This is a genomic window from Litorivivens lipolytica (genome assembly GCF_014191715.1).
GTDB classification, from domain to species: Bacteria; Pseudomonadota; Gammaproteobacteria; order Pseudomonadales; family Spongiibacteraceae; genus Litorivivens; species Litorivivens lipolytica.
In genome coordinates this window covers 1,610,781-1,666,829 of record NZ_JACHWY010000001.1, presented here as the reverse complement: position 1 = coordinate 1,666,829, position 56,049 = coordinate 1,610,781, and the positions used below count along the sequence as shown (strand labels likewise).

At 55.4% G+C, this 56,049-nt stretch carries 56 protein-coding genes (2 of these 56 running past the window's edge); 36 read left to right on the top strand and 20 right to left on the bottom strand.

Going from position 1 to position 56,049, the window contains the following annotated elements:
• The 6 genes from FHR99_RS07680 to FHR99_RS07655 form a co-directional block, all read left to right on the top strand.
• On the top strand, positions 1–464 hold the 3' portion of the coding sequence (locus FHR99_RS07680; protein ID WP_183409918.1) for a GNAT family N-acetyltransferase. Its footprint begins 118 nt before the window's first position; the window shows 464 of its 582 coding nt (coding positions 119–582); its start codon lies beyond the left edge, outside the window; the stop codon is at positions 462–464.
• A 375-nt stretch (positions 465–839) separates the two neighbouring features.
• Positions 840–1,439 carry an RNA polymerase sigma factor gene (locus tag FHR99_RS07675; RefSeq protein ID WP_246386471.1) on the top strand — a complete coding sequence of 200 codons (600 nt, stop codon included), beginning with the start codon at positions 840–842 and terminating at the stop codon, positions 1,437–1,439.
• A complete protein-coding gene (locus FHR99_RS07670; RefSeq protein ID WP_183409916.1) occupies positions 1,433–1,672 on the top strand; it encodes a zf-HC2 domain-containing protein in 240 nt (79 codons plus the stop codon). The genes FHR99_RS07675 and FHR99_RS07670 overlap by 7 nt, the downstream gene beginning before the upstream one ends.
• Before the next feature lie 15 nt (positions 1,673–1,687).
• Positions 1,688–2,731: a methyltransferase domain-containing protein gene (locus FHR99_RS07665; RefSeq protein WP_183409915.1), complete on the top strand. Its 1,044-nt coding sequence runs from the start codon at positions 1,688–1,690 to the stop codon at positions 2,729–2,731.
• Entirely contained in the window at positions 2,731–3,639 is a 909-nt protein-coding gene (locus tag FHR99_RS07660; RefSeq protein WP_183409914.1) for a radical SAM protein, read from the top strand. Before FHR99_RS07665 ends, FHR99_RS07660 begins: the two co-directional genes overlap by 1 nt.
• A gap of 46 nt (positions 3,640–3,685) precedes the next feature.
• The gene (locus FHR99_RS07655; RefSeq protein WP_343067446.1) at positions 3,686–5,815 is read left to right on the top strand and encodes an FAD-dependent oxidoreductase; all 2,130 of its coding nucleotides are present in this window, start codon (positions 3,686–3,688) and stop codon (positions 5,813–5,815) included.
• Between the two features lie 31 nt (positions 5,816–5,846).
• On the opposite strand, the gene FHR99_RS07650 is transcribed toward FHR99_RS07655, so the two are convergent.
• Positions 5,847–6,611 carry an exodeoxyribonuclease III gene (locus tag FHR99_RS07650; RefSeq protein WP_183409913.1) on the bottom strand — a complete coding sequence of 255 codons (765 nt, stop codon included), beginning with the start codon at positions 6,609–6,611 and terminating at the stop codon, positions 5,847–5,849.
• Between the two features lie 139 nt (positions 6,612–6,750).
• On the opposite strand from FHR99_RS07650, the gene FHR99_RS07645 reads away from it, so the two are divergent.
• The 6 genes from FHR99_RS07645 to FHR99_RS07620 all read left to right on the top strand — a co-directional run bounded on the left by FHR99_RS07645 (position 6,751) and on the right by FHR99_RS07620 (position 14,134).
• Positions 6,751–8,868 carry a TonB-dependent siderophore receptor gene (locus FHR99_RS07645; RefSeq protein WP_183409912.1) on the top strand — a complete coding sequence of 706 codons (2,118 nt, stop codon included), beginning with the start codon at positions 6,751–6,753 and terminating at the stop codon, positions 8,866–8,868.
• 5 nt (positions 8,869–8,873) lie between these two features.
• Positions 8,874–9,995, top strand: a complete 1,122-nt coding sequence (locus FHR99_RS07640; RefSeq protein WP_183409911.1) for a PepSY-associated TM helix domain-containing protein — start codon at positions 8,874–8,876, stop codon at positions 9,993–9,995.
• A gap of 71 nt (positions 9,996–10,066) precedes the next feature.
• Positions 10,067–11,143: an SMP-30/gluconolactonase/LRE family protein gene (locus FHR99_RS07635; protein ID WP_183409910.1), complete on the top strand. Its 1,077-nt coding sequence runs from the start codon at positions 10,067–10,069 to the stop codon at positions 11,141–11,143.
• Between the two features lie 6 nt (positions 11,144–11,149).
• Positions 11,150–12,523 (top strand): SLC13 family permease, encoded by a 1,374-nt coding sequence (locus tag FHR99_RS07630; protein ID WP_183409909.1) that lies wholly within the window; start codon positions 11,150–11,152, stop codon positions 12,521–12,523.
• A gap of 156 nt (positions 12,524–12,679) precedes the next feature.
• On the top strand, positions 12,680–13,687 hold the full coding sequence (locus FHR99_RS07625; protein ID WP_246386470.1) for an aromatic ring-hydroxylating oxygenase subunit alpha: 1,008 nt from the start codon (positions 12,680–12,682) through the stop codon (positions 13,685–13,687).
• 198 nt (positions 13,688–13,885) lie between these two features.
• The gene (locus tag FHR99_RS07620) at positions 13,886–14,134 is read left to right on the top strand and encodes a hypothetical protein (RefSeq protein ID WP_183409908.1); all 249 of its coding nucleotides are present in this window, start codon (positions 13,886–13,888) and stop codon (positions 14,132–14,134) included.
• On the opposite strand, the gene murI is transcribed toward FHR99_RS07620, so the two are convergent.
• A complete protein-coding gene (gene murI, locus FHR99_RS07615; protein WP_183409907.1) occupies positions 14,121–14,933 on the bottom strand; it encodes a glutamate racemase in 813 nt (270 codons plus the stop codon). The two genes, FHR99_RS07620 and murI, sit on opposite strands and share 14 nt — an antisense overlap.
• A 23-nt stretch (positions 14,934–14,956) precedes the next feature.
• A complete protein-coding gene (locus FHR99_RS07610) occupies positions 14,957–15,436 on the bottom strand; it encodes a peroxiredoxin (RefSeq protein WP_183409906.1) in 480 nt (159 codons plus the stop codon).
• A gap of 206 nt (positions 15,437–15,642) precedes the next feature.
• On the opposite strand from FHR99_RS07610, the gene FHR99_RS07605 reads away from it, so the two are divergent.
• The 4 genes from FHR99_RS07605 to FHR99_RS07590 all read left to right on the top strand — a co-directional run bounded on the left by FHR99_RS07605 (position 15,643) and on the right by FHR99_RS07590 (position 18,508).
• Positions 15,643–16,056: an Hsp20/alpha crystallin family protein gene (locus FHR99_RS07605; RefSeq protein ID WP_183409905.1), complete on the top strand. Its 414-nt coding sequence runs from the start codon at positions 15,643–15,645 to the stop codon at positions 16,054–16,056.
• Positions 16,057–16,158: 102 nt separating this feature from the next.
• The gene (gene cobS / locus FHR99_RS07600) at positions 16,159–16,941 is read left to right on the top strand and encodes an adenosylcobinamide-GDP ribazoletransferase (RefSeq protein ID WP_183409904.1); all 783 of its coding nucleotides are present in this window, start codon (positions 16,159–16,161) and stop codon (positions 16,939–16,941) included.
• 139 nt (positions 16,942–17,080) lie between these two features.
• On the top strand, positions 17,081–17,479 hold the full coding sequence (locus FHR99_RS07595) for a DUF6627 family protein (RefSeq protein ID WP_183409903.1): 399 nt from the start codon (positions 17,081–17,083) through the stop codon (positions 17,477–17,479).
• 27 nt (positions 17,480–17,506) lie between these two features.
• Positions 17,507–18,508 (top strand): PA2778 family cysteine peptidase, encoded by a 1,002-nt coding sequence (locus FHR99_RS07590; RefSeq protein WP_183409902.1) that lies wholly within the window; start codon positions 17,507–17,509, stop codon positions 18,506–18,508.
• Positions 18,509–18,524: 16 nt separating this feature from the next.
• On the opposite strand, the gene FHR99_RS07585 is transcribed toward FHR99_RS07590, so the two are convergent.
• The 4 genes from FHR99_RS07585 to FHR99_RS07570 all read right to left on the bottom strand — a co-directional run bounded on the left by FHR99_RS07585 (position 18,525) and on the right by FHR99_RS07570 (position 22,672).
• Positions 18,525–20,837 (bottom strand): Tex family protein, encoded by a 2,313-nt coding sequence (locus tag FHR99_RS07585; RefSeq protein ID WP_183409901.1) that lies wholly within the window; start codon positions 20,835–20,837, stop codon positions 18,525–18,527.
• Between the two features lie 120 nt (positions 20,838–20,957).
• Positions 20,958–21,599, bottom strand: coding sequence for a TetR/AcrR family transcriptional regulator (locus FHR99_RS07580; protein WP_183409900.1), 642 nt, complete (start codon positions 21,597–21,599; stop codon positions 20,958–20,960).
• 145 nt (positions 21,600–21,744) lie between these two features.
• Positions 21,745–22,164: a phasin family protein gene (locus FHR99_RS07575; RefSeq protein WP_183409899.1), complete on the bottom strand. Its 420-nt coding sequence runs from the start codon at positions 22,162–22,164 to the stop codon at positions 21,745–21,747.
• A gap of 130 nt (positions 22,165–22,294) precedes the next feature.
• Entirely contained in the window at positions 22,295–22,672 is a 378-nt protein-coding gene (locus FHR99_RS07570) for a hypothetical protein (protein ID WP_183409898.1), read from the bottom strand.
• Positions 22,673–22,989: 317 nt separating this feature from the next.
• On the opposite strand from FHR99_RS07570, the gene FHR99_RS07565 reads away from it, so the two are divergent.
• Positions 22,990–23,772, top strand: coding sequence for an esterase/lipase family protein (locus FHR99_RS07565; RefSeq protein WP_183409897.1), 783 nt, complete (start codon positions 22,990–22,992; stop codon positions 23,770–23,772).
• A 94-nt stretch (positions 23,773–23,866) separates the two neighbouring features.
• Here the strand turns inward: FHR99_RS07565 and FHR99_RS07560 are convergent, their stop codons facing one another.
• From FHR99_RS07560 to FHR99_RS07525, 8 genes are all read right to left on the bottom strand, one after another.
• Positions 23,867–25,417, bottom strand: a complete 1,551-nt coding sequence (locus FHR99_RS07560) for a phosphoenolpyruvate carboxykinase (protein ID WP_183409896.1) — start codon at positions 25,415–25,417, stop codon at positions 23,867–23,869.
• A gap of 158 nt (positions 25,418–25,575) precedes the next feature.
• Positions 25,576–26,439, bottom strand: coding sequence for an Hsp33 family molecular chaperone HslO (gene hslO, locus FHR99_RS07555; protein WP_183409895.1), 864 nt, complete (start codon positions 26,437–26,439; stop codon positions 25,576–25,578).
• 14 nt (positions 26,440–26,453) lie between these two features.
• Complete coding sequence (gene hslR / locus FHR99_RS07550; protein WP_183409894.1) at positions 26,454–26,846, bottom strand: ribosome-associated heat shock protein Hsp15; 393 nt, start codon at positions 26,844–26,846, stop codon at positions 26,454–26,456.
• A complete protein-coding gene (yrfG, locus tag FHR99_RS07545) occupies positions 26,843–27,499 on the bottom strand; it encodes a GMP/IMP nucleotidase (protein ID WP_183409893.1) in 657 nt (218 codons plus the stop codon). Before yrfG ends, hslR begins: the two co-directional genes overlap by 4 nt.
• A gap of 124 nt (positions 27,500–27,623) precedes the next feature.
• A complete protein-coding gene (locus tag FHR99_RS07540) occupies positions 27,624–27,833 on the bottom strand; it encodes a hypothetical protein (protein WP_183409892.1) in 210 nt (69 codons plus the stop codon).
• Positions 27,834–28,117: 284 nt separating this feature from the next.
• Positions 28,118–29,341 (bottom strand): acyl-CoA dehydrogenase family protein, encoded by a 1,224-nt coding sequence (locus FHR99_RS07535; RefSeq protein WP_183409891.1) that lies wholly within the window; start codon positions 29,339–29,341, stop codon positions 28,118–28,120.
• 13 nt (positions 29,342–29,354) lie between these two features.
• A complete protein-coding gene (locus FHR99_RS07530; RefSeq protein WP_183409890.1) occupies positions 29,355–30,467 on the bottom strand; it encodes an acyl-CoA dehydrogenase family protein in 1,113 nt (370 codons plus the stop codon).
• 116 nt (positions 30,468–30,583) lie between these two features.
• Positions 30,584–31,198 carry a TetR/AcrR family transcriptional regulator gene (locus FHR99_RS07525; RefSeq protein WP_183409889.1) on the bottom strand — a complete coding sequence of 205 codons (615 nt, stop codon included), beginning with the start codon at positions 31,196–31,198 and terminating at the stop codon, positions 30,584–30,586.
• 190 nt (positions 31,199–31,388) lie between these two features.
• Here FHR99_RS07525 and FHR99_RS07520 point away from each other — a divergent pair, with 190 nt between their 5' ends.
• The 4 genes from FHR99_RS07520 to FHR99_RS07505 all read left to right on the top strand — a co-directional run bounded on the left by FHR99_RS07520 (position 31,389) and on the right by FHR99_RS07505 (position 35,885).
• Positions 31,389–32,471 (top strand): ketoacyl-ACP synthase III, encoded by a 1,083-nt coding sequence (locus FHR99_RS07520; RefSeq protein WP_183410205.1) that lies wholly within the window; start codon positions 31,389–31,391, stop codon positions 32,469–32,471.
• Complete coding sequence (locus FHR99_RS07515; RefSeq protein ID WP_183409888.1) at positions 32,468–33,388, top strand: haloalkane dehalogenase; 921 nt, start codon at positions 32,468–32,470, stop codon at positions 33,386–33,388. The genes FHR99_RS07520 and FHR99_RS07515 overlap by 4 nt, the downstream gene beginning before the upstream one ends.
• A gap of 64 nt (positions 33,389–33,452) precedes the next feature.
• Positions 33,453–34,259, top strand: a complete 807-nt coding sequence (locus tag FHR99_RS07510) for an enoyl-CoA hydratase-related protein (protein ID WP_183409887.1) — start codon at positions 33,453–33,455, stop codon at positions 34,257–34,259.
• 180 nt (positions 34,260–34,439) lie between these two features.
• Positions 34,440–35,885, top strand: a complete 1,446-nt coding sequence (locus FHR99_RS07505) for a wax ester/triacylglycerol synthase domain-containing protein (protein ID WP_183409886.1) — start codon at positions 34,440–34,442, stop codon at positions 35,883–35,885.
• Positions 35,886–35,906: 21 nt separating this feature from the next.
• Here FHR99_RS07505 and FHR99_RS07500 read toward each other — a convergent pair whose 3' ends face one another.
• From FHR99_RS07500 to FHR99_RS07490, 3 genes are read right to left on the bottom strand one after another with little or no spacing between them, the layout of a single operon-like run.
• Entirely contained in the window at positions 35,907–37,193 is a 1,287-nt protein-coding gene (locus tag FHR99_RS07500; RefSeq protein WP_183409885.1) for an SAM-dependent methyltransferase, read from the bottom strand.
• Between the two features lie 14 nt (positions 37,194–37,207).
• Positions 37,208–37,996, bottom strand: coding sequence for a DUF1365 domain-containing protein (locus FHR99_RS07495; RefSeq protein WP_183409884.1), 789 nt, complete (start codon positions 37,994–37,996; stop codon positions 37,208–37,210).
• The gene (locus FHR99_RS07490) at positions 37,996–39,333 is read right to left on the bottom strand and encodes an NAD(P)/FAD-dependent oxidoreductase (RefSeq protein WP_183409883.1); all 1,338 of its coding nucleotides are present in this window, start codon (positions 39,331–39,333) and stop codon (positions 37,996–37,998) included. The genes FHR99_RS07495 and FHR99_RS07490 overlap by 1 nt, the downstream gene beginning before the upstream one ends.
• Positions 39,334–39,462: 129 nt before the next feature.
• Here FHR99_RS07490 and FHR99_RS07485 point away from each other — a divergent pair, with 129 nt between their 5' ends.
• Both FHR99_RS07485 and FHR99_RS07480 read left to right on the top strand, forming a co-directional pair.
• Positions 39,463–40,014, top strand: a complete 552-nt coding sequence (locus FHR99_RS07485) for a chalcone isomerase family protein (RefSeq protein ID WP_183409882.1) — start codon at positions 39,463–39,465, stop codon at positions 40,012–40,014.
• Positions 40,015–40,177: 163 nt separating this feature from the next.
• The gene (locus FHR99_RS07480) at positions 40,178–41,224 is read left to right on the top strand and encodes a hypothetical protein (protein ID WP_183409881.1); all 1,047 of its coding nucleotides are present in this window, start codon (positions 40,178–40,180) and stop codon (positions 41,222–41,224) included.
• 30 nt (positions 41,225–41,254) lie between these two features.
• On the opposite strand, the gene FHR99_RS07475 is transcribed toward FHR99_RS07480, so the two are convergent.
• Positions 41,255–41,431 carry a carbon storage regulator gene (locus FHR99_RS07475; protein ID WP_183409880.1) on the bottom strand — a complete coding sequence of 59 codons (177 nt, stop codon included), beginning with the start codon at positions 41,429–41,431 and terminating at the stop codon, positions 41,255–41,257.
• A gap of 328 nt (positions 41,432–41,759) precedes the next feature.
• Between FHR99_RS07475 and FHR99_RS07470 the strand changes: the two genes are divergently transcribed.
• From FHR99_RS07470 to FHR99_RS07455, 4 genes are all read left to right on the top strand, one after another.
• Entirely contained in the window at positions 41,760–42,968 is a 1,209-nt protein-coding gene (locus FHR99_RS07470) for an acetyl-CoA C-acetyltransferase (protein WP_183409879.1), read from the top strand.
• A 32-nt stretch (positions 42,969–43,000) separates the two neighbouring features.
• Complete coding sequence (locus FHR99_RS07465) at positions 43,001–45,148, top strand: 3-hydroxyacyl-CoA dehydrogenase NAD-binding domain-containing protein (protein ID WP_183409878.1); 2,148 nt, start codon at positions 43,001–43,003, stop codon at positions 45,146–45,148.
• A gap of 182 nt (positions 45,149–45,330) precedes the next feature.
• A complete protein-coding gene (locus FHR99_RS07460) occupies positions 45,331–46,500 on the top strand; it encodes an acyl-CoA dehydrogenase family protein (RefSeq protein WP_183409877.1) in 1,170 nt (389 codons plus the stop codon).
• A gap of 8 nt (positions 46,501–46,508) precedes the next feature.
• A complete protein-coding gene (locus FHR99_RS07455) occupies positions 46,509–47,291 on the top strand; it encodes an enoyl-CoA hydratase/isomerase family protein (RefSeq protein WP_183409876.1) in 783 nt (260 codons plus the stop codon).
• Between the two features lie 83 nt (positions 47,292–47,374).
• Here the strand turns inward: FHR99_RS07455 and FHR99_RS07450 are convergent, their stop codons facing one another.
• Positions 47,375–47,563, bottom strand: a complete 189-nt coding sequence (locus FHR99_RS07450) for a hypothetical protein (protein WP_183409875.1) — start codon at positions 47,561–47,563, stop codon at positions 47,375–47,377.
• 227 nt (positions 47,564–47,790) lie between these two features.
• Between FHR99_RS07450 and FHR99_RS07445 the strand changes: the two genes are divergently transcribed.
• The 9 genes from FHR99_RS07445 to FHR99_RS07405 all read left to right on the top strand — a co-directional run.
• The gene (locus FHR99_RS07445) at positions 47,791–48,567 is read left to right on the top strand and encodes a hypothetical protein (RefSeq protein WP_183409874.1); all 777 of its coding nucleotides are present in this window, start codon (positions 47,791–47,793) and stop codon (positions 48,565–48,567) included.
• 244 nt (positions 48,568–48,811) lie between these two features.
• Entirely contained in the window at positions 48,812–49,537 is a 726-nt protein-coding gene (locus tag FHR99_RS07440) for a hypothetical protein (protein WP_183409873.1), read from the top strand.
• Positions 49,538–49,631: 94 nt separating this feature from the next.
• Positions 49,632–50,294, top strand: a complete 663-nt coding sequence (locus FHR99_RS07435; protein ID WP_183409872.1) for a fimbrial biogenesis chaperone — start codon at positions 49,632–49,634, stop codon at positions 50,292–50,294.
• Between the two features lie 126 nt (positions 50,295–50,420).
• Entirely contained in the window at positions 50,421–52,592 is a 2,172-nt protein-coding gene (locus tag FHR99_RS07430) for a fimbria/pilus outer membrane usher protein (RefSeq protein WP_183409871.1), read from the top strand.
• Complete coding sequence (locus tag FHR99_RS07425; RefSeq protein ID WP_183409870.1) at positions 52,592–53,371, top strand: hypothetical protein; 780 nt, start codon at positions 52,592–52,594, stop codon at positions 53,369–53,371. The genes FHR99_RS07430 and FHR99_RS07425 overlap by 1 nt, the downstream gene beginning before the upstream one ends.
• A 120-nt stretch (positions 53,372–53,491) precedes the next feature.
• Positions 53,492–53,914: a c-type cytochrome gene (locus tag FHR99_RS07420; protein ID WP_343067441.1), complete on the top strand. Its 423-nt coding sequence runs from the start codon at positions 53,492–53,494 to the stop codon at positions 53,912–53,914.
• A 134-nt stretch (positions 53,915–54,048) separates the two neighbouring features.
• Positions 54,049–54,942, top strand: a complete 894-nt coding sequence (locus tag FHR99_RS07415) for an HDOD domain-containing protein (protein ID WP_183409869.1) — start codon at positions 54,049–54,051, stop codon at positions 54,940–54,942.
• A 111-nt stretch (positions 54,943–55,053) separates the two neighbouring features.
• Entirely contained in the window at positions 55,054–55,746 is a 693-nt protein-coding gene (locus tag FHR99_RS07410; protein WP_183409868.1) for a c-type cytochrome, read from the top strand.
• A gap of 9 nt (positions 55,747–55,755) precedes the next feature.
• Positions 55,756–56,049 carry the 5' portion of a cytochrome-c peroxidase gene (locus tag FHR99_RS07405; protein WP_183409867.1) on the top strand. Its footprint extends 903 nt past the window's final position, so only the first 294 of its 1,197 coding nucleotides appear in the window; it begins with the start codon at positions 55,756–55,758; the stop codon falls past the right edge of the window.

The following is a 56,049-nucleotide window of genomic DNA, read 5'->3' as shown; positions in this document are numbered from 1 at the left end:
TTTATACGTTGATGGCGCGTGATCTCTATCTGACAAAAGGCTTTGGTCACGTTGTTGACGGTGGTCAGGCCGGTTCATTGTGGTTGGCACCCGGTACGAAGAAGCACTTTGGCCTCCTATCTACGCTGACGATGGCCGCCCATATTGCTGGCAAGGGCGGTTTGACAGCCGTGCGCAATGCCTTGCGCGTCGACATTGAAATGAGCCGCAAACATCCGCTGGAGCCGCATTACTACTTGTTCGCCATCGCCACTCGAGTTGACGCTCGTGGCAAAGGTCTGGGCGGTCAGTTGATGCGTGCAACGCTGGAGCGGGTAGATGCTGAGCGGCAGGCGGCGTATCTGGAAAACTCAAAACCGGAGAATATCGGTTTCTACCGGCATTTTGGCTTCGAGGTCGTCGAAGAATTACGCGCTGCCCCTGATGCACCGCCGCTTTTTCTCATGTGGCGTGATGCCCGCTGATGCATGAAGGTCAGGCTTTTGGGTAAATGCGGTGTCTGAGGTAAATCGAAAGCGTGGTGTTTGCCCCCTGTGCGCGCGACACAGCTTACTTACCCTGCATCATCTGATCCCCCGCAAACTGCACCGCCGTACTTACTACCGCAAGCATTTTTCTCGCGAACAGCTTAATGTAGGCGTATTGATCTGCCGCCAGTGTCACAGCGGTATACACCGCATATACGACGAGATGACGCTCGCCAAACACTTTAATTCGCTAGCGTCTCTGCAATCAGATCCAGCCCTGCAGAAGCATTTCGCGTGGGTGGCAAAGCAGAAAATAAGGATATAGCGCGGTATTCTGTGGTCACAACGGAACGCGCTTCACAAGGTATGTCTATGACGTCCGAACTCAGCACATTGCGTGCGCTGCAGAGCGGTGACCCAACAGCTTTCAGCGAACTGGTTAGAGAACATCACCGGGCTTTGTTGGCTACAGCTAGCGCCATTGTTGGCATCGACAATGCCGAAGAGTGCTTACAGAACGCCTGGATCAAGGCGCATCAGGCTCTACCTCAATTTGAAGGGAAATCTTCTTTGCGTACTTGGCTGACCCGGATTGTCATCAATGAATCCCGTATGCTATTGCGTAAAACCCGTCGAGAGGTGCCGTTGGAACTCGATGAAAGCCAGCATCCGCTGGCTGATCGGTTCCGGGAGGGCGGGCACTGGAGTAAACCGCCAGCAACCTGGCACGACGAAAGCCCGGACGGGCTACTGATGGAGCGAGAGCTGGCCGACTGCCTCAGCCGCGTGCTGACGGCTATGCCAGCTCAGCAGCGGGCCATGCTGGAGCTGCGCGATGTCAGCGGGCTGGATTTTGACGAAATCTGTAACGAATTAGCCGTTACTGCATCCAATGCAAGGGTGCTGTTGCACCGGGCGCGAACCCAGCTGTTTCGCCTTGTTGATCATTATCAGGAGACCGGCGAATGCTGAAATGCAGGGAGGTCGTGCATCAGGCCGATGCTCTGCTGGCGGGCGAGCTGAGCCGGCGTGAGCGCTTTGTGCTGCAGATGCATCTCATTATATGTCGGCATTGCCGACGTTATATCCGTCAGTTTGAGTGGTTGTTGCGCGCCATTCCGAGAATGCACGGTTCAGCTAGCGAAGCGGAAATAAGCTCTGTCCTGAAAGCTGTCGAGAACGCCGAGAAATCTACATTTAAATAAAGCGGTAATCACACAATGCAAAGTGATGTAAAAGATTATTACGGTAAACAACTGCAATCGAGCAACGATCTGCAGACCGATGCCTGTTGTGACGTCGAACCACCGCAATGGCTGAAACCCATTCTGGCGAAAATCCACCCGGAGGTGCTGAATCGGTACTACGGTTGTGGGTTGGTTGCGCCAACAGTGCTGGAAGGCATGCGGATTCTTGATTTGGGCAGCGGCAGTGGTCGAGATGTCTATGCGCTGTCCGCACTGGTCGGCGAGCAGGGTTATGTGGTGGGCGTGGATATGACGCCGGAGCAACTTGCCGTTGCCCGGGCGCATCAGGATTATCATCGCGAACAGTTCGGGTATGCCGCATCCAACGTCGAATTTCTCGAAGGCTACATTGAAAAGCTGGATGAGCTGGGGCTGGAAGACAATAGTTTTGATATTGTGATTTCGAATTGCGTGATCAACCTGTCGCCGGATAAAGATGCGGTTTTGAAAGAGGTTTATCGGGTGCTCAAACCCGGTGGGGAGTTTTATTTTTCCGACGTCTACTGTGATCGTCGATTGCCCGACAGTTTGCGCAACGACCCGGTGCTCTACGGTGAGTGTCTGGGTGGTGCCCTTTATTGGAACGACTTTTTGAATCTGGCGAAACGCAGCGGCTTTGCCGATCCTCGCTTGGTTGAAGACCGCCCCTTGGGGATCGATAACCCTGCTATTGCCGAGCGATTGGCCCCGGCCTCTTTTTTCTCGGCGACTTACCGCTTGTTCAAACTCGACTCGCTCGAGCCCGCCTGTGAAGACTACGGCCAGGCTGTGATTTACCACGGTGGTATTGAAGGAAGCGATGCAGTGTTTGTGCTCGATTCCCATCATCGAATTGAAAAAGGGCGTATTTTTCCGGTCTGCGGCAATACCTGGCACATGCTGAAAGGTACCCGGTTTGCGCGCTATTTTGAGTTTATCGGCAACTTCGATACCCACTACGGCATCTTTCCCGACTGTGGTGATCTGATGCCTTTCCAGCAAAACGCCGACGCTGACAATGGCGGGGCCTGTTGCTGATGCTCGCAAGAACCAACAGCTGGATTGCAACTTCAGCCGGCGAGCCGCGCGGATATATTGATACCCCCTCGCTACGCGAGCTCTGGTTTCATACCGGCACGGCCTGCAATCTTGAATGCCCCTTCTGCCTTGAAGGCTCCAAGCCCGGTGACGATCGACTGCAACTGATGACGCTGGCAGACGTTAAACCCTTTATCGACGAGGCGGTTGAACTGGGTGTCGAAAACTTTTCTTTTACCGGCGGCGAGCCTTTTGTTGCGAAGGAATTTCACAAGATTCTCGACTACGCCCTTCAGTTCAAGCCCTGTCTGGTGTTGACCAATGGTACGAGGCCACTGCTGCAGCGCATGGCGCAGGTGGAGCCGCTGATCAATGCACCGCACGCTCTACGTTTCAGAATCAGCGTCGATTACCCGGACCGGGCGCGTCATGAGGCCGGGCGCGGCGAAGGTACTTTTGAAGAGTCATTCATCGCAATGAGACAACTGCATGAGTTGGGCTTCGAGGTATCTCTCGCCCGGCAGTGGCAGGCCGATGAAAACACGCAGGAAGTTGAGCGGGCATTCAAGCAGCACTTCCGTGCCTATGGTCTGCCGGAGTCCCTGCGATTGGTTTCCTTTCCGGATTTTCTGACGCCGGGTTCTCAGGCGGCGGTGCCCGAGATTACCGAAAACTGCATGACAGAGCACCATAGCGCAGAAACCCGCGCCCAGTTTATGTGCGCCTTCAGTCGCATGGTGGTCAAGCAAAACGGACAGCTTGGCGTTTACGCCTGCACGCTCGTGGATGACGATGAGGATTACAACCTCGGTGCGACCTTGAAAGAAAGCCTCAATCAGCGCGTGATGCTGCGCCATCACCGCTGTTTCAGCTGCTTTAAGCATGGTGCGTCGTGCAGCGAGATATAAACATTCATAGGGGGAGGGTGCCGTTCTGACGACATCACGAAAATTAGTGCTGGCGACCTTGATTGCGCTGTTAGCCGTGCTCCTGTTCGTTTTCGATGTCGGACAGTATCTACGGCTCGCCTACCTGCAGGCGCAGTTGGGCGCGATTCAGGACACGGTAGCGGCCAAGCCCCTCTTGTCGAGTGCTGCGTTCTTCGCCCTTTATGTGCTAGTGACGGCCTTGTCATTGCCGGGCGCCACCATCATGACCTTGGCGGCAGGCGCCATCTTTGGCCTGCTACACGGCGTGTTACTGGCCTCCTTTGCCGCCAGTGTCGGGGCGACACTGGCATTTCTGGTAACCCGCTATCTGTTAAAAGATGCAGTGCAGGAGAAGTTCGCTACGCGTCTCAAGGCGATTAATCAGGGTATTGAGCGCGATGGTGCGCTGTACCTTTTTACCCTGCGTCTGGTGCCGATCTTTCCCTTTTTCATCATCAATCTGTTGATGGGGCTGACACCGCTCAGAACCTGGACCTTCTATTGGATCAGTCAAATTGGCATGCTTCCCGGCGCGATTGTTTACGTAAATGCCGGCACCCAGCTATCGCAGATTAGCTCACCCGCAGGCCTGCTCTCCGCTGAATTGCTGATGGCCTTTGTGTTGTTGGCCCTGCTGCCTTGGTTTGGCAAGGCCATCGTCAATCGCCTGCAGGCCCTGCGAGTGTATCGCGGCTGGCAAAAACCGAAGAACTTCGATCGCAACCTGATCGTGATCGGTGCTGGGTCGGCGGGGCTGGTGAGCGCTTATATCGCCGCGACCGTAAAGGCCAGTGTCACCCTGATTGAGCGCCACAAGATGGGCGGTGATTGCCTGAATACCGGCTGCGTACCGTCCAAGACCCTGATTAAAAGTGCACAGGTGCGGCATCTCGCGGCCAGTGCGCCCCGATTTGGCTTGAAACCCTTGGCGCCCGAGGCGGATTTCGGCGCGATCATGCAGCGCGTGCACAAAGTGATTGAGCGTATTGAGCCTCATGATTCGGTTGAACGTTATTCGGAACTGGGCGTCGATTGTCGGTCCGGGGAAGCCAGACTGATATCACCGTGGGACGTCGAGATACGCGCTGAAGATGGTCAGATTGAACGTCTTTCGGCGCGCAACATTATCATTGCTTCGGGGGCCAGACCGCTGGTGCCACCTTTCCCCGGGCTCGATGAAGTGGGTTACCTGACCTCGGATTCCCTTTGGGAAATTGATGACAATCCGGGGCGCCTGTTGGTGCTGGGCGGTGGTCCCATCGGCTGCGAGCTGGCTCAGGCCTTTGTCCGTTTGGGCGCCGAGGTGACGCAGGTCGAAATGCTGCCGCGCATTCTGCCGCGAGAAGACGAGGATGTTGCGGCGGCCGCCGCCGACGGACTCCGTCGGGATGGTGTGAATCTGCTGACCGGCCACAAGGCTGTGCGCTTTGCCCTCGAAGACGGGGTGAAAGTGCTTTATGCCGAGCAGAGAGGCGAAACAGTTCGGCTTGTCTTTGACCATGTTCTGGTAGCCATCGGACGCAAAGCGAATGTGGAAGGTTTCGGTCTGGACACGCTGGGTGTGGAATTGCGGGACAACGGCACACTTGCGGTGAATGACTACCTGCAAACCCGTTACCCCAATATTTACGCCTGCGGCGATGTGACCGGGCCCTATCAGTTTACCCACGTGGCCGCCCATCAGGCCTGGTACGCCGCGGTAAATTCCCTGTTTGGCCGTTTCAAAAAATTCAGGGTCGATTATTCGGTAATTCCCTGGGCGACCTTTATAAGCCCCGAGATCGCGCGCGTGGGTTTGAATGAACAGGATGCAAAAGCCCAGAACATTGCCTATGAAGTCACGCGCTATGGCATCGACGATCTCGACCGCGCTATTGCCGACGGCAGTGATGAAGGCTTTGTCAAAGTGCTGACGGCAGAGGGCTCAGATCGGATTCTCGGGGTGACCATTGTTGGCGCACACGCCGGCGACTTGATCGCGGAATACGTGCTGGCGATGAAGCACCGCATTGGGCTCAAGAAAATTCTGGGCACTATTCATATTTACCCGACACTGGCCGAGGCGAATAAATATGCCGCCGGCGAGTGGGGCAAGGCCCATGCGCCACAGAAGTTATTGCAATGGGTAGAGCGCTTTCACCGCTGGCAGCGGTGAAAGCTAAGCACTTAGGCTAAAGTCCACGGGCTTATTTCAGGTCCACACTTACAGGGCAGTGGTCGGAGCCGAAGATATTATTCCAGATGGCGGCGTCTTTCAGGCGCTTGCTTACCAGCGACTCACTTCCCAGAAAATAATCGATCCGCCAGCCAATGTTCTTGCCGCGCGCGCCAGCGCGGTAGCTCCACCAGCTGTATTTGACGGTGTCCGGATAGCAGTGACGGAAGGTGTCGACAAAACCCGCCGCAAGGATATTGTCCATTCCGTCGATTTCTTTCTGGGTAAAACCGGCGCTTTTGTTGTAGTTGGGCTTGGGCCGGGCAATATCGATGTCTCGATGTGCGACATTGAAGTCGCCGCACATCAACACCGGTTTTTCCTGCTCCAGCGTTTTCACAAAAGCCAGAAAATCCCGATCCCAGGTTTCGCGGTAGGGTAAGCGCACCAGCTCGTTGCCGGAGTTGGGGGTGTAAACCGTCAGCAGAAAAAAGTCGTCAAATTCCGCCGTCAGTACCCGGCCTTCGGTATCGTGCTCGGCAATACCGATGTCAGCAAACACGCGAATCGGCTTCTTGCGGCTGAGGATGGCGACTCCGGAATAGCCTTTCTTGTCAGCCGAATTGCTGTACACGTGGTAGCCGTCAATGCCTTCCAGAGCGGCAGTGACCTGATCGTCCTGAGCCTTGGTTTCCTGCAGGCAGAGGATGTCGGTATCGAGGGCCGCAAGGGATTCAGCGAAGTCTTTTTTCATGACGGCCCGAATGCCATTGACGTTCCACGAAGCGATACGCATCTCTGTTAACCCCTTAATTTAAAGCCGCGCATTGTACCTCAGAGCAGGTGCGACGCATATTTTTAATGGTAACGATATTGATAATGATTCTTACTTGCGTTTAAATGCGATCCAATAATTTGCCTCGCAGGAGATTGTCATGAAGACGCATACACGGGGTCGCCGCTATTGGGCGGCGGTATTGCTGGCTGGTTGCAGCGGTTTGCTGATCGCGAAAGAAATCGAAACGGTGACGGTTTATGGGCAAAAGGGCGATGGCTACCTGCCCGCGGGTGACAGCAGTGCCACCCGTCTAGGGCTGTCTGCGCTGGAAACTCCCCAATCTATCAGCACCATTGGTCAGGATCAGATGCGCGACTTTGGCATGGTCAGCCTTAATCAGGCGCTGGATACTGCGTCCGGAGTGCAGGTGCAGCGCGTGGAGACGGATCGAACTTATTACACCGCGCGGGGGTTTGATATCACCAACTTCCAGATCGACGGTGTAGGGCTGTCACTAAGCTATGGCAACCGTGCGGGTGAATTAGACACCGCAATCTACGAGCGCATAGATGTGGTGCGGGGTCCCAACGGTCTGATGGCCGGTGCCGGCAATCCTTCTGCCAGTATCAATCTGGTGCGCAAACGCCCGTTTTCCGAAGACAGTGGTCGACTGGCGCTGACAGCGGGTTCGTGGGACCGGCGCCGTTTAGAGGGTGACGTTAGCGTCGTACTCGGCGAGTCGACTCGCCTTCGCGCCGTGGCGGCAAGGGAAAGCCGGGACTCCTACCTTGATCGCTACTCGCTCGATATAAAACTGGGATATCTGGTGGTTGAGCAGGATATTGGCGACAGCGCGCGCCTGACCTTTGGTGGCAGCTTCCAGTCCAGTGATGCGGACCGCCCACTGTGGGGTGCCTTGCCCCTGTATTACACAGATGGCTCCCAGACCGACTATGATACCTCGACCAGCACCTCGTCGAACTGGTCTTACTGGGACACCAATCGGCGCACTGCCTTTATCGAGTATGCGCAAACGCTCGCCGAGGGTTGGCAGTTGATCCTCAGCCACAACGCCAATGGGCGCGATGGCGATTCAGAGTTGTTCTATGTGTTTGGTCAACCCGACCCGGTGACTGAACAGGGCCTGACGGGCTATGCCAGCGCCTACACCCTGCAGGAAGATCAGGGCGTCACCGATGCCTACGTTTCCGGTCGTTATTCACTGGCTGGCCGTGAACACGAAATCGTGTTCGGAGCGAACTGGGCGCGCAATACCTTAAAAGATGCGTCGGTCTATGATTTTACGACCGGTAACGGCTTCCCGCCGATCGACAATCTGCATACCTGGGATGGCAATGCGCCTTACCCGACCTTTGCCGACGGCATTGGCGACCCCGCCAATGGCAGTAACTGGACTGACCGCCAGCAGGCGATCTACGTCGCTACCCGTTACCGCTTTACCGACAACCTGTCTCTAACGGCCGGTGCGCGCACCATCGACTGGGAAAGCGAAGGTCGCAGCTACGGTGAAGATCATTCCACCGAAGCCAATGGTAAGACTTTGCCCTATGCCGGGCTGTTGTATCGCTTTGCCGACGACTACACGGTCTACACCAGCTATACCGAAACCTTTATGCCGCAGCGCGACCTCGGTCAGGACTTCACCCGCCTCGATCCCAACGAAGGGCGCAATATTGAGCTGGGCGTAAAGGGCGAACTGTTCGGTGGCCGCATGCTGGCAACAGCGGCGGTCTTCCGTGCCGAGCATGACAACACGGCAGAAGCTGCCGGCAACGCAACTGATCCGGTTTCCGGTGGGGTAGTGCGGGTCTACCGCGGTGTGGATTTCGCCAGCGAGGGGCTTGAGCTGGAAGTCAGCGGCTATCTGGCCGAAGGTCTGCGCGGCAATATCAACTTTACCGTCCTGCAGATTGAAGATGATCAGGGCGATAGCGCGCGTCACTATGTGCCTAAGCGAACCCTGAATGCCAGCCTCAGTTATCAGATGCCGGGTGTGTTGCCACTGCGCGTTGGTGGTGGGCTGCGCTGGCAGGACGACACGTACATGAAACTGCCTACTCTCGGCACGCGCGTAAAGCAGGGCAGCTATGCACTGCTGGATCTCTTTGCTCAGTACGCCATCACCGACAGTCTGACGGCCTCTTTGAACATCGGCAACGTGACCGACGAGAAATACATCACCAGTCTGTATTGGGAACAGGGCTTTTATGGTGCTCCCCGTAACAGTCAGCTCACCCTGTCCTGGGCTTACTGATCGCCATGAGTAACAAACTGCTGTTTCGCATTCACAGCTGGTCTGCGCTTGCGGTTTGCCTGCCGCTGCTGGTGATTTGCCTCACCGGCAGCGTGCTGGTGTTCAAGCACGAAATTGATACGCTGTTGATGCACGACAAAGTGCGGGTCGACCCGCTACCGGAGCGGCAAAACCTCGATACTTTGTTGCAAGCCGTCAGTGAGGCAAACCCAAGCCATGAAGTCGTGGGTTGGGTACTATTTGAAGATCCTGCGCGGGCTGATCTGGTTTACCTGATTGCCCGCGGCAGTAGTGACTGGAGCTATCTGCTGCTCGATCAGTATCGCGCCGACATTCTCGCGCTGGTGGTCTCCACCACCCACTATCTGACGGACTGGCTGCTGGAGCTGCATTTTACGCTGTTGCTGCACGATGCCGGGTTGTTGTTGAGCGGTTTGATTGCCGTGGTGCTTTGCCTGCTGGGAATTACCGGCTTGTGGTTGCATCGCAGTTTCTGGAAAAACCTGTGTACCCTGCGCACCAAAGCGCGTCGGGTCTTGTATTACAGTGATCTGCACAAGCTGGTCGGCGCCTATGCCTCGCCGGTGTTGCTGATTCTTGGCTTTACCGGTGCCTGGTGGAATCTGACGCACTTTTATCACGAGCTGGAAGAGCATGCCGATGGCGCCGAGCACTATGTGATGCAGCAACGCTTGTATAACGACCAGCTATCTTTGCAGGCACTGCATGATCGCAGTGAACAGGATATTCCTGACTTTAATGCCACCTATATCTCCTTACCCTGGGAGCCGGGTCAGGACATTCGTTTCTTTGGCAAGGTTGAAAGCGGCAATCCGCTGTTGAGCCAATACGCGAGTGTGGTGCAGTTTGATGCGCAGTCCGGTGAAACCACCAGCACCTACGATATCCGTGAGCAGGGGTTAGGTGCCAAAACCGTAGACAGTTACCGACGGCTGCACTTTGGTGACTTTGCCGGGTTGCCCAGCCGCATTCTCTGGTGTTTGTTCGGGCTGGCGCCGACGGTTCTGGCGTTTACCGGTATCACCCTGTGGTTAAAAAGGCGGCCACAGCGGCGGCGCGCTGCGGCAAAGGCGAGCCGGCGAGAGCAAGAGGGTTTGTTGAACTAATCGCGCGACTGGTTTTCATGGCAAGTCCACAGGTAGTATGGTGCCCGGATAATCATAAAAGCAGGTGTACCATGAAGCGATTTTCCCTTTTGTTGCTGCCGTTTCTGCTGGCAGCCTGTGATGCCCAGCAGGACTTCCCCTGCGAGCCGGTCGACGATCGGGTGCCAATCTGCGGCCTGCAAGCACCGGAGGATATTGAGCCGACACCGGATGGCAAGCAGCTGATTCTGAGTCAGTTCGGAGGCATTACCGGGTCGAGTGCCGGTAGTCTGGTACTGTTTGATCCGCAGACCGAAAAGACGCTGCCGCTGTACCCGCTGGCAAATCAGACGGCGCAGCCCGAGGGTTGGGGTAGTGAGGATTGCCCCGGTGCACCGGGCGCTGCCATTTCGCCTCACGGTATTCATCTGTCTGAACGATCCGATGGTCGTTGGCAGTTGCTGGTGGTCAATCACGGTGGTCGCGAGTCCGTCGAGTTTTTCGAATGGCGCAGCGATAACACCTTGCAGTGGCAGGGCTGTGTTGTACCGCCCGGTGATGCCTTTCTCAATGATGTAGTGGCAACGCCGGACGGTGGCTTTCTGGTTACCCACATGTTCCCCAAAGATAACGTGCTCGCCATCGTGCGCACCCTGTTCGGGGCCGAGCTGGGCCATGTCTGGCAATGGCACCCGGACACCGGGATGAGCATTCTGCCGGGCAGCGCGGGATCCTTCCCCAACGGCATCCAGATCAGTGCCGACGGTCAGCATGTTTTTCTGAATCACTACATCAACAACCGGGTGCGCAAACTGAAGCGGGAAACCGGAGAAGTCCTCGGTGATGTGTCGGTCGCTCAACCTGATAACAGCAGTTGGCTGCCGGACGGTCGTTTGATCGTGGCTTCTCACCCACAGGATAAGCTTTTGCCTGGGTTGTGTGGAGATGTGCACAACGGCGCCTGCGAGTCACGTTTTGAACTCGTTGCTATTGATCCGGCAACGCTGGAAGCCGAAATGGTATTTAGCCAGCAGGGTGCGCCGATGGGTGCAGGCACGGTCGCGGTCGAATGGGGTCCGTACTGGTTTATCGGGTCGTATGCGGGCAATAGACTGTTGCGTGTGCCCGCGCCGCAGTCCTCGGATGCTGCTCAGCCTGACAAGCAGTAACCGCGGATGAAAGCAATACCATGGCGCCTCGCCAGCGGCCCTTTGCTGGCAGCCTTGAGCGTTCTTGTTGGCAGTTTCACCGGACTTGAACAGCCGGCGCTGGTCACGCTGACTGTGACTGCTTTCTGTCTGGGCTGGTGGTTTGCCGAGGCTGTTCCGATTGCGGTTACAGCGATGATCCCGCTGGCGGTTTTTCCGTTATTTGGCGTGCTCAGCAGCCGTGAGGTGGCTGAGGCCTACGGCGCATCCATTGTGCTGCTGATGCTGGGTGGTTTCCTGTTGTCGCGGGCGATGGCTTATCGCGGTACCCACTATCATCTGGCGCTGATGGCGCTGCATTGGGTCGGTGCCGGCAGCGAGCGGCGGCTCATTGTGGGCTTCATGCTGGCCTCGGCCATGCTCAGCATGTGGATTTCCAATACTGCCACTACTTTGATGTTGCTGCCGGTTGCCTTGGCGATATTGGATCGTTTGCAGCGTCCGTCGCTGGCGGTGCCACTGCTGCTGGGCATCGCCTACGCTGCCAGTATCGGCGGTATTGCAACACCCATTGGCACCCCGCCGAATCTGGTTTTCATGCAGGTCTACACCGAGCTTACGGGTGAGGAAATCAGTTTTCTCGGTTGGATGCGCTGGGGCCTGCCGGTGGTGGTTTTGTTTTTACCCGTGGCCATGTGGAGGCTGTCACGCGGCTTGCGCAGTTCGCTGTCTGCCGGCCTACCGGATCGTGAGCCTTGGGATATCGCGCAAAAACGCGTGCTCTGGGTATTTCTGGCAACGGCGCTGTTGTGGATTACCCGCAGCGAACCCTTCGGAGGATGGTCCGGTCTGTTGAATCTGCCGGGTGCCAATGACGCGACGATCGCGCTGTTGGCGGGCGCTAGTCTGTTTGCCATTGGCGATGGCAAGGGCGGACGCCTGCTGGATTGGGAGGCGACCCGGGAGCTGCCTTGGGGAATACTGATTCTATTCGGCGGCGGTATCTGCATTGCCAAAGCCTTCGCGGCCTCGGGCTTGTCTGAACAGGTAGCCGGTGCGGTGACCGCGCTGGCGCATTGGCCGGTCTTGCTGCTTCTGGTGGTGCTCTGCCTGAGCGTGACCTTTCTGACTGAGGCGACCAGCAATATGGCGACGGCAACCTTGCTTATGCCGATTTTGGGCGCTGCCGCTCTCGGGCTTGGTCTGCCGCCCGCCTTATTGATGGTGCCCGCAGCAATCAGTGCCAGTTGCGCCTTCACGCTGCCGATTGCGACTGCTCCCAATGCCATCGTCTATGGCAGTGGCCTGATTCGGGTGCCTGATATGGCCAGACGTGGCATTGTGCTGAGTATTTTCGGGGCCCTGATTGTCGCGCTGCTGAGCTTTGTTCTGATTCACTGACAACTTTTTGGCTTAAAATTTGGCAAAATCGGTCATAAATCGCTGAATTTTGCCCTATTGGCAGCTATGGACAGCATTGTGACAGGATATGTCATTGTCTGCTGGCGCGGGGGGCGTAGAGTAGCAGCCTGTAATCTACGTGCCTTATGAGCGCACATGAGTGAGGTGAAAGACATGTCGACCCGTTACCCCATGCCCATGCCCTTTGGCTGGTTTGCTGTTTCTTATTCCGATGAGCTGGCTGCGGGCGAATCCCGTGCGGTTCGTTACTTTAATCAGGATCTGGTGCTGTTTCGAACTGAGAGCGGTACGCCGGTTCTGCTAGAGGCCTACTGTCCTCACCTGGGTGCTCATCTGGGCTATGGGATTCACGAGAACGAAGGCAAGGGCGGCCGTATTGAGGGCGAATCTATTGTCTGTCCTTTCCACGCCTGGAAGTTCAACGAAAACGGCGAGTGCACCGATGTGCCCTACGCCAAAAACATGCCGCCGAAAGTAGCGGGCAAGCAGTGCCTGTTTTCTTTCCCGACCCGGGAAACTAATCAGGTTATCTGGGCCTGGTATCACCCCGAGCGCGTCGCGCCGCTGTGGGAAGTGGAGTCGCATGATGAGATGAACAGCGACGACTGGTCACCTCAGGAACGCTTCGACTGGACCCTGAAAACCCATCCTCAGGAAATGGCTGAAAATGCGGCCGACCCGGCTCACTTCCGCTATGTTCACGGTACCGCGTCCTTCCCTGAGTGGGAGACGACCTATGATGGCCCGAAAGTCCGCGGTTTGCAGAAAGCGAACATGCCGACGCCACGCGGTGAGGTGAAAGGTGAGATTCACACCGCCAGCTTCGGTCCCGGTCAGGGCTACACCCGCTTTAAGGGTATTGCTGAAACCTGCCTGATGGGCCTGACGACGCCGATTGATAACGATACCGTGCAAGTGCGTTTTGCTTTCAGCCAGCCCAAGGTTAACGGCGAAGTGAAGAAGGGCGGCGTTAACGCAGCCATCATCAAGGATATCGTGGGTCAGCTGGAAGAAGACGCGCCGATCTGGGAGCACAAGATCTACCGCCCCTTGCCCATCCTCTGTGATGGCGACGGCCCGATCGCGAAATTCCGCAAGTGGTACAGCCAGTTCTACGTCGATTTCGACCCGAAAGCCCTGTAAATTTCGGCGAATAACGGTGAACAGGAAGGAGGCGAATGCCTCCTTTCTTTTTTGCGGAAACCTGTTAAGGTTGTGCCCCAAAAATTTGTCCCTACGGTATCAATGAAATTACATAATAAGGCCATCGGAGTGGCCAGCTTGCTGTATCTGGTTTGCGCACTAACCCCGTCTGCTTTCGCAGACTGCCACGAGCCCGTAATGCCCGCCGTGCCTGATGGCAGCACTGCTGATAAACAGACCATGCTCGACGCCTACCGCAACATGCGAGATTATCAGGCAGAAGCTCAAAGCTTTCTGGATTGTATTGACGCACTCAAGGCCAGCGAGCCCGATGTGGATGTGGAAATTCTGCTGGAGCGATTAAATGCCTACAATCGCACCGTTGAGAATATGGATTCCATCTCGCGTCAGGTGCACGCAGAACTGGATACCTTTAACGCTCGCTAAGCAAAAAAGACGGGGTTTCAGAGATTCCGCGCTGGGCAAGCTGTGTTTTGAAGCAGGCGCTAAGCTCTCGCTCTCCCACAACGACAACCTGCTGTAACCCACTTCCATTTGATGCATCGCTGTTGCTGCCGAGCAGCGACTCGACCCGACGCGCAATCGCTTCACCGGAATCAATCAGTGTCACGCCGGGAAAGTGGCGCTGCAACTGCGCGGAAATCAGCGGGAAATGCGTGCAGGCCAGGACCAGCGTGTCCATTTCATTGGACCCCGGCTGGCGATTGAATTCTTGAGCAATCTCCGCGTATAAGCCGGGTTGCTCAAGCCCGCTCCAGAACCGTTGCTCAATAGCGGGTGCCAGTGCGCCGCTGCCAACCGAGAGCACCTTGCAGTCAGCGGCAAAATCCTGAATCAACTGGGCCGTGTACTGGCGGCGCACGGTCCCGGGTGTGGCAAGTAGACCAATCACTCTGCTTTGGCTGATAGCTGCCGCAGGTTTTATGGCGGGCACAACACCCACCACGGGAATACTCAGTTGTCCACGCAGGGCGGGCAGCACGGTAGTGCTGGCGGAATTGCAGGCGATAACGATCAGGTCCGGGGAAGTCTGCTCAACCAGTGTAGTGACAGTTGCACAAATATGATCGCTGAGCGCACCTTCCTCCCATTCGCCGTAGGGGAAGCCGCCGGCGTCCATCGCGTAGATCAGATTGAGGTGGGGCAGGCGGCGATGAATTTCGCCGCCAATACTGAGGGAGCCTACGCCCGAATCGAACACCAAAACGGTTGGTACTGCACTCACGGGTGTCTGTCCGGGCTGTCGACTTAAAGCAGTTCGAGCATTTTTTCGGCGGAGGTCTCTACGATGCCGCCGGGTGGTTCAATCGCGAAGTGGCTGACCACACCGTCGTCAACGATCATGGCCATTCGCTTGCAGCGAATACCCATACCAAAACCGCTGCCATCCATTTCCAGACCGCAGGCTTTGGTGAACTCCGCATTGCCATCGGCCAGCATCAGAATTTCGTCGGCATTCTGATCCTTGCCCCAGGCGCCCATTACAAAGGCATCATTGACGGACAGGCAGGCGATGGTATCGACGCCCTTGGCTTTGATCTTGTCGGCATTGACCACAAAGCCCGGCAGATGGGTCATGGAGCAGCCGGGAGTGAAGGCACCGGGTACCGCGAACAGTACCACTTTTTTGCTGCTGAAAATGCTGTCGGTGGTGATGTCTTCCGGGCCTTCCTTGCCCATGGTTTTCAGAGTCAGTGAAGGAATCTTGTCGCCGGTTTTAATCGTCATGGTTGGCTCCTGTTATCGGATCGTGCACATGTCAGTAAGGGGCTAAGTCTAACCCCAGTGCGCGCGAACTTGAAAGCGCACTCTTGAAAAATCCCCCGTCGCCCCCATTTTGGCAGTAACAGGCTGAAAGAAACCCACTGCCTGGAAAGGTATTGATGATTTGGGTAGTTGCGAAAGCATTTGGTGAAAGCACCTGGAGGTGAATCATGTCTACCTTTACTTATACCCCCTATGCCTGGCTGGATGATTTCCGCCGGGATTTTAACCGCCTCGTGAATGCAGGGTCCGAGCAGCAGACCTGGAGTCCAGCGGTGGATCTGTCCGAAGACGACAGCGGTTATTTTATTACCGTCGATCTGCCCGGGGTAAACCCGGACAATGTCGAAATCACAACCCATTCCCAGCAGCTGACCATTAAGGGCAAGCGCGAATGGGATGAGTGCGAGCGCACTCGGCTGAGTACGGAGCGCTGGCGCGGCGATTTCGTGCGTCGTTTTACGCTGCCGAAAATCGCTGATGTGGATCGCATTGATGCCAAATACAGTAATGGCGTACTGGCGATTCATTTGCCGAAATCCAAGGAAGCAGAGCCGCGGCGTATTGCCATTAACGTGCACTGACCAAACTTAGAGTAGGGTTTCTTCGGTCGCGCTCACTGAGGGAACCCTTTCGCTGACGAGAGTGAGCGGCTAAGCTTGCCCTTTTGCCGCGACTTCCTCGTCATGTCTGATCCCTCACTATCTGAACGTTCCCCCCTCTCAGCTGCCATTAATGAATTCTGGCTGGCTTGGACTTTTTTGACTCGCCTGCCGGCGCTGGGTGCGCTGGATTATTCGCCGGACGCCCTCAATCGGGCTGCGCGATTTTTTCCGTGGGTAGGGTTTGTGCTTGGCCTATTGCAGGCGCTGGCTTATAGCCTCGCACTCTCACTGTTTGATAATGTCTGGCTCGCCTCGATGACTAGCGTCATGCTGGGAGTTCTGTTGACGGGGGCATTTCACGAGGACGGTTTTGCGGACTACTGTGACAGTTTTGGCGGTCAGGATGTCAGTTCGCGACTGCGTATCATGACTGATTCCCGGCTCGGTACTTTTGGTGTGGCGGGTCTGTTTTTTATACTCGGATTTCGTGTGTTGCTGATTGCGACTCTGCCCGGCACCGTTGTTATTGCCGCGATTATATTATCAGCAACATTGAGCCGCTGGCTCGCCATTAGCCTGATGCTCAATACGCCTTACGCAAAAAGTGAGGGGAAAAGTAAACCGCTGGCGAATGCCATTAATCCGCGCGCACTGTTGATTGGCGCTTTGCCGCTGCTACCCCTTTTTATATTTGTGAATATCACCGTTTTAATTTGTGTTTGTGTGACCCTGGCGCTGTTTCGAGTGGGATTTTCCGCACAGTTACGGCAACGCCTGGGGGGATTCACCGGTGATGCCCTCGGCGCCGCGCAACAAATTGCGGAGGTACTGGTCTATAGCTGTATGGTGGCGCTCGCTGTCTGAGTCGATAGGGTCTAGGGTCGATAGGGTTTAGGTAAGGCGCGACTGCCGCGTGAATATTTACAAGCACTCTACTCGCCTGAGTAAGGCAGGTAGAATGCAAATTGAAAAATGCATGGGAAGCTCAACAGGAGGTAGCATTATGCATCGTTCAAAAGCCGGAAAGACCTTGTCACTGATTCTGTCAGCACTGGTTATGTGGAGTGGCCTGCTGCTTTCTTCTGCCAATGCAGGGGTTGTTTCATCTTCTGACATGTTGGTCGAGCAGCATCAATTCGAAAGCAAACAGGCCGTGAAAGATTTTCTGGATCGGGATGATGTAAAAGAGCAGCTGGTAGAGCTGGGTGTTTCTCCGGCTGACGTGGACTCACGTATTGATGCGATGACAGCCGATGAACTGGCCGAGCTAAACGCGACGCTGCAAGATGCTCCTGCGGGTGCCGGTCTTGTGGGTGTGGTGCTGACCATCTTTATCGTGTTTGTGATTACTGATGTGATCGGCGCAACCGATATCTTCCCCTTTATCCGTCCGGTTAACTGATCGCAGACTTTCTGAAAGAAACGTATTGTGAACAGTAAAACTGAAAGCCAGAAGCTCGCCTCTTTGGGGCGAGCTTTTTTTCGTCGCGTTATTCTTGGGCTTGCCACCGTATTGGTATCAGCCTGTGCCAGTGTGACGCCTACAACCCCTCCGGCTCAGGCCAGCCACAAGCTTGATGTACCCTTTGTAGAGCAGGACTTGGCCTATTGTGGCCCTGCAGCCCTGTCGTCCGCGATGAAATTTCACGGTCAGAGCGTGGATATGGACGAGCTGATCCGGCAGGTCTATGTACCGGGGCGCGAGGGTTCGTTGACGCTGGAAATGACCGCAGCCGTTCGTCGCCAGGGGATGATGCCTTATCCGGCATCACCCACGCTGGATGCTTTGGTCAAGGAGCTCGATGCGGGCAATCCGGTGCTGGTATTGCAGAACCTGTCTTTTAACTGGTGGCCGCAGTGGCATTACGCGCTGGTCGTTGGTTATGAAGACAATGGCGCCAAGCTACTGCTGCACTCCGGTGATCAGGCGTATTATTCAGTGCCTTCGCGCACCTTTATGAAGACCTGGCACCGCAGCGACTACTGGGGGCTGGTGCCGCTGCCGCTAGGACGGATACCAGAAACGGTTTCTGTGCTGCTGTATCTGTCTGAGTTGGAGAAAATGCGGGAGACTGCCACGATATCCGACAGTGACTACGAGGCGGTTCTCGAACGATCCGTGGAGCGCTGGCCGCGTTCGGCTACGGCTCAGTTTTTGATGGCGAACCTGCTACAGGAACAAAAGCGCGATGGCGCGCTGGCGTATTTTCAACGAGGCTTGCAGTTGCAGCCGGATAACGCGCTGGCGTGGAATAATTTCGCCTTTGCGCTGGATGCAGAGGGCTGCCCACTCACCGCGCGCAAGGCGATTACTCACGCAAGAACACTCAAGCCTTTTGATCAGCGATTGGCGCGCAGTGAGCGTGAGTTGTCAGAGAAGCAGGTTGAGACTGAACCGGCTGGCTGTGAGGACAAGCTGCCGGTTCACTAAGGTTTGTCTTCCCGGCTTAGAGCCTGCCGCCCTGTTTGGCATTAGCAAAAGCTGCTGCCAGCGCGTTGTTGGCGGCGGGCTCCTGCAGCCGGGCTTGCTTGGGTTTGTTGCTGCCCCCATTGCCACCGCGGCGGTTGTTGTCACGTGAAGCCTTGTCCTGAGGCGTTGCCTTGTCGTCGAGGCGCATACTCAAAGCGATACGCTTGCGGTTCACATCAACGTCCAGCACTTTCACTTTCACAATATCGCCGGCCTTAACCACATCGCGCGGGTCTTTCACAAACTGATGCGACAGGGCCGAGATATGCACCAGTCCGTCCTGATGCACGCCGATGTCCACAAAGGCGCCAAAGTTGGTCACGTTAGTCACACTGCCTTCCAGAATCATGTCGGGGCGCAGGTCACTGACTTTCTCAATGCCTTCCATAAAAGAGGCCGTTTTAAACTCGGGGCGAGGATCGCGACCGGGCTTATCCAGCTCTTTGATAATGTCGCGGATAGTGGGCAGACCAAACTTGTCATCCACGTACTGTTCGGGTTTGAGTCCGCGCAGGAAGGTGCTGTCACCGATCAGCGCGCCGACCTTGCGGCCACACTGTTGTACGATTTTATCCACCACACTGTAGGATTCCGGGTGAACCGCGGAACTGTCGAGGGGATTATCGCCGTTCATGATCCGCAGGAAGCCGGCAGCCTGTTCAAAGGTTTTGTCGCCGAGGCGGGGAACCTTTTTCAGCGATTCGCGATCCTTGAACATACCGTTTTCATCGCGGTACTGCACCAAGTTAGCGGCGATCGAGGCGTTGAGCCCGGAGACGCGGGTAAGCAGTGCGGGCGAAGCGGTATTCACATCTACGCCGACCGCGTTAACGCAGTCCTCAACCACCGCGTCCAGTGAGCGCGACAGGGCAGTTTGTGAAACATCGTGCTGGTACTGGCCGACACCGATGGATTTCGGCTCGATCTTCACCAGTTCCGCCAGCGGGTCCTGCAGGCGGCGGGCAATGGACACAGCGCCGCGAATGGTAACGTCCAGATCCGGGAATTCTTTAGCTGCATATTCGGACGCCGAATAAATCGATGCGCCGGACTCGTTTACCATCACCTTGGTGCACTTTAGGTCGGGGTAGGCGCTTAGCAAATCACCTACAAACTTGTCGGTTTCACGGCTCGCGGTGCCATTGCCAATCGCAATCAACTCTACATTGTAGGTTTTGATCATCTTCAGCAGGACGGCACCCGCTTCCGCGATTTTGTTTTGCGGTGGGTTGGGGAAAATCGCACCGTGGTCCATAACCTTGCCAGTGGCATCAATTACCGCCATTTTTACGCCGGTACGCAGGCCGGGATCGAGGCCAATGGTAGCGCGGGGGCCAGCAGGCGCGGCCAGCAAGAGATCTTTCAGGTTGGACGAAAACACCTGAATCGCGTCGGCCTCGGCGCGCTCGCGCAATTGGCCGAGCAAGTCAGTTTCGAGGTGAATATAGAGTTTGATCTTCCAGGTCCAGCGCACCACTTCGCTGAGCCACTTATCCGCAGGACGGTTGCTAAACGACAGCTTCCAGTGATCGGCAACCATGGCTTCGCAGGGGCTGGCACTGGCGTCGTCGCCAATTTGCAGGGTCAGCGACAGTACACCTTCGTTGCGCCCCCGGAACATGGCCAGAGCGCGATGCGAAGGTGTGTTTTTCAGGGGTTCGCTGTGTTCAAAATAGTCGCTGAATTTCTCGCCTTCTTTTTCCTTGCCGGCAACCACGGAGGCAGTCAGGCGCGCTTCTTCCCAGACAAAGGTACGCAGCTTCTGGATCAGGTCGGCGTCTTCAGCAAAGCGTTCCATCAGAATGTATTTGGCGCCGTCGAGGGCATCCTTGGCGGTCTCGATCTTGTGTTCGGGATTCAGGAAGGCGGTCGCTTCGGTTTCCGGGTCGAGCTCGGGGTTGCCGAGCAGGGCATCGGCGAGGGGCTCCAGTCCCGCTTCAATGGCGATCTGGCCTTTGGTGCGACGCTTGGGTTTGTAGGGCAAGTAGAGGTCTTCCAGTCGGCTCTTGGTGTCAGCCGAGAGAATTTTCTGCTCCAGTTCCGGGGTCAGTTTTTCCTGTTCGCGAATGCTGCCAAGAATAGCGTCGCGGCGCTCCTCCAGTTCCCGCAGATAGCCCAGGCGGCTCTCCAGATCGCGCATCTGGGTGTCGTCCAGGCCGCCAGTTACTTCCTTTCGGTAGCGGGCAATAAACGGCACCGTGGCACCTTCGTCCAATAATTGAACAGCGGCCTCAACATTGCGGAGGGGAGTGTTCAGTTCCTGAGCGATGGTCTGGAGAATCTGCTTCATTCGCGTGCAACCTGCGTGTTATTAAAAGAGAGCGCCGCATTATGCAGAAAGAGACGGGGAGCTGCGAGTCTTGACAGGCGCGGACTGTGAGGTCTCACCGGTGGGGTATTGCTGTAGCGGTCAGAGCAGGTCTGCAGTCAGTGAATCGTAGAGTTCGCAGCACTCATCATAGAAGCTGCGGTAGCCCTCGGTGAGGTACGGCGCGATCAGCGACATCACCTGAAACACGCCCTGATGAATCTGCAATTGCTCCGGCGGGTTGTTGTTGCGGAGCAGGTCGTAGGTCAGCCAAAAGGTTACCTGCATGGCTACGGCTTCACTCAGCCGTGACAGTTGGCCTTCGTCCAGTGCGAGTACCCCGCGATCAATCAGAATGCGGGCCACGGCCTGCGCGGCAGCAACTTTTTGTTCGAGCAGTTTCCGAAAGCGTTTTTCAATGACCGGATAGCGCTGCAGAATGTCGTTCAGGTTGCGGTAGAAATAGCGCTGTTTGTAGGTCTCTTCGAATACGATATACAGATAAAACCAGGCATCATCGGGTTTCAGCAGCTGGGCGATGGGCGCGTTGAGAATATCGCTCAGCTCGGTATGAAAGCGGTCGTAGAGGGCGCCGATAATGTCTTCCTTGCCCTTGAAGTGGTAGTACAGGTTGCCAGGGCTGATATCGAGCTCGTTGGCAATGTCGACGGTTGTGACATTGGGTTCGCCCTCGAGATTGAACAGCTCAAGACTGGTTTGCAGAATGCGATCGCGGGTTTTCATGGATGACCGGCTACAGTGTGAGCGTTGGAAAGTGCCATGTTCGCGGGCAGCTGTCTATATGCGGTGCTCAGATATAGGGGCTGAAGAACACGCGGGCGTAAAAAAAGGGCGATCAATGTCGCCCTTTTACATACTGCTGCTGAGATTACTCGGCAGTGGCAGCCTTGCTGGCAGCGGCACGCTTGGCCGGTGCTTTTTTCGGTGCGGCTGACAGAGAATTTACCTTCTTCGCCAGTGCATCAACTTTCTTTTCCAGACGCTCGAAGTCTTCAGAGGACACGCCGCCGAAGCCGAGGTTAGCGCGCACTTTGCTGATGCGCTCTTCCAGAGAAGTCGCGGTGCCTTTGCCTTTGCTGGCAACGTCATCAATGGCTGTGCGAGCCTGTGATTCCAGGTTGCGGCCTTTCTCTACCAGTTCAGTGAACAGGCGAGGGGTTTCTTTGCTGGCTTGCTCGTAACGCTCTTGCGCTTCGTCAAAAGCGCGACCGTAGGCGCCGAGGCCGGCCAGCCAAATGTTTTTGGCCATATCACTAACTTCTTTCAATTGAGATTTCTCTTTGCTCATGGCAGTTCTCCCAAATCGTTTGTGTGTTCGTTGATTGCGTCAGGTCAGATGTAAAAAAGCACGGTGGCCCGAAGACGCACCGTGCAAAAAATCGACCTGATGGGTAACCTGATCACTCAGGGCAGAAGCCTTAGGCTTCCGCAGTCGCGTTTTGGCTCTTGCGAGTGTTGATGCGCTCTTTCAGCTTCTCAACAGAGCTTTTAACGGCTTCAACTTGCTCTTCAACCAGTGCTTTGGGCTTGGCAGCCAGCTCATCGAACTTGGCTTGGGCGTCAGACTGAACTTTCTCGCCACGCTTAACCAGATCAGCGAAAATCTCAGCGCGCTTCTCTACCAGAGACTGCACTTTGTCAGTGCTTTCCTTGTAAGATTGCTGAGCTTTCTCGGCGTATTCTTGGCCTTGCTCAACGGCTTTGCCAGCCAGACCCAGTTGGGCCAGGAAAACGTCACGGGCCAGTTCGTTGGCTTTTTCGAAAGTGCTCTTGGTTTCTGCTTGCTTCTTGCTCATGGCATACACCTCTCAATAGTTGGTTAGTCAGGGCTCAGACCGTGGGAGTGATACGACCTGACTCCTTCACCGCTTTCTGAAGCTGGGGCCAACTCTACGGAGAAAAATTAGAATAAACATACTAAAAGAATAAAATTCCCTGCGTTTGTATCTCGCCTTGTATGAAAAGTGAGCAAATCCGGGCTCTGCCCTCGGTTTATGCGTATGCCATCACAGTGTGAAATAGGTTTTGATATTTCGTGATGGCTACGGTTATAGTCTGGACAGCGGTTCAGATTGATAACTTCTAATAAAGCCGCACAGTAGGGGAGTTTCTGATGAAAAAATCACCAGCCCATACCGGGCCGAACCTGTTTTCTGCTTTTCTGGAATTGCGCGCCTTGATTGAGGCGACGGCAGCAGCTTCATTTCAGCCCTTGTTGCGTAATATTGCCAAAGGTAATGGTCAGCCCGTGATTGTAGTGCCCGCCTTTATGACGGGTGATGGTGGCACGGCTTTGCTGCGCCGTTATCTGAATGCTTCCGGTTTTAAAAGTTATGGCTGGAATCAGGGGCGCAATACCGGTATTCGTCAGGCTTTCCTCGATAACCTTTTAGCTCAGATTGAAACCGTGTCAGAGCAACACGGCGGCGCCAGCGTTAGCCTGGTCGGCTGGAGCCTTGGTGGTGTTTATGCGCGCGCGGCAGCAAACGCGAAGCCCGAGCTTGTCAGACAGGTTATTACCTTGGGCTCCCCTTTCAATGTGGCAACGACCGACAGCATTTCCGGTGGAGTTGCCAAGCTCTACGAGTTTTTGAATCCCGGTGGTCTCAGTGATCCGATGCTGTCAGCAGCGGATACGTGGCGACAATCGCCGCCGGTGCCGTCTACCGCTATTTATAGCACCGGTGATGGTGTGGCTGACTGGCACTACTGTGTTGACGAGCCCGGTTACCAGACCGAAAACGTCAAAGTACCCGGCAGTCATATGGGCCTGACACACAATGCGGCCGTGATGTATGCGGTAGCGGAAAGACTGGCCCAGAAGGAAGGCAGTTGGGCACCCTTCAATAACAGCTGGCTGCGACGCTTCTGGTACGGTGACGCATTGGCATCTTGATGTAGGCGGTGCGCGTGAAAACGCGCGCCTTCATAGCGAGCAGCAACAAAAAAGGCACCCTGGGGTGCCTTTTTTGTTGCGCGTTGTTTGCTGCTTAGCCTTTAGGGCCCGCTGCAACAATCGCGTCTGCCACATCAAATTTCTTGATGTTTTCCTGGAACAGTTTCGCCAGTTTGGCGGCTTCTGCATCGTAGGCGGCTTCGTCGCCCCAGGATTTACGCGGGTTGACGAACTTGTCGTCGACGCCGGGGATGGACTTCGGAATATCCAGGTTGAGGATATCCAGATGCTCGGTTTCCACGTCGTTCAGGGCACCGCTTTGGGCGGCGGCAACGACAGCGCGGGTGACCGGGATCGGGAAGCGTGAGCCTGTCCCGCCAGCGGCTCCGGAGCCACCGGTCCAGCCGGTGTTGATCAGGTAAACGCGTGAACCGAAGTCGGCGATGCGCTTCATCAGCAGCTCGGCGTAATCACCGGCCGGACGTGGCATGAAAGGCGCGCCGAAACAGGTAGAGAAAGTCGGGTGAATACCGGCTTCTGCGCCCAGCTCGGTAGAGCCAACGCGGGCGGTGTAACCACTCAGGAAGTGGAAGGCCGCTGCTTCTTTGCTGAGGATCGAAACCGGAGGCAGAACGCCGGACACGTCACAGGTCAGGAAGATAACCGTTTGGGGTTCGCCGGCAGCGTTTTGCGGTACGCGCTTTTCAACGTGCTCCAGCGGATAACAGCAGCGACCGTTCTCGGTCAGGCTGGTGTCATCGTAATCAGGCGTGCGGGCTTCCGCATCGATCACGACGTTTTCAACAATGGCCCCAAAGCGGATTGCGTCCCAGATAATGGGCTCGTTTTCCTGGCTCAGGTTGATAGTTTTCGCGTAGCAGCCGCCTTCGATATTGAAGACTGCGCCTTTCGCCCAGCCGTGCTCGTCGTCACCGATCAGAAAGCGGGCCGGGTCGGCTGACAGGGTGGTCTTGCCGGTGCCGGACAGACCGAAGAACAGCGTGGTGTCGCCCTCGTCCCCGACGTTGGCGGAGCAGTGCATCGGCATCACGTCTTTTTCCGGCAGCAGGAAGTTCTGCACGGAGAACATGGCTTTTTTCATCTCGCCAGCGTAGCGCATGCCCGCCAGCAGGACTTTGCGCTGGGCAAAGTTGATGATGACGCAGCCGTCAGAGTTAGTGCCATCGCGCTCGGGATCGCAGACGAAGCCGGCTACATTGAGAATGGTCCACTGCTCTTTGCCTTTCGGGTTGTACTTGTGCGGGCGCACGAACATGTTGCGGCCGAACAGGGCTTGCCATGCAGTTTGAGTATGAACTTCAACGGGCAGGTAGTGCTCTTCGTGAGCGCCAACGTGCAGGTGAGAAACGAAACGGTCGTGATCGGCGAGATAGTCTTCTACGCGGTTCCACAGGGCGTCGAACTTGTCGGCGTCGAAGGGGCGGTTAACGCTGCCCCATTCGATGGCGTCACCGGTGGAGGGCTCTTTGACGATAAAGCGGTCGCCGGGAGAGCGGCCGGTACGCTTGCCTGTGGTGACAACCAGGGCGCCGTTGTCTGCCAGCTCACCCTCACCGCGCGCCAGCGCCTGTTCGATCAGCCGCGACGGCGCTAAATCTGTGTAAACAATCGTTTCTGCACTCATTCTCTCGTCCTGTCAAAACGGTCCCGTCGGCTTTCAAGTCGAAACCTGCAGCTCTTGTATGGGGGCCAAACTTTTGGGCTGCCGCTGCCGGCTTGCAGGGGAGCCAATTTTCGGGGGCGCCATTATGTCAAAAAAGCCGGGCCAGCGCTAACCCTCGCTTAGTGGTGTGATTCGGGGCTGGAGTTCCCGAACATCGCGTCTACGTCTGCCGCCGTAAAGCTGTAAAAACGGTTGCAGAATTCACAGTTTGCGTCGATCACTGACTTTTCCGCAATGATGTCGCGGAGTTCGGCCTCGCCCAGCGAGAGCAATGCGTTTTCCAGCCGCTCGCGTGTGCAAGTACATTGAAACTGCACAGGTTTTTCCGGGTGCAGGCGCACGCTTTCCTCGTGGTAGAGCCGGTACAGCAAGGTCTCTCTCGGCAGGCTGAGCAATTCTTCCTTGGTCAGTGTCGAGGCCATATGGCTCAGGTGCTGCCATTGCTCGCTGTTTTCATCACCCGGAAGCTGCTGCAGCAGGAAGCCGCTGGCGCGTTGGCCGTCGCTGTGCAGCCAAAGTCGGGTTTCCAGCTGCTCACTCTGCGCGAAGTAGGCGCCAATACTGGAGGCGAGGCTGTTGCCGTCGAGCATGACGATGCCGCGATATGGCTTGCCATTTTTTGGTTGAATAGTCAGCACAAGCTGGCCGTTAGTAAACAGCTGCTGAAAATCACGGCTGCTGGCCTGTTGCGCCTGACGGGCAATGGCCCGAAAGCTCTGCTGGTTGGTGACTTCGGCCATGATCAGGGGGATTTCACCCTCACTGCGAATTTGCAGGGTCAGCAGACCATCAAATTTGATGGTTTCGGCCAGCAGGCAGGCGGCGGCGCAGAGCTCGCCCAGAAGCTCGGCGACCACCGGTGGGTAGTGGTGTATGGCCAGCAGTTCCTGATAACTGCTGTCGAGCAGTACATGCTCGCCGCGCACGGCGCAATCGTCAAAGGTAAAGCGGCTGATGGTATCGGCGCAGGTCAGTTCGGTCATGGTCGGGCTCGGGGTCAGGATTGCTGTTTGAATCGATGAATCTGGCGGCGCTGCTTCTTGTTCGGCCGTTCGCGGCTGATCAGGTCGGCGCCGGGGCCAAAGGCCTTGCGCTGGGCGGCGCGCTCTTCGCGAAGACGGATGCTGTCGTCGGTTTCCTGGTACAACAGCTGCGCTTCCGGGGCGCCGCGCCGCTGATCCGACAAGCCGTGTACTGCGACAGTCTTTTCATCCCAGCCCTGACGGATGGTCAGCGTAGCGCCCAGTTCCACCTCTTTGCTGACTTTGCAGCGTTCGCCATTGTAATGCACTTTGCCACCTTCGATGGCCTGCTTGGCGAGACTGCGGGTTTTGAAAAAGCGGGCCGCCCAGAGCCACTTGTCCAGGCGAACCTTGGTGTTGGCGGTCATGGAGCGGGTAGCAGCTCGTCGAAATGGTGAATGGCCGGGAAGGCCAGATTGTCGCGAATGGCCTGCTGCGAATCTGGCTGACGCAGTGTTAATAGATGGGCGATGCCGAAATCGGCCGCGGCCTGCAGCACCTCGGCATTGTCATCCACCAGCAAGGTGCGCTTTTCATCAAACGGCGCTTCCTCGCTCAGCTTCAGCCAAAACTGGGGGTCTTCCTTGGCGGCAGCGAATTGATGGGACACAACGATCCGATCAATCCAGCGATCCAGCCCGGTTCGCTCCATTTTCAGGTCCAGGCTGTGTTTGTGGGCGTTGGTAACCAACCAGATCTCGCGGTGGGAGTCACTCAGCCATTGCAGAAACTCTTCCACGTAGGGGCGTATGGAGATCAGATGGTTGACCTCACGCTTGAGCGTGGGAATGTCGAGATTTAGTTCCTGCGACCAGTAGTCCAGACAGTACCAATTAAGCGTACCTTGCTTGGCGGCAATCTGCGCCATGATGGATTCGCGCGTGGTTTCCAGCGGAGTGCCGTGGATCTCGCTGTAGCGCAGGGGCAGGTGCTGGGTCCAGAAATAGTTGTCGAAATGGAGATCCAGCAAGGTGCCGTCCATGTCGAGCATGACGGTGTCGATGTCCTGCCAATTGATCATGCGTGATGTGCCGGTGTCGTTAAAATACGGATTGGGATTCTAACATCGCCGAGCGTGAAGCGCATCGCTTGTGAAGGGTTGGGGCATGGCGAGAGCGCCAACAACAATACGTTGGTAAAACGCTTTACCTTACCTGTTCTACGTAATTGACGTTGAGCCACCAGTCACCAGAATAAAACTGCCGCAAGGTGTCGCATTCACCACGCTTATAGGATTCAGGAACTGCAAAAAAAGAGTTCTGTTCGTTATTTTCTTTGGTTGTCGCGGCATTGGCCGGCGAAGCAGTGTTTTTTGTCGACATGGCGTTAACGTTCTCGTGAATTGAGTGCTGCATCTCGATACCCCTGTGTATTGGCAAAGGCGCATCCATGCATGGGGTAACGGTACGCTCTTGGTGGTCGTTTCTGTATACGTGTTTTTCCGTAGTTACAGCTTCCGAGGCCCTTGAGATGGCTAAACTGTGACCTGTTGCCGGAGTAAAGTGAGAGATTGTCGAAGATATTAGGTTGGTTGCTGGGAAATATTTGGCAGCGATGGCATTTTTTGAAGCCTTGAAAGCAAAAAAGGGGAGCCGGCTAAGCCAAACTCCCCAACAAGCGTCAACGCGCTATCAGCGTTTTAGTGCTGATTGCCCGAAGGAATATCCTTGAAGGCCATGCCCTTGTCGGCGCGGGGCTCCTGCGGCAGGCCCAACACCTGTTCGGCGATGATGTTGCGCATTACCTCATCGGTGCCGCCGGCCAGACGAATGCCCGGTGCAAACAGCACAGATTTCTGGAAGTGGGCTCGCTGAGGCGCCAGCGATTCATCGCAGATGGCACCGGTATCCGCCATGAGTTGCAGGGCGTAGTTGGCGATATCCTGATTCATTACCGCGCCCACCAGTTTGCCCAGAGCCGCTTCGGCGCCGGGCATGCCGCCCTTGGCTACGGCAGTGAGCATTCGGTTCGTGGAAGCCTTGATGCCGGCGTGTTGGGTGTACCAGGTTGCCAGGCGGTCGCGCACTACCGGGTTATTCACTACCGGCTCGCCGTTCAGCTCGAGTGATTGCACCAGTTCGAAAAATTCGGGGAAGCCATCGGGCTGCACGCCGGAAATGGCGAGCCGCTCGTTCATCAGTACCAGCAGAGCCGCCCCCCAGCCGCCGCCGACTTCACCCAGTCGCTGGCTGTCGGGGATTTCGGCGTTGTTGAAAAACACTTCATTGAAGTGGGAGCCGCCATCCATCTGTTTGATGGGCTGCACGTCTACTCCGGGCTGCTTCATGTCGATAAAGAACATGGTCATGCCGCGGTATTTGGACACATCGGTGTCGGTACGGCACAGCACCACGCCGTAGTCCGAGTGTTGGGCGCCGGAGGTCCAGATTTTCTGGCCGTTCACAATCCACTTGTCACCTTTCAGTTCGGCCTTGGTGCGCAAGCCCGCCACGTCAGAACCGGCACTGGGCTCGGAAAACAGCTGACACCAGACATCTTCGGCCGAGGCCATGCGTGGCAGCAGGCTGGTTTTCTGCTCTTCGGTCGCAAAGTGCATGATGGCCGGGCCGCAGTTGCCCTGACCGATAACGAAATAACCGTCAGGCTCATCGTATTTAGCCACTTCCTGTGACCAGATCACCTTGTGGATCTGGGTCAGGCCGGCGCCTCCGTATTCCTTGGGCCAGGTCGGGCAGGCGTAGCCCGCGTCATACACTTTCTTGTACCAGGCTTTGGCTTTTTCGTAGGCTTCTTCCTGACTGCCGCGACCGCCGTCTTTGGTCTTGGGGGTGGCGTTGGCTTTTAGCCAGGCCTGAACCTCTTTACGAAACTCGGCCTGTTCGGGGGTATCTTTAAAATCCATGATGCTTCTCCTCTCAGGCAGCCTTGATGCGCAGCAAACGTTCAACAAGCAGCTCTTTCCACTGCGGATTGCCGCCCAGAATCAGTGACAGGGCTTGGGCGCGACGGTAATAGAGGTGGCAGTCAAACTCCCACGTGAAACCCATGCCGCCGTGGGCCTGAATGTTTTCCTTGCTGCTCTCGTAGTAGGCGTCAATCGCACTGACCCGGGCCGTTGCCGCTGCGAGCGGCAGCTCGACGTCGTCGGCTGACAGGGCCCAGGCGCCGTAGTAGGCGTTGGAGCGTGCAAGTTCAGTGGCTACAAACATATCGGCAAATTTGTGTTTGATGGCCTGAAATGACGCCACCTGACGACCAAAGGCGTAGCGGCCCATGGTGTATTCCTTGCCCATGTTCAGCGCTGCATCACAGCCGCCGATCTGCTCAAAGGACAGCAATACCGCCGCCCGGTCGAACAGAGTGGATAGAATTGCCACGGTATCGGCGCTGCTCGCGAGTTTTTCGCAAGGCGCTTGGTCAAAGCTCAATTCTGCCAGTGGCAGGGTTGGGTCAATGCTGGTCAGGGCTTTGCGGGTAACCCCGGCGGCGGTGAGGTCGACCAAATAGAGGGCGGGTTGGCCATCTTCCGCGGCCAGAACGACGGCTTTGTCCGCCACCTCCCCGTGAAGCACAGCCGTTTTCTTGCCGCTCAGGCTGCCGTCGGTGACGGTGGTATTGAGATTTTCTGTGGTCAACGCGCCGGCGGATTCCTGAGTGGCAAGGCAACCAATCCACTCTCCGGCCGCGAGCTGCGGCAGCCAGGTGTCCTGTTGGGCTTTGTCGGCGGCCAGCTTGATCGCTTCAGTGGCCAGGTAAACGGAGGCAATAAATGGCACCGGCGCGACAACGCGACCGAGCTCTTCGGCAATGACGCAGAGCTCCAGATAGCCCAAGCCAAGGCCACCCTGATCTTCGCTTATGGCGGTGGCGGGCCAGCCGAGTTCCACAATTTGCTGCCAAAGTGCTTGGTCGTAAGCCTGCTCGCCTTCTAAGGTCTGGCGAACGCGTGCGGTATCGCACTCGCTGGCCAGGAAGTTGCGAGCCTGCTCTTGAATGAATTTCTGATCTTCAGAGAAGTCAAAGTTCATGCTTTGCTCCCGGATTCTGTGAGGTTTAAGAACCCGGAAGCTTAGCGGTGTGGGGCGGGGTCGACAATGACAAAACCCGGCGTGGGGGCTGCCAGATCAGGTCAGGTGGGCTGGTGTTATACCAGCCGGAGATTGGCGGTGCTGCGACGACGGGCAACCGCAAACAGGGATTGCACAGCGCGTCTGACATCTTCTGCCTCGGCGGGCATATAGCGGAATGACAAAGCGATACGGCTTACCATATCGAGAATGTCGTGCAGGGCGCCCGCATCGGGATTGCGTCGGCGATAGTCGAGGTAAGCGTCCTGAAACAGTTTCTGCCATTGCTCCCGAGCCAGTTCCCCGGTCAGGTGCGATAGAATTTCGCCAGCATTGTTACTGCTGAGCAGATCCTGACTACCGCGCACAGGTGACAAGACCTCAGCGGAGCAGACCAGCGCTTCTTCGACCATGCGTGCAAAATCATTCTGATAGGGCGCGCAGGCTGTGGTGAGCTGGTCAAACAGGCGCTTGCGCTCGAGATCAATGACCGCTGCGATTAGTTCAGATTTGCCAGCGTAATAGCGATACACTGTACGCCGGGTGACATTGGCAGCATTTGCCACGTCTTCAATGGTGGTGGACTGAACGCCCTTGCTGACAAAACAGGTAATCGCTGCACGCAGCAGTTTCTTTTTACCGGTATCGACATCATCTACGCGGGCTCCGTTGCCCCAGCGTCTGCTACCCATAAGCCGTGTTCCTTTGCTCTATAGACACGTGGTTGGTCACCCTGAATGTTAGCAAGCGCCTACCCCATGACCGCTACCCGTATTTATACATATGGCCCCCTCTGTGCGGTTGGTGGCCGGAATCGGGATGGCAGAGGTTTTTCGACTGTTGCATAATCCCGAAGATTACGAATCCGGAAAATGGACTGTTATGCGCTACGCCAATATTACCGGGTGGGGTAAATGCCTGCCGCCAGCTGTTCTTACCAATCAAGACCTGACCCAGATCATGGATACCTCCGACGAGTGGATCAGTACCCGCACCGGCATCAAGGAGCGGCGCATCACTCACGTCAAATACTCGGAACTGGCCGCGCTGGCCGGTAAGCGGGCTTTGGCCGCCGCCGGCTTGGAAGCGACCGACATCGATATGATCATCCTGGCAACGGCTGCGCCGGACAATATGATTCCCAATGGCGCCTCGGCGGTACAGCATCAGCTGGGTGCGACCAATGCGGCTGTTTTTGACCTCAATGCGGCCTGTACTGGCTTTGTTTATGGCTTGAGTCTGGCCACCGCCATGGTGCGCTCGGGCAGTGTGGACCGGGTGATGGTGATTGGTGTCGACGGCATTCCCTACTACCTCGACTGGACCCTGCGTGATGTCTCCGTTTTATTTGGTGATGCGGCTGGTGCCGTGATCGTCGAGCCCAGTGAAGCCGAAAGTGGTTTGCTGGCCGACAAGCTCGGTTGTGATGGCGATGCCCGGGATATTCTGATGGCCTGTGATTCTGGTGCTGTGCGCGAGCGCTTCGGGCCTGTCGATGGCCTGTTTGAGATTAATTTTGAAGGTCAGGAAATTTTCAAGCGCGCCGTGCGCGGCATGGGCTTCGCCATGAATACCGTGCTCGACAAACTGAGCCTCAAGCCCGAAGACGTTGATCTGGTGATTCCCCACCAAGCCAATATCCGGATTATCGAAACCCTCGCCAAGCGTCTCAATGCGCCGATGGACAAGGTGATGGTCAATATTGAAAAGTATGGCAACACCTCGGCAGCTACGGTTCCGGTTGCCCTCTGCGAAGCGCTGGAACAGGGGCGAATCAAGCCCGGCGACAATGTACTGGCCGCTGCGTTTGGCGCCGGCCTCACCTGGGGCGCCTTTTTGGTGAAATGGGGCGATCGAGTCGAGCCTCTCGGCACCTGTGACGACGAGCTGCCGCCCTGCGACAAAACCGCGTTGGAAATCCTTCAGCCCTGGGTGGACGGCTGCCGCCGCGCCGCGGGCGAATGATTCTGCGCACTCCCGAGCAGCGCTTTGCGGCGCTGCCCGACTTTCCTTACTCTCCGCACTACCTGACGCTGCCGCACGCCGAAGGCGAGTTGCGTATGGCCTATATCGACGAAGGTCCGCGCGATGCGCCTGTGGTTTTGATGCTGCACGGTGAACCCAGTTGGAGTTTTGCCTATCGGCATGTGATCGCCGCGGTGGCTGCGGCGGGTTACCGGGCGGTAGCGCCGGACCATATCGGCTTTGGCCGTTCCGACAAGTTGCCGCATCGCAGCGACTATTCCTATGCCGCCTTTGTTGCATGGATGACGGCCTTTGTGGATCAATTGGACCTGAAGAATATCGTTCTGGTCTGTCAGGATTGGGGTGGCCCAATTGGATTGAGCACCCTGGCGGCAAGACACGAGCGTTTCAGCGGTGTGGTAGCGGCTAACACCCTCTTGCCCAATTGCGAACTGCCACCTGCCGGGATTGCTGATTGGCCGGGGGAAATCGTAACGGCCTGGGTTGGCATGACCGCCGAGGCAGACGATCTGCCGGTAGCGGATATTGTCGATAGCGTCAGCGTGAAAACGTTGGCGGCTGAGGTTAAGGCGGCCTACGATGCGCCGTTCCCAGATGCCAGCTATAAAGCGGCTGTGCTGGAATTTCCCAGCCTGATTCCAACTCGGGAAAACATGGCCGGTTGCGCCGAAAATCGGCAGGTGTGGCAGCTGCTGGAAACCTGGGATAAACCTTTTGTCACTGCCTTCAGCGATAGCGATCCGAGCACCGCGCCGTGGGCGGAGGTGTTCAGAAAACGGATTCCCGGTGCCGATAACGATCTTCATACGACGCTTCGTGGTGCGGGGCATTTTGTGCAGGAAGAGCTTGGCGCAGAGTTGGCCGAGATTGTCCTGAAGCTGCGCGCAATCTGCTAATGCTTCGTTTGCGGATTTCGTGGATGATTTCCTTATATCTTCAGCAATAACAACGAGTAATGCCATGACCGCCGTGATCTTTGAACAGCAGGGTGCTGTCGCCCGGATTATCCTGAACCGTCCAGAAGCCAAAAATACCCTCAATGCCGAAGTCTTTGTGCGCTTGAACGAAGCCTGGGAAGAGGTGCGCAACAACGATGCGATTCGGGTGGCCGTAATCACCGCCTCCGGGGAAGAGGATTTTTGCTGTGGTGGGGATCTGGGCAGTGTCATTCCGCTGTGGACCGGTGCCCGCCAGCCGCAGAACGAGATTGAAGAAAAGCTGCTGGCGGACCCGATGATTGTCGATCGTGTGATGCTGAAAGACCGGCCATTACACAAGCCGGTTATTGCCGCCATTAATGGCCGCGCGCTCGGAGGCGGCTGCGAACTGTTGCAGGCCACCGATATCCGAATAGCGGCCGATACCGCAATCTTCGGTTTGCCAGAACCCAAATCTGGTATTGTCCCCGGTGCCGGCAGTCTGGTTCGATTGGCACGCCAGTTACCTTACGCCCACGCGATGAAGTTATTGCTGACCGCAGAGCCGGTGGATGCCGTAACGGCACAGCAAATGGGATTAATCTCTGAAGTGGTCTCGCCGGATCAGTTGCAGGCACGCGCCAATGAGCTGGCGGACATCGTCGCCGCGAATGCCCCGCTGGCCATGCAGGCGATCAAGCGTACCGTATTGGAAAGCCACACCTTGCCGTGGGAAGACGCCTTCAAGCTGGAAATGGAACAGACCGGCGCGGTGATGATGACCAAGGATGCCCGCGAAGGACCCCGCGCTTTCAAGGAAAAGCGTAAACCCGTCTTCAAAGGCGAATAGGCAAGGGGCGGTAGGCTCCAACACCCTCTCACAATTTCTTGACGTTTAGGGGTTACAGCAAGCCCCTAAATTACCCTTTTATCGGTATTTTTGGCGCAGTTTTCCCATGTCGATTTGAGAGAACTGATCTATCTTAACTGACCTACTCGACGCATATCATTGCCCGCCTGAGAGGTCTCGATGGAACAGCTTACCGGAATCGAAAGCAGTTACCTTGCCATGGAACAGCACGCCATGCCGCTGGTGGTAACCGCAGTCAATATTTATGAGGGCGGCGACAAAGCCGACTTTGCCGCCATTCGTCAGAGTTTTCTCAATGCGGTGACCCGCTTTCCCCTGTTTCGCCGTCGCCTGCTGAAGGTGCCTTCGGCACTGGATCACCCCTACTGGATAGAAGATCCGGATTTCGATGTGGACTGTCATTTGCGCCAGATGGCCCTGCCGGAACCGGGCAACTGGCATCAGTTCTACTTGCAGCTCGCCCGGCTGCAGGCCCTGCCAATGCACCGTGACCGCCCGTTGTGGCAGGCGTTTGTGATTACCGGGCTGGACAGTCTGTCGGGGCTGCCCAAGGGCAGTTTCGCACTGGTGGTTCGCGCCCATCGGGCCATTGCGGACAACGGCCAGCTCAATGCGCTGCTCATGCGAATGCACACCTTTGATCCGGCGGCTATAGCTGATGAGTCGCAGTTGGTATGCACGCGGGATATTCGCCCCGGCAGTGGTCAGTTACTACTTCAGGCGCTGCGCAATCAGGGTGGACGCTGGTGGCGAAGCCGACAGCTGCTGCAGCAGAGCCTGGATCGATACCGCAGCCAGCGCGAGACGGATATGCCCGAGGCGCCAAAAACGGTGGCCACTCGCTTTAATCAACACCCCTCGAGTTTTCGGGTGGTCAGCCACTTGCGCTTGCCCCGCAGTGGCTGTCAGGCAATGCGCGAACGGGTACCCGGCAGCAGCCTATGTGATGTGATGCTGACGCTGATCGGGGGCGGCATGCGCAACTATCTGCTGCACAAGGGCGAGTTACCCGAGGCTAGTCTGGTGGCTAGTATGCCTCAGAGTCTGGTCAATGAACTGCAGCGCAAAGACAAGTCGGTGACTATCGGCGGTAATCTGCGGTTGGCTCTGCACACAGAGCTTGCCTCGCCGCTGGAGCGTTTGCGACGGGTCAGTGAAGCCCAGCGTGCGGCCAGAGCCCACGACCCGCTGGCAGAACAGAGCTTGATCAATGGAGCCGCGGAGATGATTTCGCCTCTGTTTATGCGGTTGGGCATGCAGGGTTACCTGAGGCTGGGCCGTTATACGCCTTATCGGCACCACACCTTTGTGGAGGGTGTGCGTGGCAGCGACATGCCGCTGTACTTTGGTTACTCGAAGCTACTGCGCAGCTTTGCCCTGGCGCCCTTGCTGCCGGGGGCGTCACTGACCCACTGCCTATCACGCTGGGGAAACGAGCTGACGCTGGCGATCAATGCCTGCCGCGAAGCGCTGCCAGATCCCGATGCCTATCTGAAAGCCTTGCAAGACGCCTGGTTGGATATGGAGGATTGCCTCCTCCCGCAAGCCAGTGAGCGCGCAGCCGATGTAATTAGCGACGACTACGCGCAACAGGCAAGCGCCTGACCTTGGCTTTCGGGTTTTACTTCAGGCCGGCTTTCTGAGGAAAACCTGATAGACATTAATGCTGCCGGCAAGAAAGCCACCCTCGCAGTATTCGAGGTAATAACGCCACAGGCGGCGGAAGCGTTCGTCAAAGCCCTGTTTTGATACGGAGGGCCAGGTAGCATGAAAACGCTGGTTCCACTCCGCCAGCGTGCGGGCGTAACTATCGCCAAAGGCCAGCGCGCCTCGCCATTCCAGTCCAGCCTTGCCACTGTGCGCTTGCACTCGCTCTATACTCGGCAGCATGCCGCCGGGGAAAATATAGGTCTGAATGAAATCCGGACTTTCGCAGTAACCCCGAAAGCGCTTCTCATCAATGGTAATAACCTGAACAGCCGCGCTGCCGCCGGGTTTCAATCGCTGATACAGCGTTTTGAAATAGGTATCCCAGTATTCCTGACCCACAGCCTCGAGCATCTCGATCGAGACGATGTGGTCGTATTGGCCCTGTGTATCCCTGTAATCGGTCAGTGAAAAACGCGCCGTGTCCGCGTAACCAGCAGCTTCCAGGCGCTGGCGGGCAAACGCGAGCTGTTCGTGGGACAGGGTGATGCCCTCCAACTGTACCTGACGCTGTTGCAGCAGGTGCTCGGCAAAGCCACCCCAACCACAGCCCACTTCGAGCACGCGGCTGCCGTCCTGAATATCCAGTTCATCGATGATGTTTTGGTACTTGGTCGCTTGCGCGGAAGCCAGTGACTGCAGGGGGGCAGTAAACAGCGCCGATGAATAGGTCATGGTGTCATCGAGCCACGCCCGGTAGAAGTCGTTGCCGAGGTCGTAGTGAAACGTAATATTTTTGCGGCTTCCGCGCTTGCTGTTGGCGTTGCGGCGATGGCGAAACAGGCTCAGAAACCGGCTGATACGTGAGCCGGCTAATAATTTTGTCAGGGCATCTTCGTTGGCCAGCGCCCAGGTGATCACGGCGGCTACATTGGGTGAATCCCAGTCACCTTCCACAAAGCCCTCGGACCAGCTCAGCGTGCCGCCACTCAACAGGCGGCGCAGGGCGCGCCAGCGGTTTACCTTGACGGTCGCCCGGACCAGACCGTTATCGGCACCAAAGGAAAGATTGTCGCCATTGGGTAGTTGCAGAATCAGTAGGCCTTCACTGACCGCACTCAAGGGTTCGGTTAGGCGGGTCAACCATCGCGGCGCGGTCGCAGGTGACCTGTTTGGTATCGCTGTGCCTGTTTTGATATCGACCGCGACAGAGCGCGTCAGGCTATCTGATGGCTGATTCTGGGATGAAAGAGTATTTGATGACATGGCCAGGTTTCCGGTTATTGTGGTGTTTTGACACTCAGGCCGTGGGCGGGCGCGGCCTGATGGCGATAGATTTTGAGGCCTTTCAACCAGAGTTTGAGGGCTTCCCAGTGAATGCCTGCGACGACTTTCAGAGTCATCAGGGGCATCTGGCAGAAGCAGGCCAACAACTGCCTGTCCGTCAAGGGGCGGCGGCTGGCATGAAACAGGGCGGTAAACAATGTGGCATCCGCTTGTTGCTGCCGGATGCCCAATTGCAGGGTCTCGCCGGGCGGTCGTACCCGAAAGTGATAGTGCTGATGCATCGGCATAAAGGGTGAGACGTGGAAGGCCTTGGCGACGCTCTGGCGAATCAGCCCGTCTTCCCCTTCTTCTGCTGGTAGCAGATAACTGTGTCGCTCGCCAAAGGTATTGCTGACCTCGTAGACGGTGGCGAATAGACGATCCTGGGTGTCATAGCAGAAGTAAGCCGCAATCGGATTAAAGGCATAGCCGAGCATACGCGGGTAGCAAAGCAGGCTGGCCCGTTTAAGGCGGGTTTCAAAGCCTTCGCGATGCAGCAGCTCGCGCAGGTAGTCGAGGAGGTTGCCGTGTTGACCATCACCAAAGTCGCGACTGTAAAAGCTGAACAGATTAAAGCGGTTGAGGGAAAACCAGCGGCACTGGCGCGACATGGATTCCAGTTCGCTTAAATCGAACAAAAAGGCCGAGATGCTGTAGCTGAAGCGGTGTCGCCGGGGCGTGAGCCGGTGATGCATCACCTGGCCACGATAGAGGGCGGAGTGCACTGGCTGAACGTCGTCCATCAGGCCGCCTCAGCAGAGGGCATGGGCGCCGTTGTGTAAATCCGCGAGTTGGGATCGTCCAGCTTCCAAGGCCGCTCCACACCGCCGAGCGCCTCTGCTACGGCGAGGCCGGATTGAATGCCGTCTTCATGAAAACCATGACCAAAATAACTGCCGCAGAACCAGGTGCTATTCGTGCCTTGCAGATCCCACAAATGCCGCTGTGCCTGCAGCGCCGCGACATTAAACTGAGGGTGTTCATAGTCGAATCGCTGGAAGCATTTGTCCGGGGCTGGTTCATGCGTCGGATTCAGGGTCACGATAATCGGCGTTTTGCCGGGCAGATGCTGGAGGCGATTCATCCAATAACTTACCGCCACCTTGCCCTGGCTATTTTGGCGATCCGACAGATAGCACCAGCTGGCCCAGGCCCCCTTACGTCGTGGCATCAGGCTTGGGTCGCAATGCAACCAGGCGGTGTTGTGCTCATAGCGGAACTGCGATAACAGGGCCTGCTCGGTGACGCTGGCATCCCCCAGCATGGCCAGAGACTGGTCAGCGTGGCCGGCCAGTACCACGTGATCGAACTGCCGTGTGACACCGTGCTCGTCGGTCAGGCTGACACCGTCCGGGTGGCGCTCAATGCGCGAAATGCCCGTGCCGAGCAGAATGTCGCCGCTGATCTCATGGCCGATTTTGCGCACGTACTCTCGCGATCCGCCGACGACCGTTTGCCACTGCGGGCGATCGGATAGCTGCAATAGGCCATGGTTTTCGCAGAACTGCAGAAACGCCTTGGCGGGATAATCCGCCATCTGCGCCGCGGGGGTGGACCAGATGGCGGCCCCCATTGGAATCAGATGGTCGTCGCGAAATCCGTCGCCGTAGCCCCCGCGCGCTAGCAGATCGCCCAGGGTCGTGGTGTCGTCCAGCGATTTCAGCCAGTCGTCGCTGTCGCGATAAAAGCGGATCAAATCACGGATCATGCGCCAAAATCGCGGGCGCAACAGGTTGCGCTTCTGGGCGAACAAAGGGCGCAGTGAGTCGGCGCCCGCGTATTCCAGTTCGCCCTGATTGATGGAAACCCCGAAGGACATATCCGTCGCCTGGTACTCAACCCCGAGCGTGTTAAACAGATTCACCAAGTTGGGGTAGCAGCGCTTATTGAAAACGATAAAACCCGTATCGACTGCCAGTCGCCCCTCGGGAGTGAGAATGTCGACTGTGTTGCTGTGCCCGCCGAGTCGCTGTTCGCGCTCAAACACTGTCACGGTGTGGGCTTTGCTAAGGAGCCAGGCCGCGCTGAGCCCGGCAATGCCGGAGCCGACGACAGCGATGTTAAGGGGGGGAGCGGCCATGGAAAGCCTCCAGCTTTCTCTTTATAACAGAACGATTCTGCTTTACGTGGGGGGGCGGATAGTGGATCAGAGTGCATCGAAAAAGCCGGTTTTGACGTACACTGCAAACCCTCAGAACAGGAACAGACAATGACACGCTGGATCGCGATGCTCGCCTTGGCCTTCCCTCTTTACCTCGCCGCGGCGACCTTCCCTGGGCAGGTTGAAGTGGGTGATCACTCACTTTCTCGAGTGGCAGAAGCCCGCTATTCCGTGCTTTGGAAGCGGATCACCGACGTAGCCCTTTACGTTGACAGCAGTCAGCTCCAGCCCGCCAGCGGCGATATTCTCGACCCGGGGTACCGCAAATACCTGACCATTGAATATGGGCTTTCCGTTAGTGCCGAGCGCTTCCGGAAAATGACCCGTGAGCAGCTGGCCGAGCACTGGTCAGCGGAAGATCTGTCTCGTCACAGCGAGACCGTTGATACCTTCTGCAGTTGGCTCACAGCGGTTGAAGAAGGCGATCGCTATGCGGTGTACTGGCTGCCAGAGCAGGGTCTGACGCTAGCGCTGAATGGCGAGATACAGGGCACCTTGAATGACCCGGACGGCGCGGCGCTGGTGCTCAGCATCTGGCTTGGCAAGGCCGCGATCAGCGAGTCTCAGCGGGATGAGCTGCTGAGTCAGTGGCGGCAGTAGCGGCAGGCTTCACCTTTTGGTGTTGGGCCTTGTTCACGAACCCGGAATATAGGTATCACTCCGGGTCGCGGTAGGTGCAAGTAGCGGCTATAGTTAATAAAAATCGATTTACACTGCGATCGCTGCGGGGCTGGCCGGGCGAGTCGCCAGCCGGGATGCCTGCTTGATTATCACGCGTAATTCCTTTCCGTTTCCTTTCTGTACGCTGCTGCTGGCTTTGAGTGCACCGTTGCTGGCGCGTGAGCTCGAGCCGCTAACGGATAGTGGTGAGCTCTATTTCGCCGAAGAAGAAAAGAAAAAGTCAGAGAAAGAACAGGGCGAAGATGATAGGCCCGGCTTTGTCATGCGCAGCCTGCAGCAGATGGAAATCCAGCGAGACTGGCTCAGCAAGGGCTACGTTGGCATGTGGCGCGGGCTGGACGGCTATTTTAGCGACGGCGCCACCTTCGAAAACGAAAATGACAGCGAAATGCGGCTTGAGACCAAGCAGACCTGGCGGGCCGAAGGGGAAATAGAGAGCGACGTGCGTCTGCGGGTGCGCGTCGACCTCCCCAACACCGAAAAGAAGCTGAAACTGTTTTTCAGTTCGGATGAAGAAAGCAACGTTGAGGAGCGGGTGCGCTCGGTCTCGACCGGTGAGCGGATTGAGCGAGACAAGTCGGTGTCCGGTCTGGAATTCTCGCCCGATGACAAGGATCGCAAGTGGCGCCGCAAATTCAGTGGTGGTGTGCGGCTTCGTTCTTCGCTGGTGCCTTACGTCAAATTCCAGCTCAAACGTGAATGGGGCGAGGAGGACAGCGATAACTGGTTCCACCTGTTTCGGCAAAAGGTGGAATACTTCGATGACGACGGTTGGGGTACGAGTACAGAGTTTTCGTCGACGCACCCTGTGGGTGATGTCTTTATCTTCAGCTTCTGGCTGGAGGCCGACTACGAAGATCAATTCAATTTCTTCGAATACGCTAACGTCTACACCATGACGCAAGTGGTGTCGGAGCGTTCGGCGGTGCATTACCGGATCGGCGCCATTGGCGCGAGCCAGCCCGTACCACGCGTGAACGGGGTATTCTACGGCCTGAGTTGGCAGTATCAGCTATACGAAGACTGGATTTTTCTCGGAATCTCGCCGGAGGTATTTTACCCCCGAGAGCTTAACTGGAGCGCTGAGCCAAGTATCACGGCCAAGCTGGAGATATTCTTCGCGGAGTGAGACGCAGTGGCCTCGAATACCGAGGCTTTCTTATTCCTGCGGCTTTGCCGGTGCGTCGCGTTTTTCCAGTTCCGCGCGCAGTACGGTGACTTCTCTTGGGGCTTCAATGCCCACGCGAACGTTTTTACCATTCACTGAAACGATGGTGATGCGAATGTCATCGCCAATGGTGAATACCTGTCCCGGTGTTCTATTAAGTACCAGCATAACTTCTCTCCGCACTTCGCCCATCCCGGGCTAATTGCACATAAATCTAAATCGACAGACGCCGGATTCTAACCCAGTTATTGGGAAATAGCATGGTGACGAAGAGTGTAAATGTTGCTTATACCCACCAGCCTGTGACGCTTTACCGTAAATATAGACCGTTTCTACCAGCACGCTAACGCGCGACCTGTCTTGGGGCGCCGGCTATTTGTTTGCTGCGACAGGCGGGTAAAGCTGTAACAAACTGTCAATTCACTGTAAGGGCCGGTCATTGGCGATTTGGCTACAAAGCGCGATTCTACGGGCCGATAACATTACGGAGATTGCTATGAGTCACTCAGCTTTGATTTATGACGCGGTGCGAACCCCGCGCAGCAAGGGCAAAAAAGACGGCAGCTTGCACGAGGTTAAACCCGTCGATCTGCTTGCGGGTCTGCTCAACGGCCTGCGTGACCGCTATGAATTGGACACCAGCAAGGTTGACGACGTCGTGGCTGGCTGTGTGGTTCCCGTGGGTGAGCAGGGTGCCTGTGTGGCCAAAACCGCCGTATTGAAAGCGGGCTGGGATGAGTCTGTCGCCGGTGTGCAACTGGATCGATTCTGTGCTTCGGGTCTTGAAGCCGTCAATATTGCGGCTCAGAAAATTGCCTCTGGCTGGGAAGATCTGGTCGTAGCTGGTGGTGTGGAGTGCATGTCTCGCGTCCCGATGGGCGTGAACGGTGGTGCCTGGGGCGAAGATCCGGCGACCGCCATCGATACCGCGTTTGTTCCCCAAGGGATCGGCGCAGATTTGATTGCAACACTGGACGGTTATAGCCGCGCCGACGTCGATGCCTTTGCCGCTGAATCCCAGCGTAAAGCTGCGGCCGCTCGTGAAGCCGGTTATTTCGACCGCTCTGTGATTCCGGTGCGCGATGACAATGGGCTCGTGATTCTGAAACAAGACGATTTCATTAAGCCGGGTACAACGGTTGAGAGCCTGTCTGGCCTCAAGCCTTCATTCGAATTTATGGGTTCTCTGGGTTACGACGATATTGCCCTGAGCAAATACCCCCAAGTCGCCAAGATTAATCACGTTCACCACGCCGGCAACTCCTCGGGCATCGTGGACGGCGCTGCTGCGGTGCTGATCGGTAGCGAGAAAATTGGCAAGGAGCTGGGTCTGACCCCGCGCGGTCGCATTGTGGCCACCGCCGTAACTTCTACTGAACCCACCATTATGCTGACCGGCCCTGCGCCCGCCACCTTCAAGGTGCTGGAGCGTGCCGGCATGACCCTGGATCAAATTGATCTGTTTGAAGTGAACGAAGCCTTCGCCTCGGTCCCCATGCGCTTTCAAAAAGCCACCGGGGTGCCGTTTGAAAAAATCAACGTCAACGGTGGCGCCATTGCCATGGGCCATCCGCTGGGTGCAACCGGTGCCATGCTGACCGGCACCTGCTTGGATGAACTGGAACGCCGCGGCCTGCGTTACGGCCTGATCACCCTGTGTGTGGGTGGCGGTATGGGTATCGCAACCATCATCGAGCGCGTGTAAGCCGACAGACGAATCAGGAAAGGTAAATAGTCATGACTGGACAATTCCACTACGAAAAAGACGCCGACAATATCGTCACCATCACCATGGACATGAGTGGTCCGGTGAACGCGATGAACGACGAGTATCTTGAATTGATGGGTGCAACGACCACCCGTTTGGATAAAGAGCGCAACGACATCGCCGGCGTGGTACTGACCTCAGCAAAGAAAACGTTCTTTGCTGGTGGCGATATCAAGAACATGCTGAAAGCTGTGCCGGGTCAAGATGAAGAGGGCCTGTTCCAGATGTGTGAAGACATCAAAGCGATGCTCGCCACACTGGAGAAACTGGGTAAGCCGGTGGTTGCGGCCATTAATGGCGCAGCGCTGGGTGGCGGCTACGAGATCTGTCTGGCCTGTCATCACCGCGTGGCGCTGAACTCGCCGCTGGTGCAGGTGGGGCTGCCCGAAGTTGGTCTGGGTTTGCTCCCTGGTGGCGGCGGTATCGTACGTCTGGTGAACAAGCTGGGCGTTGAAAAAGCCATTATGCCCCTGCTGGAAGGCACGCGTTTTAACGCACAGAAAGCCCATGCCGCTGGCCTGATTGAAGAGCTGGCGGATTCCCCGGATGAGATGATCGCCAAGGCGAAAGCTTGGATCAAAGCCAACCCGGAAGCTTCTAACCCTTGGAATGAAAAAGGCTACAAGATCCCCGGTGGCGATCTGAAGAACCCGAAAATTGCCCAGATGATTCAGGGCGCCATTCCCATGTTGATGCAGAAAACCCGAGGTCTGGTGCCTGCTCCGGCGCGTATTCTCGATGTGGTAGCTAACACACTGCGAGTAGATTTCGACACCGCCATGCGCATCGAAAGCCGTGGTTTGGCCGCACTGGTGACGACTCCGCAAGCCAAAAACCTGATGACCTTCTTCCTGCAAATGAATCAGGTCAACGGTGGTGGCAGTCGTCCGAAAGGCATTGAGAAAACCGCCGTTAAAAAAGTGGGCGTCCTCGGCGCCGGCATGATGGGGCAGGGCATTGCCTACGTTTCTGCTAAAGCCGGTATTGAAGTTGTACTGAAAGACATCAGTCAGGAAGCCGCTGACAAGGGCAAGGCTTATACGGAAAAATTGCTCGACAAAGCGATGGCTAAAGGCCGCATGACCGAAGAGAAGAAGGCCGGCATCCTTGGCCTGATCAAAGCCACTGATAAGGCAGAAGATCTGAAAGGCTGTGATCTGATTATTGAAGCCGTGTTCGAAAACGTTGACCTCAAGCATCAGATCACCAAAGAGCTGGAGCCGCAGTTGGCCGAGAACGGTGTTTGGGGTTCTAACACCTCAACCCTACCAATCACTCTGCTGGCCGAGCCTTCCCAGAAGCCTGAAAACTTTATCGGCATTCACTTCTTCTCGCCGGTCGACAAGATGCCGCTGGTTGAAATCATCGTCGGCGAGAAAACCTCCGATGAAACATTGGCCCGCGCTTTTGACTACGCCCAGCAGATCAAGAAGACCCCGATTGTGGTGAACGATTCGCGTGGCTTCTTTACCTCACGCGTATTCGCAACCTATATCGACGAAGGTGCGCAGCTGCTGGAAGAGGGTGTTTCTCCGGTGCTAATTGAAAATCTGGGAAAGGCGATTGGTATGCCCGTTGGCCCGCTGGCAGTGCAGGATGAAGTCAGCCAGCAATTGACAGTTAAAGCCAATGAAACCAATCGCGAACTGGACGAGCGTCTGGGTCAGAAATTTGGCAGCGACAACGCCGGTTACCGCATGGCCAAGAAAATGATCGACGAGTTTGGTCGCGGCGGCCGCGCCCACGGCGGCGGTTACTACGACTATCCGGAAGGTGGCGAGAAAACCCTGTGGCCGGAAGTGGCGAAGATGTTTGCCAAAGATGACGTCAATGTAGCTAACGACGATATCAAGGATCGTTTGCTGTTCCGCCAGATCGTTGAATCCCTGCGCTGTTTTGAAGAAGGCGTGATGAACAATGTAGCCGATTCTAATATCGGTTCCATTATGGGTATCGGCTTCCCACCCCACACCGGCGGTGTGTTCCAGTTCATTAATACCTATGGCTTGAAAGAGTTTGTTGATCGCTGCAATGCATTGAGCGAGAAGTACGGCGAGCGCTTTACCCCGCCGCAATTGCTGCTGGATAAAGCCAAAAACAACGAGCTGTTTGCCTAGTAGCCACGTCTACACCCCGTCATTGCGAGCATGAATATTCCTTGTCATGGCGAGGGTGAAAGTGCCTCGTCATTGCGAGGAGCATAGCGACGAAGCAATCTCCAACTCATGGCAGCGGCCGCGGGTGATTGCTTCGCGATGCTCGCAATGACGGAGTACCATCGAATCCGGAGAAACCCCAAATGCTAAAACGCAACTTCACCGAAGAACAAAACATGTTCCGCGGTGCCTACCGAAAATTTCTGGAAAAGGAAATTGCCCCTCACGTAGAACGCTGGCGGGAGCAGGGCATTGTTGATCGCGAGGCCTTCACCAAAGCCGGTGAACAGGGCTTTCTGATGATCTGGCCGGACGAAGAATACGGTGGCATGGGCGACGATGATTTTCGCTTTGAGCAGATCATTATCGAAGAAACCGCCAATGTGTATGCGGGCGATTGGACCAACACTTTGCACAGCCGTTTGGTTGGCCCTTACTTGTCGCGCTTCGGCAATGACGAACAAAAAGCCCGCTTTCTGCCCAAGTGTGTAAGCGGCGAATGCATTCTCGCCGTTGCCATGACCGAGCCTGACGCCGGTTCTGACCTGGCAGGTATGCGTGCTATCGCCAAAGGCATGGGCGATCACTGGGTGTTGAACGGCACCAAGACTTATATCAGTAACGGCATCAACGCCGATCTGGTCGTGGTCGCAGCCAAAACTGACCCGGAAAACAATCCTCACGCCATGGGACTGTTTTTGGTCGAGCGCGGTATGGAAGGCTTCGAGCGCGGCCGCAACCTAAAAAAAATGGGGATGAAGGCTCAGGATACGGCAGAGCTATTTTTCAATGACGTAAAAGTCCCGAAGGAAAATGTATTGGGTGACCCCACGATGGGCTTTGTCTACCTGATGCAGGGTTTGGCCGAAGAACGATTGATCGGCGCCTGTGGTTTTATCGCCTCGGCCCAGAAAGCCTTCGAAGTGACTCGGGAATTTGTTATGGAGCGTAAGGTCTTCGGCAAGCCCCTGTCGTATATGCAAAACACCCAGTTCAAAATGGCGGAACTGCGTACCGAAATTGATGTGGCTCAAGCTCACGTGGATGCCTGTGTTGCGCAATTTAATGCCGGTCACTTAGCCGCTGAAGACGCGGCCAAAGCCAAGCTTTACACGAGTGAAGTACTCGGTCGAATGGTCGACGAAGGTGTGCAGCTGCACGGCGGGGCTGGTTATATGGATGAATACCCGATTTCGCGCATGTACACCGATGCGCGTATCACACGGATTTTTGCGGGTACGTCTGAGGTGATGAAGCTGATTGTCGGTCGCGATATTTTTTCCGATAAATTTGTTTCATACATCGATCGCTAGGAGGCCTTATGTCTGACTATCAAACCATCAGCTATTCGGTCGACGGTCATGTGGCCAATATTCTGCTGAACCGCCCGGAATCCCTGAACGCCTTTAATGTGCAGATGCGCAAAGAGCTGCTTTCAGCCTTTACCGAGGCAGGTGAAAACGAGGCGGTGCGCGTGGTGTTGTTCGGTTCGACTGGCAAGGCTTTTTCATCCGGCGCCGACCTGATGGATGGCCTCGGCGAGCAGAAAACTGTGGAAGATCAGATCATGAAAGAGTACTTCCCGGTACTCGATCTGATGGCCAACCTAAACAAACCGATCATTGCCGCGGTACCCGGTGTGATGGCCGGTATCGGTGCGGCCTTTGCCATGAACTCGGATCTGATCATGATGGCGGATACTGGCAGCATGCTGCTGGCCTTTACCAATATCGCACTGGTGCCGGACGGCGGCGCGAGTTGGCAGTTACTGCGCCACTTGGGCTATCAGCGCGCCTTCCAGTTAATTGCCGAAGGCGGTCGCATGAGTGCCCATGAGTGTTTGGAAGCCGGCATTGCCAACAAACTGGTGCCGGCCGATGAGTTGATGTCTGAAGCCCGCAAATGGGCAGAAGAGCTGGCTCAGCGAGCACCGGTCGCCCTGCGTGAGGTGAAGCAATTGCTACGCAAGGCAACGACTCTGAGCTATGCGGAAACGGTTGCACTGGAAGCCAAGACCCAGAATGTGTGTCTGGCGACCCAAGATGCGGCAGAAGCTGTCAAAGCCTTTGTCGAGAAGCGTCCGGCTGTTTTTCGGGGATGCTAGGTTTTAAGTTATTGAAAATAATAAAAAAGGCGGCAGGCTCTACGCCCGCCGCCTGAAAGACTTCTGGAAAGTCTTAAACTGAATTACTCAGCAATAACCGGCATTTCCGCCAGATCGGCATCGCCTGGGAGGTTAATATCGGCGACCTGGATGGCGTCGTTACCGCGCACAGCACCGGTAACCACTACTTCCTCTATATGCTGAACTGCCTCGTTGGCAGACGCCAGAGCGGGGATCAGGGCAGCGGCAAAGCAAAGTACAACGCGTTTCATGGGCAAACCCTCAACGGTCAAAGTGTGTACGGAAGAGAGTTTGCCAGTGGAATGTGACATTTGGATGACAGCGTCACAATTTTTCGGACCCTGCTGTGACATCCTGCGCTATAAACCAAATACCAATAAAAGTCATTAGTTTCACGTTCTGGCGCAATTCTAACTGTTTGAGTAAGTCGTTAGTGCTATGATTACAAGATGGCAAGCTCTGTAATGTAGAGGATGATGTGGCACATTCGATTTACGATTCAGCATCCCTTCCGCTTAAGCTTTTGATAGCGGCGGAACGAGAGTTTGCGATAAACGGAGAGAAAGCTCGTGTCAGTGATATTTTGGCGCGGGCAGAAAGCGGTAATGCCGCTGCGGTGAACTACCATTTTCGCTCTAGGGATGGTTTGTTTGCCGCTTGTCGAATATTTCGCGAACAACCACTGAACGAGTTTCGTAAGCGCTTGCTAGACAGGCTGCTGGCGGAGGCGACGGAAGAATCTCCCCCAACATTAGCTGAATATTTCTTTGTCTTGATTGCGCCTTCTGTTGCGGTAATCACCTCGTTACTACCTGAGGCGTATTACGGGCGTTTCATCTGTAAATGTGACACCTATTCCCGAGACAGGCTGGATGAGCGTCGGCACGAAATATGGGCTGAGCCCGCATTGCAGCTGGTAGAGATAATATTGGCTGAGCTGTCGGAGAGAATGTCTCCTTCTACTCTGGAGTTGCGGCTGGCCTTGTACGAAAGAAACATCCCCCAGAGTCTGGCGCAGCTTGAGACCTATTTGATGGGCAGGATTGAGTCTGGCGTGGAAAAGGAAGTAATTGTCGATCAGATCCCAGGCCTCATTGCTGAGATCGCACGTCATTCACTTTATAGCTTCATTCAGGACAAAAACACACAAAGCGATGATCTGTCACGTTGTGAGCGCCTTTATCGTGAAGAGCTCCAGGCTTTTGGCTCGTTTGTATATAGGGCTCCCGATCGGATGAGCCTGGCGGGCTATTAATCTAAGTCGATATTCCCTTCAATATCAATGAGATATCTTCATTGAATCCTTAATGATCTTTATTAATGAATAAATATTAAATTTAATGTTGTAAATATTCACAATTTCCATTGTGTGTGACAGGATGACAGTTATGGAGTGGCGAAAGGACATTCGAAGCGCTCTCCGTGGGAAAGGGGTTCCCTCTTGAGGTTGGGCATTAGGCATTTCATGTCCAGCAAAATAATAACTGTGGAGTATTAATATGAAGAAGACATCACTGATAGTGCTTGCGTCTGCCGTTTTCGGCTTGCATGGCAACGTTATGGCTGAAGATATGGTTCCCGTACTAATTTCAGGGGCGATAGCTGCGGTGGATGGTGGCGGGACTTGCTCGATTGAAGTCGGAAGTACTGTTGAGTTTAATTTTGATGGCGACGCTAGTGAGTGGAGAGTAGAGAAAGACTCAGAAGGTGCTGCAACGGGCCGATTCCAATATGACAAGGTTCCGACGTCTCCTCTAACCATTGATTGCAGCGAAACCACTGCTGAAACTCAAATTGAGTTCGCGACAAACAACCCTGCTTTTCGACAGGAAGCTGGTGGCGCTAATCCATTCGCATGTGGTAGCGATGGTCGATGCACATCCTACCCTGTAGCGTTTGTGCCGGATCCGCGAAGTTGTGCTGTGAGTGGCGATGAGTCGTGTGTGACGCAAAACCTTCAGGAAGGATATATAACTGTAAATCTGGCTTCTTGCACTGGTAATGCTACATGTACAACTGGTGTTTTTGCCGGTGCTAGTGCGACAGCTGACGCTGGAGGCGAGCTTACAGCTACCTTTTCAGGAACTTTGTTCTCAACAACGATGCGAGAGGGAGATACCCCACCCACTGCAGCACCGACCGTTAATAGTGCGCCTACTGGTAGCGTGATTTCCTCTCCACGATCGCCCGCACCTATGCTTTACGTGATTTACGGCGGCAGCTGATTGTGAAGCAAAGATAATAATCAGTCTTGAAGTAGATGAGGCCGAAGTGCTTCGCGCTTTGGCCTATTCTTGTCTCTTCTTTGTGGTAATTCTCATGAATGGTCTCTTTAAATACCTATTTTTAGCTCTATTTTTGTTTGCTGGCTGTGGCTCGTCACAGGCTCAAATAGGTGTTCCAGGTCAAGCTCTCACTATTTTGATTCCGCAAACGCAGTCGAGGTTTCCTATAAAGAATGGTGGGGAAGAGCCAGTTGTGGTGTCGATAGACATTGCGCCTCGTGCAAATGTTTATGAGAACTCTCGTGACGGGTTCGTTGTGATTTATCCCAAGACTTTTCGTCTCGAGCCAAAAACGTCTCAGCAAGTTAGTGTTTTGTGGCGGGGCGGTAGTGCTGTTTCTAAGTATTACTACATTCGCGTGCATTCAGTTTCTGAAGCTAGTTTGAAGCAAGATCGAAGCAATCCCAAATCTAGCGGGGTCGCCCCTCGGGTTGGGCAGGCATTCCCATTGAATATAATCGCGCCTGATTCGAAGCCAAATATCACCCTGAGTCTCAAGGATAAAAAGGTTTGGCTTTCGAATAGTGGTACTCGAGGCGATCACATTGAACAGATTCGCTATCGAAGTGGGAGGTCAGAAACGGTAGGTAAGTTCATAGTGCCTGGCGAAATTTTTCATTTGGCTTCCGTCGCAACGCTTTACGAAGTCGCAGCTATTAAGTTGCGCCGAAGTGGCTGGGTTGATCCAGAGCGGTAGCGGATATATATGTTTAAGACGTTAATTATCAGGTGTTCGTTGGCATTTTTAATATCTATAAATGCCTCGCTAGTACTTTCGGCTACCTCATTATCAAATGATGCTCAAAACCACCTGCGTGCATACTTGGCCGATTTCTCCAGTGGCAATCGTCGCGACATCCTTTTAGTGGAGGGGCCTGACGGCAAGCTGTATTTCCCTGTTACAGAATTCAATGGGCTGGTTGATACGAAAGCAGTGTTGCGTTTTAGTGAAAATGTTCATGGCTGTAATCCCTGTATACCTCTGGAGTTGGTTGCTAACGCCCGGTTCGATGAGGCTACGACAAAAGCACAAATAGAGATATTTCCTCAGTATCAACCTGCGCAGCGAGTGGTGTCCACCATCGCTAGTCAGCAATCTATGCCGCTGGCTTATGGGGGAGGGTTTGCTGCGCAGTTTGATCTTCTGGGTAGGTACGAAGAGCGTACTGATGAAGAGCAGTATGCGATTGATGCCGACTTTGGCTTATCAATGGGTCGCACTGGGAATATTTATTCTTCGGTCATCCACTTTAAAGACGCGGAGACGATCCGAGGGCAGTCCTTTTACGAAAAATTTTTTGATGAATCACTTGTAAATCTTCAAATCGGAGATGTGACGACAGCGACGGATGGCTTTGGTGCGGCCGTCCAGCTGGGAGGCTTCAGGATACGCAGATCGTTTAATGTCGATCCAGACTATAACTACCGGCCGTTTTTTAAGTATGCGACAGATGCGAGATTGCCGGGAACTTTAGAGCTTTTTATTGATGGTCAGCGTGTAAAGCAGCAAGAATACCAAGAGGGGCGGCTTGAGTTTGAAAGTGGTTTCTATAGTCATGGCGATGAGCTGACTTTGGTTCTCACTGACTCGATTGGTAATAGGCGAGTAATACGGCAGTCATTATTCGATGTTACTCGTAATCTGGCGCCCGGCGTGTTTGATTTTGATATAGGTTACGGTGCAATTCGTGAGGGTGAGAACGAGTATCGCGGCGATTACGGCTTAGCCTGGGGTAGTGTCGGTGTCACCAATAATTGGACGCAAATCTTAAGTTATCAGGGTAATGGCGAGTTTGAGCAGGCGTCGACTGAGGTTATTCTGTCATTTGGAAAAAGTCTTTTGAATTTGCAGGGTGCATGGGCTGCAAATCGAGACAGACGTGAAGAAGGAAATTCGTTTACAGCCCAGTATAATTTGAGTTGGGGTGGGCTGCAGCGATGGGGCGAGGTGAACGCGGAGTACTTTGAAGCGGATCGCTTTCCTCGTTTTCGTCGAGCTGCGTTAAATGGACGCGGCAAGACTATCTCACTTGCCATGGGCGCTGGGCGAATTTACGGTAATGTTTCTGCATTCGATATAGCTGGCTTTACTGGCGGATCAGTTGGCGCGGGCTACAGTCTAAACAACTGGTATGTAGAGGCTGCGGCGGAATATCTGGAAACAGACGACTATTTGGCTACATTTACCATTGGCTATCGACCGCAGGGTCGGTACAAGCCAAGAGTGCGTGCGTCTCACGGCTGGGAAAAAAATAATCGTTCAGCAGGTGCGGATATCACAGGAAGCGTTCCTGTGGGAGACAATAGCCTTGGGTATCAGCTTGCCGCCGCCCAAGAATACGACCGCACTTCCACGGTGGATAGTCGCGCTGGATTAGCCTATCAGGGGGCGAAAGTGAGCGCCAGAGCGAGCTATAGCGATGTGAATAGCCTTGAGCGAACGAGTGCGCGGCTAACAACGGGTTTTGTCATTAGTCGACATGACGCATTTTTAACCTCTCGTCCAGTTTCTCAATCATATGCCACTGCAGTTACTCAGCAGCGCGATGTAGTTGTTAAAGGGGTGGGTTATTCGGACAAGTCAGGCGCCGATGGAGTTGCTTCGGTTCCAGTTCCTCCCTTTGCTGAAGTAAAGGTAAGAATCGATCGGGATTCGTTGAATCGAAGCGATGTTCTAGCTAAAGGTGCTGCTCCTGTTCGGGTTGCGAAGGGTAATTATGTCAATGTCGATATGCCCGTTATGCAGTCTCCTCTTATAATTCATATTTTGAATAATGGCGTTAACGATATCTTTGTTAATGGTGTGCCATTTGTGCATAACGACTTCGGTGCTTACGTCACCAAGTATCACCCGAATGAAAAGAATACGCTGGAAGTTGGCGGTAAATCTTACGATTTGGTGCTGCCTCTTGTTTTAGAAGAGTTGCCTATATATGAATTCGATCGTGACACAGGCCGCCTTTATAGAATCAGCGAGTTATTCCGGGAGCACTGATGTCCAGATATCTTATTTTGTTCTTTTTAACGGTGGCGTCTGGGTACTCGCTAGGTGGAGCCTTGCTAGACAGACTGATGCCCTTCAAAGACCATTTTTCTGAGTCTATTGAGGAGCGATGTTTTGGCGAGAACGCAGAGCCTAGTCTAGATGCGCAGTGTACGTTAGATGAAGCGACTCGTGAGACTATTGATGTACTTTTGCATGGAGATCCCGATCAAGTAATTGAGCTGGAGAGCGTTGCCGAAGCCATACGAGAGATGCTTGCAAGAGGGAGTTCTATCGACGAGGTCGTTGACGCTCTGCCGCCCTTTTTACAACGCCAGCTACCGTCCATGCTTCGCTCATCGAGTTGTGAGTTTGAGCATGGTGGCGAAGTGCAGATCGAATTTACTGGTGAAAACGTTGGTTACTCAACAGCTCCCTATGAGGATTACTTGGAGTTAGTAGTGGTTTGCGAATCACCGAGCCAATTTAAGGTTGTACTTGTCGAACTGGCCGATACGGTAAAGACTAGTTTCAATGCGGCTTATCACCCTCAATCTCGAGTAGATGTTCAATTGGTCGACGAGTTACATGTGACTCCGGCTAGAGTGACTCTCATGAGTGGGGGGGCGCTTTTATCCGAAACGGTGTTTGAAAGTAATGGAGGTGTGCAAGTGGTGCCCGTATTGGCGCGGCTGCATGCAATAGACGATTCAAAGAGGGCGCCTGACGGTGCTGGTGTTGTAACCGGTTTGCCCGCGAACGCTCGTCTTATAATCTATGAAATTAATTAGAGGGATCGCATCTCTGTGGGCCGCCGGAGTGGCCTGTGTGCGTTGTAGCCGTTATAATGCGCAGCCCAAATTCAGCGTCCTGCATTTACGCATCGGACAGAAGTGCGTGAGGAAGTCCAAGTGATTGAAAGTATTGTAAAAAAGTTGGTGTCCCTTGTGGTCTTGGGCTTGGCAGTATCCGCCTTCGCCATGACGGATCAACAGCGCGCCGAGATGGAAGAGCGGATCAAGCCGGCCGGCCAGGTGTGTATGGAAGGCGACAGCAGCTGTGGTTCCGCTTCTGCCGCGGGTAGCGGTAGCGGTAAATCTGCCGAAGAGATCTACAACACCTCCTGCATGGCCTGCCACACTACCGGCGCAGCGGGCGCTCCCAAGCTGGGTGATGTTGCTGCCTGGGAAGACCGCCTTGGTAAAGGGCTCGAAACGGTATACGCCAATGCCATCAACGGCATCAATGGCATGCCGCCAAAAGGTACCTGCATGAGCTGTTCTGACGAAGAGATTGAGGCGACCGTTGATTACATTCTTGAAAATAGTAAGTAGTCGCTAACCTTCTCGTCTCCAAAATGCCGCGCTTGTCGCGGCATTTTTTTGTCCAGGAATTTTTCCCGGCTTCGGCATTTGCGTATTGCAGTCGGCCGCTTGCGGCTGGACAGTGGGCTATTATCGCTGTAGTTATGGATGCTATGAATACGGATATGCCGCCTCCGGGCGCCAGTCAGCGAAGCCAGGCTGCCAAATCCGAATTGCTGGGACGGATCAGCGCCGCTTTGAAGGATGGGACCATTGAGTTGCCCAGCCTGCCCGATATTGCCCTGGAAGTGCGTTCGGTCGCGGCCGAGCGCGATCTGGGTGTGCCCGACTTGGTAAAGGTAATACAGCAGGACCCGGGTCTTAGCGCCTATCTGATCAAGATTTCCAACAGCGCCCACTACCAGAGAGCGAAGCCGGCATCGACGCTGTTGCAGGCGATTAGTCGCCTTGGTGTACCGAATACTCGCGATTACGCGTCGAGCTACGCCATTCGCACTCTGTTTTTTATGCGTAATCCCTCTGTGAAGGCGCAGCTGAGGACTATCTGGCAGCGCAGCGTGTATACCGCTTCTGTCGCCCACGTGATGGCTGGGCGTTGCAATTTCGCGCCTGACAGAGCACTACTTGCTGGCTTGATTCAGGATATCGGTGCCTTGCCTATTATGGCTCAGCTCGAAAACTACCCGGATCTGATTGCCGATCCCCTTGCCTTAAAGCAGCTGCTCCGAGATTTCACCGGCAAGATCAGTGCGCTTATTCTCAACGCGTGGAAGTTCGATACCGAGTTGGTCAATGTGGGCCTTGAGCGCGAGGCATGGCTAAGGGACAAAAAGCCAGAACCCGATCTCGCCGACCTGATCCTGATTGCTCGCTACCATACCTATATAGGGCAATCCGGCGGTGGGCCTTTACCTTGCCTGTCCAAAATGCCGGCTTTTCATAAGCTGGATCTCGGGGAAATGGAGCCGGAGGAAGGCCTGGCTTTTTTGAAAGAGGCGCGCGCTGAAGTGGAAGAGATGCGTCAGGCGCTGGTTTAGTCTCACCCCTTACCCAAAAAGCGGTTGTCATGTTGGCGCTGTGCACTTGCAGTGGTTTCTGCGCTAGAATGTTGTAACGATTACCGATCCTAATAAAGTCAGGAAAATATAATGATAATCAATCGCTTGCTGCTTAAAGGTAGTGTGGTTGCCGCCTTGGTACTGGTCGCGGCCTGCAGTGATGAACCCGCCGTGAGTGTCGACAGTCAGGCTGCAGCCGAACAGGCCCAGAATGTTTTGGCCTCCGGCGATGTGAACGACGGCAAGCAGCTGTATGTCGCCTGCCAGGCGTGTCACGGTGCTAAAGGCGGCGGCAATAAGGCTATGAATGCGCCCTCTCTGGTCAACCAGAGCCCCTGGTACGTTAAACGCCAGCTGATGGCTTTTAAGGAAGGCCGACGCGGCACGCATCCCGACGATGTCTATGGCCAGCAAATGGCGGCCATTGCCACAACGATTGCCGACGAGGCTGCTGTGGATTCACTGGTTGCCTATGTCGATTCCCTGCCAGATCGCGCGCCTGAAGCGACCCTTGATGGCAACGTGAAAAAGGGGGCTGACTTTTATTCCATGGTCTGTGGCTCCTGTCACGGCCCCAATGCGGAAGGCAACGAGTTGCTGGATTCACCGGCGCTGGCGGGTGTAGACGACTGGTATCTGGCGCGACAATTTGAGTTGTTCCGCAAAGGCATTCGCGGCGCCGATGACAAATACGGGCGGCAGATGGTGATGATGGCACCGGCGCTGCCCACCGAGGAAGACGTTCACAACGTCGTTAGCTATATCCAGTCTCTGGCCGAGTAAGTTCCCTCGATGAAGTGTTTGCGTTGGCTTGCCGTTTTTAGCCTGATAGCACCGGCGGTCTGGGCGGAAGACCCACAAGATGACTGGCAATTAAGTGAGGTCTGTCCGCCGGGATTCGTCCTAGAGGGCGAGAGCTGTAAATTCAGTTCGCTCTACAGTGAATACCCCTCCCTTCAGGATGCGGGCATGGGCGGCCTGAAAGTCGGCCTGCCAGAACCCCGCGATGGTTTTAAACCCGCAGAGATTGATCTTGGGCGCTTGCTCTTTTTTGATCCCGTGCTGAGTGGCGATGGTTCTGTGTCC

Excerpts from the sequence above, each read along its gene's own strand:
- FHR99_RS07665 (WP_183409915.1), top strand. The coding sequence starts at position 1,688 with ATGCAAAGTGATGTAAAAGATTATTACGGTAAACAACTGCAATCGAGC.
- FHR99_RS07450 (WP_183409875.1), bottom strand. The coding sequence starts at position 47,563 with ATGAAACGCGTTGTACTTTGCTTTGCCGCTGCCCTGATCCCCGCTCTG.
- FHR99_RS07560 (WP_183409896.1), bottom strand. The coding sequence starts at position 25,417 with ATGAGTGCAGAAACGATTGTTTACACAGATTTAGCGCCGTCGCGGCTG.
- FHR99_RS07640 (WP_183409911.1), top strand. The coding sequence starts at position 8,874 with ATGAGTAACAAACTGCTGTTTCGCATTCACAGCTGGTCTGCGCTTGCG.
- FHR99_RS07540 (WP_183409892.1), bottom strand. The coding sequence starts at position 27,833 with ATGCAGCACTCAATTCACGAGAACGTTAACGCCATGTCGACAAAAAAC.
- FHR99_RS07410 (WP_183409868.1), top strand. The coding sequence starts at position 55,054 with ATGATAATCAATCGCTTGCTGCTTAAAGGTAGTGTGGTTGCCGCCTTG.
- FHR99_RS07415 (WP_183409869.1), top strand. The coding sequence starts at position 54,049 with ATGGATGCTATGAATACGGATATGCCGCCTCCGGGCGCCAGTCAGCGA.
- FHR99_RS07470 (WP_183409879.1), top strand. The coding sequence starts at position 41,760 with ATGAGTCACTCAGCTTTGATTTATGACGCGGTGCGAACCCCGCGCAGC.
- FHR99_RS07625 (WP_246386470.1), top strand. The coding sequence starts at position 12,680 with ATGAGTGAGGTGAAAGACATGTCGACCCGTTACCCCATGCCCATGCCC.
- FHR99_RS07580 (WP_183409900.1), bottom strand. The coding sequence starts at position 21,599 with ATGAAAACCCGCGATCGCATTCTGCAAACCAGTCTTGAGCTGTTCAAT.
- FHR99_RS07535 (WP_183409891.1), bottom strand. The coding sequence starts at position 29,341 with ATGGATTTTAAAGATACCCCCGAACAGGCCGAGTTTCGTAAAGAGGTT.
- FHR99_RS07660 (WP_183409914.1), top strand. The coding sequence starts at position 2,731 with ATGCTCGCAAGAACCAACAGCTGGATTGCAACTTCAGCCGGCGAGCCG.
- FHR99_RS07635 (WP_183409910.1), top strand. The coding sequence starts at position 10,067 with ATGAAGCGATTTTCCCTTTTGTTGCTGCCGTTTCTGCTGGCAGCCTGT.
- cobS (WP_183409904.1), top strand. The coding sequence starts at position 16,159 with ATGTCTGATCCCTCACTATCTGAACGTTCCCCCCTCTCAGCTGCCATT.
- FHR99_RS07515 (WP_183409888.1), top strand. The coding sequence starts at position 32,468 with ATGATTCTGCGCACTCCCGAGCAGCGCTTTGCGGCGCTGCCCGACTTT.
- FHR99_RS07435 (WP_183409872.1), top strand. The coding sequence starts at position 49,632 with ATGAATGGTCTCTTTAAATACCTATTTTTAGCTCTATTTTTGTTTGCT.
- FHR99_RS07650 (WP_183409913.1), bottom strand. The coding sequence starts at position 6,611 with ATGCGTATCGCTTCGTGGAACGTCAATGGCATTCGGGCCGTCATGAAA.
- FHR99_RS07595 (WP_183409903.1), top strand. The coding sequence starts at position 17,081 with ATGCATCGTTCAAAAGCCGGAAAGACCTTGTCACTGATTCTGTCAGCA.
- FHR99_RS07585 (WP_183409901.1), bottom strand. The coding sequence starts at position 20,837 with ATGAAGCAGATTCTCCAGACCATCGCTCAGGAACTGAACACTCCCCTC.
- FHR99_RS07460 (WP_183409877.1), top strand. The coding sequence starts at position 45,331 with ATGCTAAAACGCAACTTCACCGAAGAACAAAACATGTTCCGCGGTGCC.
- FHR99_RS07670 (WP_183409916.1), top strand. The coding sequence starts at position 1,433 with ATGCTGAAATGCAGGGAGGTCGTGCATCAGGCCGATGCTCTGCTGGCG.
- yrfG (WP_183409893.1), bottom strand. The coding sequence starts at position 27,499 with ATGATCAATTGGCAGGACATCGACACCGTCATGCTCGACATGGACGGC.
- FHR99_RS07495 (WP_183409884.1), bottom strand. The coding sequence starts at position 37,996 with ATGGACGACGTTCAGCCAGTGCACTCCGCCCTCTATCGTGGCCAGGTG.
- FHR99_RS07485 (WP_183409882.1), top strand. The coding sequence starts at position 39,463 with ATGACACGCTGGATCGCGATGCTCGCCTTGGCCTTCCCTCTTTACCTC.
- FHR99_RS07570 (WP_183409898.1), bottom strand. The coding sequence starts at position 22,672 with ATGAGCAAGAAGCAAGCAGAAACCAAGAGCACTTTCGAAAAAGCCAAC.
- FHR99_RS07620 (WP_183409908.1), top strand. The coding sequence starts at position 13,886 with ATGCCCGCCGTGCCTGATGGCAGCACTGCTGATAAACAGACCATGCTC.
- FHR99_RS07530 (WP_183409890.1), bottom strand. The coding sequence starts at position 30,467 with ATGAACTTTGACTTCTCTGAAGATCAGAAATTCATTCAAGAGCAGGCT.
- FHR99_RS07675 (WP_246386471.1), top strand. The coding sequence starts at position 840 with ATGACGTCCGAACTCAGCACATTGCGTGCGCTGCAGAGCGGTGACCCA.
- FHR99_RS07505 (WP_183409886.1), top strand. The coding sequence starts at position 34,440 with ATGGAACAGCTTACCGGAATCGAAAGCAGTTACCTTGCCATGGAACAG.
- FHR99_RS07455 (WP_183409876.1), top strand. The coding sequence starts at position 46,509 with ATGTCTGACTATCAAACCATCAGCTATTCGGTCGACGGTCATGTGGCC.
- FHR99_RS07440 (WP_183409873.1), top strand. The coding sequence starts at position 48,812 with ATGAAGAAGACATCACTGATAGTGCTTGCGTCTGCCGTTTTCGGCTTG.
- FHR99_RS07490 (WP_183409883.1), bottom strand. The coding sequence starts at position 39,333 with ATGGCCGCTCCCCCCCTTAACATCGCTGTCGTCGGCTCCGGCATTGCC.
- FHR99_RS07610 (WP_183409906.1), bottom strand. The coding sequence starts at position 15,436 with ATGACGATTAAAACCGGCGACAAGATTCCTTCACTGACTCTGAAAACC.
- FHR99_RS07465 (WP_183409878.1), top strand. The coding sequence starts at position 43,001 with ATGACTGGACAATTCCACTACGAAAAAGACGCCGACAATATCGTCACC.
- FHR99_RS07475 (WP_183409880.1), bottom strand. The coding sequence starts at position 41,431 with ATGCTGGTACTTAATAGAACACCGGGACAGGTATTCACCATTGGCGAT.
- FHR99_RS07630 (WP_183409909.1), top strand. The coding sequence starts at position 11,150 with ATGAAAGCAATACCATGGCGCCTCGCCAGCGGCCCTTTGCTGGCAGCC.
- FHR99_RS07565 (WP_183409897.1), top strand. The coding sequence starts at position 22,990 with ATGAAAAAATCACCAGCCCATACCGGGCCGAACCTGTTTTCTGCTTTT.
- FHR99_RS07525 (WP_183409889.1), bottom strand. The coding sequence starts at position 31,198 with ATGGGTAGCAGACGCTGGGGCAACGGAGCCCGCGTAGATGATGTCGAT.
- FHR99_RS07500 (WP_183409885.1), bottom strand. The coding sequence starts at position 37,193 with ATGTCATCAAATACTCTTTCATCCCAGAATCAGCCATCAGATAGCCTG.
- FHR99_RS07510 (WP_183409887.1), top strand. The coding sequence starts at position 33,453 with ATGACCGCCGTGATCTTTGAACAGCAGGGTGCTGTCGCCCGGATTATC.
- hslR (WP_183409894.1), bottom strand. The coding sequence starts at position 26,846 with ATGACCGCCAACACCAAGGTTCGCCTGGACAAGTGGCTCTGGGCGGCC.
- FHR99_RS07645 (WP_183409912.1), top strand. The coding sequence starts at position 6,751 with ATGAAGACGCATACACGGGGTCGCCGCTATTGGGCGGCGGTATTGCTG.
- FHR99_RS07575 (WP_183409899.1), bottom strand. The coding sequence starts at position 22,164 with ATGAGCAAAGAGAAATCTCAATTGAAAGAAGTTAGTGATATGGCCAAA.
- FHR99_RS07605 (WP_183409905.1), top strand. The coding sequence starts at position 15,643 with ATGTCTACCTTTACTTATACCCCCTATGCCTGGCTGGATGATTTCCGC.
- FHR99_RS07520 (WP_183410205.1), top strand. The coding sequence starts at position 31,389 with ATGCGCTACGCCAATATTACCGGGTGGGGTAAATGCCTGCCGCCAGCT.
- hslO (WP_183409895.1), bottom strand. The coding sequence starts at position 26,439 with ATGACCGAACTGACCTGCGCCGATACCATCAGCCGCTTTACCTTTGAC.
- FHR99_RS07425 (WP_183409870.1), top strand. The coding sequence starts at position 52,592 with ATGTCCAGATATCTTATTTTGTTCTTTTTAACGGTGGCGTCTGGGTAC.